The organism is Leptolyngbya sp. GGD (genome assembly GCF_026735145.1).
In the GTDB taxonomy this organism is placed as follows: Bacteria; Cyanobacteriota; Cyanobacteriia; order Leptolyngbyales; family Leptolyngbyaceae; genus Leptolyngbya; species Leptolyngbya boryana.
Map to the genome: position 1 here is coordinate 57672 of NZ_JAPQKE010000001.1, position 56265 is coordinate 113936.

Sequence of the window (56265 nt, forward strand, 5' to 3'; positions counted from 1 at the left end):
CTACTGAATGAAAGCGCCCATTCTCTAATTTGGAGGAGCGGATGAAATTTATTTGCCTTGGCTATATGGAAGAACGCAAGTGGGACGAGATGCCAGAGCGCGATCGTACTACTCTGATGGAAAAATGTTTTGCCTACGATGACGAATTGCGTCAGGGTGGACACTTCATGGGTGGAGAAGCCCTACAAAGTGTTCGCAATGCGGCAACCCTGCAATACCACAATGGTCAGGTTGCTGTTACCGATGGACCCTACGCAGAAACCAAAGAACAACTCGGCGGATTTTTGGTGCTGGAAGCCAGAGATCTGAACCACGCGATCCAGTTGATGTCAAAGCATCCGGGTGCCCGTTTTGGTTCCTTTGAGCTTCGCCCAGTGGATGAAAATCAATGCGTCAGTGACAAAGTTTGAGTTCGCTACTTGACTCATTAACTACGGAGAAAACCAATGCAAGCAACATTACAAAAGCAACACCAATGGTTAGACAAACTGATTGGGGAATGGAATTATGAATCGGAATGCCAAATGGAACCCGATCAACCACCCTCAAAATTTAAGGGAACTGAAATTGTAAAATCGCTAGGTGGACTCTGGATTATCGCTGAAGGTCAAGGCGAAACGCCAAATGGAGAAATGGGAACAACAATCGTAACCCTAGGGTATGACCCGCAAAACGATCGCTACATCGGAACCTTTGTTTGTTCGATGATGTCCCATCTTTGGCTTTACAACGGTTCCCTGAACGAAACCGAAACCGTGCTCACACTAGATACCGAAGGACCCATTTGCACTGAAACCGCGTTAGCAAAATACCAAGATATTATTACGTTTGTTAGCAACGACCACCGGATTTTGACCTCCCAAATTTTAGGAGAAGACGGCAACTGGCATCAGTTTATGACGGGTCACTACTGGCGCAAATCCTAGTTCAACGATCAGGTTCAAACCCATGAAATACATGTTGTTGATTTACAGTGACGAAACTGCATGGAGCGAGAGTGAACGGGAGCACTGCTATGCTGAGTCGATTCAACTGACGCAAGAACTCCAAGCAAAGGGACAATATTTGGGTGCGTCACCGTTGCACCCTGTTTCAACCGCAACAAGCGTTCGGGTTCGGGACGGCAAACGGATGATCACCGATGGTCCATTTGCTGAAACTCGCGAACAACTCGGCGGTTACTTCCTGATCGATGCAAAGGATCTCGATGAAGCGATCGCGATCGCTGGACGCATCCCTGGTGCCCGTGTCGGCACCGTCGAAATCCGCCCTGTGCTGGAGCTATCAGCCTTGCTGTCAGATTAGTCTTGCGATTTTAGCTCATTCAGAGAAACACCATGCCAACCATTCAGACAATAACTCCCTGCTTGTGGTTCGACAATCAAGCAGAAGAAGCTGCTCAGTTTTATACAGCGATTTTTAGCAATTCCAAAATCGTCACCATTACTCACTATGGAGAAGCTGGGCAGGAGATCCACAAAAAACCAGCCGGAACAGTCATGACTGTAGCCTTTGAGCTAGATGGGCAACCATTTACGGCGCTCAACGGGGGACCAACCTTCAAATTCAACGAAGCCATTTCCTTCCAAATCCATTGCGAGACCCAGGAAGAAGTGGACTACTACTGGCAGAAGCTATCTGCGGGTGGCGATGAAACAGCACAGCAATGTGGCTGGCTCAAGGATCGATACGGCGTTTCATGGCAAGTTGTTCCGCGTATTTTGGTTGAAATGCTCAATGATGCCTATACAGAAAAATCCCAAAGAGTCATGACAGCAATGCTGCAAATGAAGAAGATCGAAATTGATGAACTGAAACGCATCTCTGTTGAATAACAGTGAATATCTCTACACAATCTCACTCAACAACAATCAAACATCAAACATCAACAACGGGAGATTCAACAATGAAGGTTATGGTGATAGTAAAAGCGACTCAAGACTCGGAAGCTGGTGTGATGCCCAGTGAACAACTGCTAACCGAAATGGGAAAGTATAACGAAGAATTGGTCAAGGCTGGCATTATGCTAGCAGGCGAGGGACTGCATCCTAGCTCGAAAGGGGCACGGGTTCAATTTTCTGGAACGAATCGAACGGTTATTGATGGTCCTTTTACGGAAACCAAAGAACTGATTGCTGGGTATTGGCTGTGGCAAGTGCAATCGATCGAAGAAGCGATCGATTGGGTGAAGCGTTGCCCCAACCCCATGCCGGGAGACTCCGAGATTGAGATTCGTCCAGTGTTCGAGGCAGATGACTTTGGTGAAGCATTGACACCTGAACTCAGAGAACAGGAAGAACGCATTCGCGAAAAGACTGAGAAGCTAACGCAAAGATAGGGAACAAAAGTTCGCCTTGTGTAATCCCCATCCAACCTACCTGTCACAGCTTATGGACTACTAGCATTAAGTCCATAAGCTGTGACGCTGGTTAACTGACAAAACTGGAGGCGAGGAGCAAAATCCCGTCATCTAGGGATTACCACACCACTTCAATTACTGTTATGGAAAATGCTCCTCGCCTTTATTGTCAGTCAATCAGCTTCGCCATCTCAAAGTTTGCTCTTTGACAGGATTAATGAAGGCTCGATTTTCAGATTGCGATCGCGCAAATTCTGCTTTCAATTGGTAGTACCATCTCGCCTGAGTATCTGCATCTTTAATCAACATCAAGCCTGGATTGTGCCGTAATCCAATCTTCTGTTTTACTACCATGTCTCGATCTTGATTCAAGAATGTTCGAGTGAGCGGAAGTAAAAAGGGCTTCAACAGATTGAACCAAGGGATTGTTGAATAAAAGAGCGTAGTAACTTCTGTCTCGGTATCATTCAGCGGAGTCATCGTCGTTAGATTGCAGACTCGATGTCGCTTTGTAATCACTTGCTCAAATCGTACTCCTGGGAGTTGGAATGAGATTTCGACTTCTGGATCACCGCCTACTAGATCGTAAAGAAAGGTCGATCGCTCTAATTTATGCCGCCGCATCGTAAATCCGAGCGGAGACGGATCAAACGTTTTTACTTCTTCTGCCAGGGTCGGATCAGCCCGCCACCACCACGCTCGATGCACAAAAGGCACATGCGCTGGATCCATTAACCCGACTACCGCATGATCTAAGTACGTTGGAAAGTTCATCACAACAGCGGCTTGATACGTCGTGTCAAAGCCAGGAACTTGAGGCGGCTCATCTTGGGGAGACTGCTCTCCGATGTAAATCCAAATATTGCCTTGTGCTTCTCGAATTGGATACGATCGCACTCGAAATTTAGAAAAATCTAGCGCTTGATCCTCAGTCAACGCTGGAATCGCAGTACATTGTCCGGCTGCGTCAAACTTCCAGCCGTGGTAAGCACATTCCACCTCAGTACCGTCAAATCGCCCGCAACTCAGCGGAACTGCTCGATGCGGACAGATATCTCTCAGAGCGAAGACTTTTCCCGCCTGGGTTCTGCCTAGTAAAATCGGTTCATTGAGCAGGGTTTTCGCGATCGTTTGTCCCGGCTTCAAACTTCCACCCGGCAGCGCATAGTACCAAAGGTCGCGCAAAAACAAAGGCTTGTCCATCATTTTGCTGCCCGTACTAATAGCCAACTCACTGCCCCCAGTCCCAACACAGTCGGCAACCAAGCTGCCAAGATCGGCGTGAAAATCTCCAACCGCCCAAACGCATCACAAACAAACGACAGCAGGTAGTAAGTAAAAATGATCAAAATACTAATCGCAAAACTTGCACCTCTGCCGCCTCGTCGGGGTTTCGTGCCCAACGTCGAACCTGCTAATCCAAAAACCAAGCACACAAATGGAAAGGCAATTTTCTGCTGAATTCTCATTCTCAATTGATTGGCGCGCTTCTCATCGCCACTTTGGTTGACCAACTGGAGATAATCCTGAACTTCGGCAATATTCATCTCTGCCGAATCAGTTTTGTGAGTCGCCAAATCCAGCGGGGTTCGGGGCAATTGAATCTGCTGCCGCTCGAATTTGAGAATATTGCGGTAAGACGCATTCGGATCAACTAGGTAAATTGTGCCACTGAAAAAGTCCCAGGTTTGATCCTCATAGTTCCAGCGAGCAGAATCTGCACTAATGATCTGATTCACCCCGTTTTGAGAGAAATCCAGCACCGTTAAGCCCTTCATTTGCTGCCCGTCGAATCGTTGAGCATAAAAAATCCGATCGAGCATTTGTACACTCTTTCCATCGGGCTGCTTCTCATCGCGATACTGCTGAAAGACAATATTCTTCTCATCAAACTTCGGCTTATCTTGCTTTAATGCTTGTGATAACGTTTGAGTCGCTTGATATTTTGCTGCCGGAACAATTGCTTCATTAAAGCCAAAAGTCATCACAGAAACGAGAAAGCTCAACACGATCGCAGGTGCAACCAGTCGATAGATGCTAATCCCGACACTTCGCAGCGCAATCAACTCACTGTCAGTCGAAAGCCGACTATAGACCATTAACGTCGAAAGCAAGGTTGCCATTGGAAAAGAAAGGCTAGCAAACTCTGGCAGTCGCAAGAGAAAAACGCGAGTTGCGATCGACAACGGCAAGCCCATTTCTGTCATCTGGCGAATCAGATCAAACACCGCTCCTACCGACACCAGAATCGATGTAAACGCTGCCACGCCAAAGATAAATGGACCCGTCAATTGTCCAGCAATATAGCGATCGAGAACCGAAATCGGCGCGCGGGTAGGAGCTAAAGACATAATCTAGGGTTGAAAATTGTCACCGAGATAATACTGGCGGACTAAGGGATTGTTGTAAAGTTCCTCAGCACTGCCCGAGGCAAGAATCTGACCATCTCGCATGATGTAAGCGCGATCGATAATGGCTAACGTCTCGCGCACATTATGATCGGTGATCAGAATCCCCATATGGCGATCGCGCAATTGCGCCACGATCGTTTGGATTTCAGCAACGGCGATCGGGTCAACGCCTGCAAACGGTTCGTCTAATAATAAAAATTTGGGTCCGTCTACCCCTGTTGCCAAAGCCCGCGCGAGTTCTGTCCGACGACGTTCTCCACCCGACACTTGAATTCCGAGCGAAGAGGCAACTTTTTCTAATCGAAATTCTTTCAGCAAACTGTTTAAGCGATCGTTCCACTGCCAGCGCGGAACCTTGGTTTGCTCCAGCACGAGTAGAATATTTTCTCGTACGGTTAAATAGCGAAAAATGCTCGCTTCTTGAGCAAGATAGCCAACTCCGAGATGAGCGCGTTTGTCGATCGAGAGATCCGTCACTTCTTTATCATTCAACCAAACCTTACCGCTGTCTGGCTTTTCTAGCCCAGTTGCAATATAAAACGTCGTCGTCTTTCCGGCTCCGTTGGGACCAAGCAGCCCGACAATCTCACCCTGACCCACAGACAAACTGACGCGATTCACCACTGGGCGATCGCCAAACGATTTGTGAATATTTTCTAGAACGATTCTCAAAACCCGCTCCTAAAACCTGAAAAAGAGGGGACGTAACTCGTTAACGACTCGACCGAAACTGAGATTGTGGGCTAAAAGGAGCAGGAGCCGCAGGTGCAGGCGAAGCAGGAGCCGCAGGTGCTTCAATCAAATAGACCGCTTCTACTTGTTTATTCGGTTGAGGGAGTGCCACAAACCGCCCTTCATCGACTAAATACGTAATCGTTTCTCCCCGCAAACTATTGCCCTGTTGCAAGACGTAGACATCCCCTTGCAGAACAATCCGGCGTTCGTTGCTGTAATAAATAGCTTGAGCAGAAGTGGCTTGAATCTGACGAGCAGGATAGTTAATCTGGACGTTACCTTTTGCAACGACAACCCCTGTTTTCGCGTTTGCCTCAGTACTATTGGCGCGCAAGGTAAGCGGAGTCGAGCCTGCGGGTGCTTGAGCGATAGAAACACGTCCATTCGCAAGCACAGCAGCGGCGATGATCGGCAGAACTAGGAGAGAACGAACGGAGAAGCGAGACATGAGTGGAGACTGGGGATGAGGGTGAACAGGACGAATCGAATATATCACTATCAGAAAGTTAAGCGTATGCGATCAATGAATTCTTTGACATCGGGCGATCGTGCGAATAAAGTTCAAGACGAGCGATCACGAAGACAAGTTTCTATATACATGACTCTTCAACGATTTGCTGTGATTTTCTGGATGATTGGTGGACGGAGAAAAATTTTATCGACAGATTCAAGTGGTGGATCGTCAGTCAAAACGATTTGATCAACGCGATCTTGTCCTGCGGCTTGAATTTCACTGAGTAAGGCTGATACATCTTCTACGAGTTGCTCAACCTCAATCCCACCATATTCAGGTTGATAGTCGCTTAATCGATTTAATCCCTCCCCTATCAGAATGACGGCTCCGCGCCAGTTGTAATTGCCTAAATGGTAGAGTCCCACCGCAATCTGTAAAATGCCCTGATAGAATTTTTTATCGACGACAGGAGCTTCGATCCAAATCGCTTCTAAGGTGTCATGGCAGGCGTAGAATTCGCCCTGATTAAATTGCTCGATTCCCTGCCAAAATTCTTCTGGGATGTCTGTGTCCATGCTGTGATTTTATCGCTAAACACTATCTTGCAACTGCGCCTGCAGCGATCGCTCTTGTTCCACCCGAATTCCCAAGTTCGCTGTCGTCTGTCCCTGTCCCCACAAGACCCAGCGACTTCCACTCGGAAGTGTATTCAAACTGCTCGAATTCTGCGTCAGCCAAACGATGGTTCCTTCAGGCAACCGATCTGATGTCACCTCTTGATGCGGCTGAACCTCTGCTAAGGTTTCCAAAACCAGTTGCCGTCCCCGGATTGCCCCAGATTCTGCTGTCCACACTCGAATGCTCAAGGTCTGTCGCTCTCCGTAAAAATACAGCGATGCCGCAGTCGTGACTGCCTGCTCAAATGCTTCACGATCCCAAGTTGCCGCACTATCTAAGGCAATCACAATCTCTTGCCCACTGGTTAAAATCTCTAACTCTCGCACGCGCAACTCGCCATACCGAGCACTACTGCGCCAATGAATCATCCGCATCGGATCGCCCCAACGATAGGGACGCAGCGATCGAGTGATGCCCTGCGTCGAATTCTGCGCCCGCTGCGACTGCATTTGCAAGCTCATCTCTTGCCCAATCTGATCAATCAACGGGCAGCGGCTCAACGGCAAAACCTGTGGGTAAATCACCGCGATCGCATCGGCTCGAAACGTCTTGCGATACCAAAACAAACCCAAAGGAGCTGCCGTTCGCAGTTGCACTTCATACCAGCGGTAAATTCCCCGCTGCTCGGCTCGATGCTGGTAAACCCAGTAATAAGGAGTGGCTGGATGAATCAATTCCACAACCTTTTCAACAGGCTTGCCGAAGACAGACGGAATGAAATCGGTCGCTTGAATCAAAGTTTTTCTTTGTCGAGTCGGATTTTGAATAAACAACTCGATCGTTAAATTCTCACCGACACTCACGGGCTGAATTGGACGGCGGGTGATCGATAATCGGGACAGCGTTCGTCGGGAGAGAATAGCCGCGATCGCCAACAGCGCCAACACAACGCCGCTCATGACATATAGCCAACCGGACATCGAATTCGTCGCCGCGAGAAAGAAGAAAATGCCCATCCCCGCCAACAACCCACCGCTATAAGCCGGATTGATCCAATGAGATTCGAGCCAGTCTGTAAGGCGAGAAATACGCATGAGAGTTCTGTAAAGGCTTTGCAAAGGGACGTGATTTCAGAATGCACCAGACCGTGAACCGAGAGAACCTTTTCGATGAAGAGTTTCCCGGAATTTTTCGCTCAGCTGATCACAGCCTCAGTGCTTTATCCGTACAAAAACTTTCTGCAAACTTTTTCTCTCCGTATTTCTACGATGCCATGACATCAGGTACAGTCTGGGGAATCAGAGTATTTCTCTAGCCGCCCCCTCGTCAACTTGCCCATTCCCCTCGATCCCGGCGAAATACGGAAGCCTGAGTATATGACACAAGTAAATCCTTTTGACGAGTCGGTTAAATCTAGCTCGCGTTCTCGATCGCTGACTGAACCTGTTGCGGTTCCTCCTCCTTCCATTCCTCTCGGAGCCAAACGCAATCCAGTTCCCGCTACGCCGCGATCGATGCCACCGAGTTCAGTGCCGACGATTCGACAACTCGTTCAAGATGCGTATGCGAAACAGGCATCTGATATTCACCTGCGCGTGGGTGAACCCGTTCGCTATCGGATTCGAGGGCAAATGATCCGGCAAAATCAAGCCGCAGTCACCCCCGAAATGTTCGATCGCTTTTTAGCCGAGATGCTCACTCCCGAACAGTGCGAACGGTTTCGGCAAGAGAAAGAACTTGATACCGCCATCTTCTATCCTGGTTTCGTCCGCTGCCGGGTGAACTGCTTTGAGAGTTTGACGGGCGGCGCGATCGTACTTCGTCTGATTAGTCTAGAGGTTCCCACGATCGATCGACTGGGCTTACCTTCAGTGCTCAAACATCTAGTCAGCTATCAGCAAGGCTTGATTCTCCTCACAGGACCCACTGGCTCCGGAAAATCGACCTCGATCGCGGCAATGATTCGCCACTTGAACGAGACCGATCAGCGCCATATTGTCACGATCGAAGATCCGATTGAGTATGTTCACACCTCGCAGAATTGCCTGATTAGCCAACGAGAGGTCGGACTGCATACGCATGAGTTTGAACACGCACTCAGAGCGGTTTTGCGCGAAGATCCAGACGTAATTTTGATCGGGGAAATGCGCGATCGCGTCACGGTCGATACAGCCTTAAAAGCGGCTCAAACTGGGCATTTAGTCCTTGGAACCCTACACACAAAAAGCGCGATCGCAACTGTGAATCGTCTGCTGAATATCTATACGCCGGATGAGCAGGACGCGATGAGAGTTCAGATTTTAGAATCTCTGATTTCGGTTGTGGCTCAGCAATTGTTACCGACGACAGACGGACATCGAACTGCGGTGCATGAAATCTTGCTCAATACACCTGCAATGCAAGATTACCTGCTCAAAGGCAATGATATCGAAGCATTCCAATTGATGGAGACTGGCACCAATGAAGGAATGCAAGTGATGAACCAAGCGTTGTGTGAGTTGATCTTACTCGGCAAAATTACGCCTGAAGATGCCGTGAAAGCGTCTCCAGATTTGGGAGATCTCCGCCGTCGCGTCCGTAATGAAGGCTACGATCCAGGACGGTCTTCAAATCGGGAATTTGATCCGTCTGCGCGAGATTATCATCCGGCTTAAATCCGATTTTGAAAATTGTTGAGTCTTTGCGATCGTATTTCGTGTGAAATAGCATCGTTGACGATCGCAAAATTTATGTCTTTTGACCAACCCGCTCAATTTCTCCAAATCGATCACTTCCTCGCCGATGAGGATCGTCTGAATCTGTTGAAATACGTGCTCGATCGCGAAGCTGATTTTGTCCCAACCAGCACTGCAACTGGCGACCTCGACTATCGCAAATCCTGGATTCTCTATCACTTTGAAGCGTATGAAAACTGGATGATTCAGAAAATCACACCGCTCCTGCCGCGTCTGTTCCATGCCTGGAATATCGAACCCTTTGCCATCTCACAAATTGAGATTCAACTCACCGCTCACAACGACGGTCACTATTACAAAATCCATAACGATAACGGTAGCCCAGATGCAGCAACTCGAACCATGTCGTATGTCTATTATTTCAACCGAGAACCGACAAACTTCTCAGGCGGAGCATTACGGCTTTACGACATGCGAATCGAAAATGGACACTACGTTCAAGCAGAGACTTACCGAGACATCCAGCCCGTGAATAATCGGATTGTGTTCTTTCCTAGCCATTGCCTACATGAAGTCTTACCGATTTCTTGTCGATCGCGCAATTTTGCCGACAGCCGTTTTACACTAAATGGCTGGGTTCGTCGCGAAGCGACCGAGTATGTCTAAAATTAACAAATGTTGCTAATGCTAGGAAATTTGTATGACTCCTCACGTTGAAATCTACACCTGGAGTGCCTGTCCCTTCTGTATTCGGGCAAAAGCGTTACTCGATCGCAAAGGTGTGCAGTACACCGAATATTGTCTCGATGGCGACGAACCCGGACGGGCAAAAATGGCAGAACGCTCAAACGGTCGCCGCTCTGTCCCACAGATTTTTATCAACGATCAGCACATCGGAGGGTGTGACGACATTCACGCCTTGGATCGATCCGGCAAACTCGATCCGCTGCTTGCTGCCTAGATCAATGTCTCGATCAATTTGGGAGTTGGTGACTCCAATTCCCACTCTACCCACTTTTCTCTAACGGACTGAGCTGCTGTGAAAATTGCATTTATCATCGATCCGATCGATCGCCTCGACCCGACTCACGACACCAGCGTGGCATTTATGGAAGCTGCCCAGCAACTTGGGCACGAAGTCTGGATCACACAGGCGAATCGGCTCAGTGTCGTTCAAGGCAAAGCGCATGCGACTTTAGAGCGAGTCACACTTGTCCCAGTCACCCTCGGCGAAAATCGGTGGATTGCAGTTGACCAGTGGTTTCAAACTGAAGCACCTGTGTTTCTTCCTCTCGAAACCATGGATGCAGTCTTCATGCGCACTGATCCTCCGGTCAATACAGCGTATCTCTACGCAACGTATATTCTCGACTACGTTGATCCTGCCAAAACGAAAGTGATCAACTCACCCTCAGGCATCCGGGCTGCGAATGAAAAAATGTATGCGCTGCAATTCACTGAGGCGATTCCTGAAACGATCGTCACGCAAGAAAAGCGCGTCATCCTGCAATTTTTAGAACAGCAAGGAACCGCCGTTTTAAAACCGTTAGGCGGAAAAGCGGGCGAAGGAATTTTGTTCTTGCAAGCGGGCGATCGCAATCTCAACTCGATGATTGAAATCAGCACTCAGCAAGGCACATTACCGATCATGGTGCAAACCTATCTGCCCGAAGCCAAAGACGGCGACAAGCGGATTATTCTGCTCAATGGCGAACCGATCGGAGCCGTCAATCGCATCCCGACGGGCAACGAATTTCGAGGCAATATGGCAGTTGGGGGCAGAAGTGCCCAAACTGATATTACCGATCGCGAAAAAGGCATCTGCAAAATGCTGGCTCCCACACTGCAAAGAGATGGGCTTTTCTTTGTCGGCATTGATGTGATTGGGGGCTACTTGACCGAAGTGAATGTCACCAGCCCAACCGGAATCCGCGAAGTCGATCGACTCAATCACACCCAGTTAGCGGTACAAGTGATCGAGTCCATTCAGAACGTCGGGTCGAAATGATAAAATTCTTCCAGCAATTTCTACTGGCGATTCATTAAAGAAGGTAGCCAGCCACAAGCCCCCTTGTACTGACTACCCGCTCGCAAGGGCGACTTACCCGACCCTTGCTCGACTAAGCTAACTTAACGCTGAGGTCGGCTAGGCAAAGGCAGAATAAAGAAATTGCAGATAAATGATGAAGTTCTCAGCGCTCGTACGTACCGTCAGGCTAGTTTGTGAACTGCAATGATCAAAGAATTTGCGCCGTGGCAAGAAATTTGGAACAGAGTCAAGACAACGCTGCGCCAAACTGCCAGAGTCTGGATTCCAGCTTCTGCAATCGCAGGCAGTGTGATTGGGCTGCGAACCACTGGAATCATACAGCCTTGGGAATTAAGCTATGTTGATAGTTTCTTTCAGGCACGTCCGGCAGAGCCAGTCGACGATCGCATCGTGATTGTCGGTATTCGAGAAGCAGAATTACAACAGCATGGATGGCCGCTCAACGATCGCACCTTAGCCGCATTACTCACCCAAGTTGAGCGTGCCAAGCCGCGCGCGATCGGGCTGGATATTTACCGCGATCACGCCGTCAGAGAAGGCAATGCTGAACTCGAAAGAGCCTTTCAAACCATGCCGAATCTGATCGGCATTCAGAAAATGCCCGATCCTGAAAGTCCGGGTGTTGCAGCTTCTCCAACGCTCAAGAAGCTGGGACAAGTTGGATTTAACAATGTGATCTTCGATCCTGATCGCAAGATTCGACGGGCAGTCCTATATTGGTTTGAAAATCGTCAGAAATTTCGGAGTTTCTCGATGATGTTAGCGCTGCGCTATCTCGAAAACCAAGGCATTCGCGAAGAGGGAGCGCCTCATGATGCCAAAATTCTAAAGCTTGGAAAAGCGATATTTCCCCGATTTCAACAGAATGATGGGGTTTATGTGAATGCAGATGATGGGGGATATCAGATCATCGCCAATTTTCGAGGTGGGGCAGGACATTTCCGAACGGTGATGATGCAAGATGTCTTGGATGGAAAAGTGCCAGCCGAGCAGTTGCGCGATCGCATTGTTTTGATTGGCTCGCTCGCACCGAGCTTAAAAGATTTTTCAGCCACACCCTTTAGTGGAGGTTTCACTCGTACGCCTATCGAAGTGGCAGGGGTGGAAATTCAGGCAAATTTTATTAGCGAAATTTTGAACGTGGCACTCGGGCAGCGCAGGCTTTTGAAAAGTTGGAGTGAGCCTGTCGAATACATCTGGATTTGGACATGGGCGCTAATTGGCACTAGTGTTTGTTGGCGACTGCGTTCTCCTCAGCGCAGTTTTCTGGCAGTCGTTTTGCTAGGTGGGGGACTTACCGGAATTTGCTACGGATTATTTCTGGCAGGGTGGATTGTGCCCTTTGTGCCCGCAGCGATTACTTTAGTCACTTCAGCCACGGTTGTGATTGCTGCGATCGCGCATTCCCAAGAAGAGTTAAAGCGATCGAAAGAGTTTCTTTCGCGTGTGATTAATTCCATTCCTGATCCGGTATTTGTCAAAGATGCTGAGCATCGGTGGGTAGTTCTGAATGAAGCGTATTCTAAATTACTTGGAAAACCGCTCGAAGAATTAATCGAGAAATCGGATTACGAAATTTTTCCAGAACATGAAGCAGATGTGTTTCACCAGCAGGATGAATTAGTGTTCAGATACAAGAATGAATTAGAACACGAAGAAGAATTTACAAGCACGAATGGTGTGACTTACCACATTGCAACAAAGCGATCTCTACACAAAGATGCGGCTGGAAATCTATTTTTAGTCGGTGTCATTCGCGACATCACACAACGGAAAACGATTGAAGAAGAATTGAGACGAACAACCGAAGAGTTATATCAGTCAAATGTGGAACTACGCTTATCGCAAGACAGATTGAACTATATTGCCAATCATGATGCGTTAACTGGATTACCGAATCGGATCTTGTTGTACGAACGGATCAAACAAGCGATCGAGATGACGAAGGCAAGTAATCAAATTACCGCTTTACTGTTTCTCGATTTAGACGGATTTAAACAGATTAATGACACATTAGGACATGCAATTGGTGATTTGCTGTTACAGGCAGTTGCCAGACGGCTCAGCGGTTGTTTAAGAACGAGTGATACAGTCGCGCGTTTAGGCGGGGATGAATTTGTTGTGCTGCTACCCGCAATTCCAGACATTCTGACCGTGACGCAGATCGCTAGAAAGATTTTAAGCCGTTTATCACAAGCATTTGCCATTTCGGGACAGACCTTATTGGTGACGACGAGCATCGGGATTGCGATCTTTCCAGAACATGCAGATGATTTGGAACTACTTATCGAGAAGGCAGATGAAGCCATGTATCACGCTAAACGATCGGGTAAAAATCAATTTTCGATCGCCGATCGTATTCCCGTCGAAAACCATGACTAATTGGCAAAATCCGTCGATAGAGAGTGTTTGCCATCTCTGAAAACGCTCACACTGGGAGGCGCACTCCTCAGAAACCTAAAAGATGCAGTTTCCAGAGACGTTTCGCGCGCTCGAATCCCGAAACTACCGCCTGTTTTTCATAGGGCAAGGGCTTTCTTTGATTGGAACTTGGATGAGCCAAACTGCCTTAATTTGGCTGGTTTATCATTTAACGAATTCTGCATTACTTCTGGGAGTGGTCGGCTTCGCGCAGCAATTTCCGAATTTCCTCTTGAGTCCGTTTGCAGGCGTTTTAGTTGATCGTTGGAACCGTCAACATACTTTGATTGCGACTCAGGCTCTGTCCATGCTGCAATCTTTGCTGTTAGCTGTTTTAGCGTTTAGCAACGCGATCGATCTCTGGTATATCATTGCGCTCAGTGTGTTTCAAGGCTGCGTCAATGCGGTCGATATTCCTGCGCGCCAGTCGTTTGTCGTGCATTTAGTTGATCGACCAGAAAATTTAGGAAATGCGATCGCGCTCAATTCTTCGATTTTTCGTGGAGCACGATTGATGGGTTCTGCGAGCGCAGGATTATTAATCGCAGCAGTGGGCATTCCCGCCTGTTTTGCGATTGATACGGTTAGCTATGCCGCTGTGATTGCAGGGCTGTTTGCCATGCGGTTGCGAAAGCGCGAGATGCCAATCCCTTCACAAGATGAAACCGTGCCTCGGCCTATACAATCAACCTCATCCCTATCAACCTCATCCCTAATCATTGGAGGATTGCGTGTCTATTACTGCTAGCGATCGAGATCAGGTTTCATTGAAAACGTGGATCGGGGTGTTTGGCACGGTCTTGGGTGCATTTATGGCAGTGTTGGATATTCAAATTACGAATTCCTCGTTAAGAGATATCCAAGCCGCTCTCGGAGCGACTCTAGAAGAAGGATCTTGGATTTCGACGTCTTACTTAGTTGCGGAAATTGTGGTGATTCCGCTGACAGGTTGGCTGTCGCAGATCTTCTCAGTTCGTCGCTATCTCCTCGTCAATGCTTCTCTGTTCATTCTCTTCTCGATCCTGTGTGCATTTGCTTGGAATTTACCCTCGATGATTGTGTTTCGAGCACTTCAGGGGTTCACGGGTGGTGTGCTGATTCCAATGGCATTTACCGTGCTGCTGACGACTTTACCACCGTCGAAACAACCGACTGGGATGGCATTGTTTGGTATTACAGCAACCTTTGCACCATCGATCGGGCCAACCTTCGGAGGTTGGTTAACTGAAAACTTTAGCTGGCACTATGTTTTTTATATCAATCTGATTCCAGGCGTGTTATTGCTCACAGCCGTTTGGTATGCGATCGATTCCCGCCCGATGCAGCTCGATCGCTTAAGGGATGGCGATTGGGGTGGCGTGATTGCGATGGCGATCGGGCTTGGATCTTTTCAAGTCGTGCTTGAAGAAGGCAGTCGAAAAGATTGGTTTAGCTCTGATTTGATCGTTCGATTAGCCGTGATTGCTGTAATCTTCTTGAGTATTTTCTTCTGGATTGAACTGACTCGGAGGCAACCTTTTATCGATCTCAGATTGATCAAAGAACGCAATTTTGGACTAGCCAGTGTCATTAACGTTGCACTTGGGTTAGGACTGTACGGCTCAGTTTATATTTTGCCGCTTTACTTAGGACAGATTCAGGGATACAACGCGCTACAAATCGGTGAAGTGCTGATGTGGGTTGGATTTCCTCAATTACTGGTGATTCCGTTTGTTCCCCGGTTGATGAAAATCGTGGATGTGCGGCTCTTGATTGGAGTTGGGGTGAGTCTGTTTGCTGTCAGTTGTTTTATGAATTCGACTTTTACGAATTTGACCGGGATGGATCAATTGCGAACTGCTTTACTGGTTCGGGCGGCAGGGCAGCCTTTGATTATGGTTCCACTTTCGACGGTCGCGACAGCGGGCTTAGCGCCTAATCAAGCGGGATCAGCGTCTGGATTGTTTAATATGATGCGAAATTTGGGTGGGTCGATTGGTATTGCCGCGATCGCGACGCTCCTCACTCAGCGCCAGCAATTCCACTCGAATCGGTTAGGAGAAAATATTTCTAATTTCAATCCTGCCACTCAAGAGCGCTTGAATCAGCTGACACAATATTTTGTCAGTCGAGGTTCGGATTTAGCCTCCGCTCAAAATCAGGCATTAGCCGCGATCGATAACGTTGTGCGCCGTGAAGCTTATATTCAAGCGTTCAATGATTGCTTTTACTTCATCGGATTCGCATTGCTCGTCAGCGGTATTGCAGTGCTATTTTTCAAGAAGGTTAAAGCCTCAGGCGTGAGTGCTGGACATTAGCAGAGTCAAGCTTGTTCGTGCATTGAGCAACCGGAGCGTCATAAAACGCTGGTTTCTGATGTTGCAACGGAAACATCTTTTCTGTTCTTTAACCAATAGGTCATCATTTCTCCGCGCCCTTTTACCTCAATCACTCCTCGTGGCTCAAAATGATGTGTCGCTACTAGCCGCAGATAAGTTGCTTCTGTGACTTGAATCCCACCTGCAACTCCGTGAGACTCCATACGACTTGCAATATTCACGGTATCGCCCCACAGGTCATAAATAAATTTCCGCAACCCAATCACGCCCGCAACGACTGCACCCGTATTCATTCCAATCCGAATGCTAAAGGCTTCGCCCGTCTCTAAATTGAATTGATTAATCGCCTTTTGCATGTCAATTGCCATGTCCGCGACTGCGATCGCATGATCGTCACTCGGATGTGGTAATCCGCCCACGACCATATACGCATCACCGATCGTTTTAATTTTCTCTAATCCATGCTGTTCTGCTAAGCGATCGAAGCGCGAAAAAATTTGATTCAATAACCCCACCAACTCCTGGGGCGAGGTTCGAGCCGACAAACTGGTAAAGCCAACAATATCCGCAAATAGAACTGTTACATCTCCAAAGCCATCGGCAATATGCGGCTGAATCTCATCGGGCGTTTCTTTGAGCCGTTGCGCGATCGGGCTTGGCAAAATATTCAACAGGAGACGTTCGGACTGGGCTTGTTCTGCTGCCAGCTGTTGAGCAGTCTCTTGCGTCATCGACAGGGAAGCTTCCAGATCATTGAGTGCCTTCTGCAACTGATCAACCGCAGGACGAAACACCAAAATTCCTTCTAATAGCAAGATCAGCATCAGCAATCCGAACAGACTCAGTTCTACCGCTCGGAGTTGTGCAATTCCTTCTTGTGCCTGCTGGTTGTAAGACAACAGCAACTGATTAATCCGCTCAGAAAATTCTTTCCCACTTTCTCGAATTTCCTTCAGATAGTATAAAGTTTGAGCAGGTCGCTTCCGACCCGATTCCAGTTGCATCAACGCTTCAACTGCTTGCCGAATCCGACGATGCGAGGGGACAAGGGCATCCGCTTGATTGCGAATCTCATTGCCAGACCTGCTAAAACTCATGGCTTCCCGAATTGCACTTTGAACTTTTTGATCGGCAACCTCCCACTCTTGGAGAATGTTTTCAATCTCTTGAATCTGTGTCGCATTACTTTGAGTCGAATCAATTTGTAGTGCCAAAGTCGCTTCTCGTAACTGCCAACTTAGCATTCTCTGTCGGCTTGCAATCTCGACGACTGTTGCATTTTGCTTTTGTTGAGACAGCATCGATTGGACGATCGCTTGACCTAAAAGCGCTAGGAATGCCACTGTACCGAGAGAAACGATATAAAGTAAAGTCAAGCGATGGGTCGAAGATCGGGGAGTTGACATGTTCAACACTTAGGAACGCAGCTAAACGCTATATTTCCCGATTGTGAAAGAGAAGTGACGATTAAACTGTCAGGATGAATGGTGTGATCGAGGAGTAAACGTGATGTTGAGTTGGGATCAAAGTTCGAGTATTGCTCTGATGCAGCGAGAGCGAGCTTGGGTTGAGATTGACCTCGCGGCACTGTCCCATAATGTGCAGCAGATTCTCAGCCTGATGTCTCCCCAGACTGAATTAATGGCAGTGGTCAAAGCAGATGCGTATGGTCATGGATCTGTGACTGTGGCGCAGACCGTTCTACAAGCAGGGGCAAGCTGGCTTGGTGTAGCGACGATCCCAGAAGGCATTGAATTGCGAGAAGCGGGGATTGAAGCGCCGATCTTGGTTTTAGGCGCGACTCATACCGCTGATCAAATTCGAGCGATCGAGCATTGGCGGCTGCAACCCACGCTCTGCACTCCCAAACAGGCTTTGGTCTACTCAGAATCGGTTCGAGGCAGCGTTCTGCCCGTTCATATCAAACTTGATACAGGCATGTCTCGATTGGGGACATCGTGGGAGCAGGCGGTTGAGTTTGTGCAGTTGGTAAAGGGTTTGCCGAATTTGTCGATCGATAGCATTTATTCCCACTTGGCAACGGCTGAAGATCTCGATCCCACGATCCGAAAACAACAGCAAAAACGTTATGAAGCAGCGATTCGAGCCTGTGGATATGACGTAGCGGGCAAGCATCCCCGCTTTCATTTGGCCAATTCAGCCGGAACGATGGTTGATCCGAGTTTGCACTATGACATGGTACGGACGGGGCTGATTTTATATGGATTGTATCCAGCAGAGCATTTGCGATCGGGTTCGCACTTACCGCCAGCGTCGCGGTTAGATCTCCGCCCCGTGATGCAAGTCAAAGCGCGAGTGACCCAGGTTAAAAGGATTCAGCCGGGGACTGGGGTAAGTTATGGGCATCGATTTGTTGCCGATCGAGACACGACGATCGCGGTGGTTGGGATTGGCTATGCCGACGGAGTGCCGCGTAATCTCTCGAACAAGATGAAGGTTTTAGTCCGAGGACAACAGGCAGCGCAAATTGGCTCGATCACGATGGATCAATTAATGCTGGATGTGAGTCATATTCCAGCGTTGCAAGAAGGAGAAGTGGTGACGCTACTCGGACAAGATGGTAACGAAAAAATCTTGGCAGATGATTGGGCAAATTTGTTAGGAACAATTTCCTGGGAGATTCTGTGTGGATTTAAGCATCGCTTGCCACGAGTTTCGGTAGGTCAGCCCTATGTGGCGAAACGAGCAGTCTTTGATCCAATCAAGAGAACTTTAGGTTAGTGCAAAATCTGTTTCGGCTCCGCTCAACGATCGAATTTTTTCGATCATTCACAAATCCTGCCTAGTGCGCAGGTTGGGCGGAGTCGAAACCCAAATTTCACAAATTCATCAAGGTTGCTTCTACAGCAAGTTAAATCGATGCAGTTGAGACTCAATCGCTTTTGGCAATAATTTCCGCAATTGGGTCTTATCTTTAAACGTCAATCGATTCTGACTCGGCAAATCAAATGGAAAATATCCCGGCATGTCCGATCGCTCCATTTGCACCAGCAGGACTTGCTCGTTGCGTTTACTGCTCAGGGCATACCCCGTCTCGATACAAACTTTTGGACTGGGAATGAGTAGCGGAGGCGTATCGGAAATTTCAGCGATCGAAGTCGCATCGCCAATAAATAATAAAGACTGCCGAATCGATCGCATCAGAGAACTATTGAGCCGAATTGCGCCTTCGCTCAGTCGATGGGATTCGCGTAGCGTTAGAGGTAAGCGCGATCGACGATTCAAACTCTCTACGACAGAAATCAGTTCTTCGCGGATCAGATCGCTTGATTCATCAAACTCATTTTGATAAGAAAAGAAGATTTCAGGCTCCAAATTCGCCATGACTTCTTGTTTTGAGAAATAGATTTCGTGGCTCGACAGATCAATATTAGAAATTGCGTAACCACCGCTTCCTTCGATATAGAATTCAACAATTTCACCGAGGAGATAGCGTTGGAACCACGATGATTTTTTCACCTCATCGCTATCTTCTAAAAAATCAGCCCGCAAGCCCGACTTCAGCAAACTATTCTTGCTCAACCTCAAATCGTGGGGACGTTTTTCTAGTTCCCGAATGGGTTCATACTGTTCCAAATACCAGGCTTTGAGAGCAATAATCGCCATGCTGAAATCTGCCTTCTCTTTAAAATTACAACAACACCCAAGTCTTACTCTCTGAGTGACTTCCTCACATTAATCCATTCTAGATAGAGTTGAACAAATTGGATACTTAATTTTAAGCGCCGACTTGTTAAAGACTCTCAGCTATGCCAGAAGAGGAAATATCAAATTTCGGTCTTGGGTGTTGTTGGACGAGACAGATATAAAGTGAAACAGCAGTTGTACCTCTCTTTATTTAACTAGATTTGGCTGTTTGATCTGCCAGGGAAGTTATTCACTAACCTCAATTTCAAAGATACCACTTTGTCCCCAAAGATCTAGGGCATGAAACCAAAGTTTAGAGTCTTAGAAGCACCCAATTCAATCTATATTTCTACTTGTAAATGACTAAATTTAGAAATATAAATTGCAGCGTGTAAAGCCCTGAAATTAATTGCAATAAAAAAGCGGCTCCGGGAGAAGCCGCTGTACAAGACAAGAATTGGAAGCTTTAACAATATTGGTTGATATCTTCGCCGCATTCATCAGCGAGATAGCACAATGCGCGGAACCGTAATCCAACGACTTCTTCGTATAACGGATTCAGTTTGCACAGAGGCGGAATGTGAAAGAGAGTCTTGCCAAAGAGCGAAACCGTTCGCTCGAATGGACACTGGGCTGGAATCGATTTTGCGATGAAGTGAGCAAATTCTGGATTTGTAACTTGGAGGTTGTCTAACTTGCGGCGCAGGGGGGCAAGGAGATCAAAGGACTTACGACTTGGTTGAGAGTAAGGTGTAGAGGCGGTTAGGGGGTGATAAACCCATCCTGAAACTGCGATAGTGTTGTGACTGTGACGATCGCGCTCTGGCGCGGAGCCACCAGGTTTCCGAAAGCTCATGCTGAAACGTTCCTTGGACTGGTGAGAGATGTGTAGAGGTAAAGGATTCCGTCCGTGAAGTGACGACTATAGGAAATGAAGCCATTCCGGGCGAAGCTTACAATTCAGAATCCGGTTGACAGACCAGTTTCTATAGTTATGTATCAAAATAGCTTCACTGATTGTAACAATTTTTACGAGATTACTACTTTCTTTGCAAATTTCCTGCAATTCGGTAGAACTTTGTTGCCACGTTTTTATGAAGTAAATTTGACACTTTTTATTCTAGTCTTTCTTTCTAAAGATAGAAGGTCATTCTCGCCACATTTACAGGATTTATATTTAATTTCTGAATGGAATTGATGCGTTTCACGAATCGCTAAAATTCACTATTCAAAAGTTAAAAATTACAGGCAGAATTCTGTAACAGAGATAACGGAATAATTTAATGTCTCGAAGCTTAATCTGCTGTCTCTCCCCTCTTTACCTGATAGTTCTTTGTACACTCCGCCCATACTGAGTCTGTCCTGCGATGCAAAAGACGATCGCTCAATTGAGAGGAAACTCAGATGCCTAGAACGCCTAGCGAATTTTCCGTGCATATTATGATGGAGGGAGGACACCGGGAAGAGGTGCGTTTCCCAACGATTCAAGAGTTTCAGAAGTGGTACAGCGGCGAACTGATGCCGAAAGCTGCCTCTGAGGATTTTATTAGCGTTCCGATTAAAAATATCCAAGGCGAATACATGGTCGTTCGTCCGGCACGCGTTATTAGCTTGAGAGTTGAGCCGCTGTTTGCAGGCAGTGTGGATCGCTATTAACTTGCTGCTGTGGAACTTGTAGGGGTAATCTATTGTCGGTTTTGATTACCCCATGTTCAGTTTTCCCCATGAAACGATCGCTGATTCTTGCAAGTCTACTTTTTCTCGGTGTGCCTGCGATCCCCTTACTTGCACAGCCCAAACCTACGACCCAACCTGCTGCCAAACCCGCTCAAGTTCCGCTTAAACCAATCGCACCCTCTACCGTTGCGGTAGATGATCAGATTTTGCGCGATCGCCGCTCTGTGCTCGGCGCAATTGATCAGAGTTTGAGATATCTTCAGACCTCGAAAGCGATTCAGGCGTATCAGAACTATCCGGTTAAAGAAATTACGCGCGATCGTGTGATCCGAAGTCTGAGACGATTTCGCCAATTACTCCTGACTGCAAAATCTGAGGCGGCACTTTCAGCGGCGATCGCAAAAGAATTCACGCTTTATCAATCGACTGGGAAAGACAATCAGGGCACGGTTGCGTTTACGGGGTATTTCGAGCCTGTTCACACGGCAAGTCGAAAAAGAACAGCGGAATATCGATATCCGCTTTATGCGCTACCTGCGGGATTTTCGCAGTGGAAAAAGCCGCATCCGACTCGTTTGGAATTAGAAGGCGCGGATGGATTACAAGGCAAGCAGGGGAAATTACGGGGTGCAGAATTGGTGTGGATGCGCGATCGCTTGGAGGCATTCCTGATTCAAGTGCAAGGATCGGCGCGATTGAATCTCACGGATGGAACGACGATGACGATCGGCGTTGCAGCAATTACTGATCAGCCTTACAGCGGAATCGGGCGGGAACTGATTAAAGATAACAAGCTGAAATTAGAGGATTTGAATCTGCCGAATGTTCTGAAATATTTTCAAGAAAATCCGAAAGATTTAGATATCTATCTGCCTCGAAATCGACGGTTTGTATTTTTCAGAAATACGTTTGGTGCGCCTGCGTTAGGGAGTTTGGGCGTTCCGTTGACGGGCGATCGCTCGATTGCCACAGATAAGTCTTTGATGCCACCAGGAGCGCTGGCGTTGATTCAGACGCAATTACCGATCGCGAATTCACAGAAGCAGCTTGAACAGCGATCGGTGAGTCGGTTTGTGTTAGATCAAGATACCGGAGGCGCAATTATTGGAGCAGGTCGAGTTGATATCTTTACAGGAACAGGTGTACAAGCTGGCAATGAAGCTGGCTTGATTAATGCCACTGGGCAACTCTATTACTTGCTCCTAAAGTAGGACGAAAATGCTTAGCGAATAGAATTTGTCAGGCATCACTCAAAAGCTGTTGATTCTGAATTCCAATAAAAAACTCCACTGATTTCTATCAGTGGAGGCAGTTGCAACTTCAAAAACGCAGCTTTACAGTTTGCCGTAACCGCGCCAAACACCGACTAAAACGCCTTGAACTTCAACTTCCGAAGCTGGAACTTCAGTAATCGGATAAAGTTCACGATTGGGATTACCAGGCTTCAGAATGACTTTGCTGCCTTTGCGCTCAAAATATTTCAAAGTGGCTTTACCCTGGTGATGAGCCGCAACGATCGTGTCATTTTTAATCGTTCTTGCATCATTCACAGGCTGCAAAATCACAATATCGCCATCATCGATCAGCGCATCGATCATGCTATGACCACGCACTTTTAAGGCAAAATGGCTTGGTTTTAGCAGCAAGTTCGATAAGTCGAGATATTCAACTTCCACATCGGGAAAAGTTTCTACCAGACTCGTTGCTGCGATCGCGCCACGGATCGGAATTCCTTGCGGATGTGAATTGAGAATCCGAATCGTGCGGGCTTGTCCTTCCGTCCAGCCGATGTAACCCTTGTTCCGAAGGTGCTCCAGTCGGCTCTGGACAGGAGCCGGAGACTTCAAATTCATTGCGGTCATCATCTGCCGAATTGACGGAGCATGTTGGTGGTCACGGATATAGTCAACCAGCCAATCGTAAAGTTGTTGTTGGGCTTCGGTAAGGGGTTCCATAAACTTCCTAGGTGGACATACAAACAATTAAGGGATTTTAGAACACTTGTATCACGAATTTGAGCGTTCGTCTAGTAAATTTGTTTATCATTCTTAGAACGTTTGTATCTTAACGAGTCAAAAAATACGCAAGTGAGTTGTTCTCCTGTTTTTTCAGGTTTCCAGCGGGTTCTGAGACGAATGATTACCATGCGGTTTCGCGATCTGGTTAAGATGATGTAGTTATCAAAAGAGGCGGTAATGAATCGCCTCTTTTTTCAGCGACTCCGATTTTTCTGACGGAGTAAGGAGAGAACTTTGATCACTGGCAATTTAAAAACCACCAAATCAGATGAGATTTTTTCTGCCGCTCAAAAGCTGATGCCCGGTGGCGTTAGCTCTCCGGTACGAGCATTCAAATCGGTAGGTGGTCAACCGATCGTCTTCGATCGCGTCAAAGGTGCTTATGCTTGGGATGTCGATGGCAATCAATACATCGATTACGTTGGCACATGGGGGCCGGCAATCTGCGGTCATGCTCATCCTGAAGTCATTCGTGCGATTCAAGAGGCTGCCGAAAAAGGAACAAGTTTCGGTGCGCCTTCCGCTCTCGAGAACGTGCTGGCAGAAATGGTCATCGATGCGGTTCCCAGCATTGAAATGGTGCGCTTCGTGAATTCTGGTACAGAAGCTTGTATGTCCGTATTGCGCCTAATGCGGGCATTCACCGGACGCGAGAAAATCATCAAGTTTGAAGGTTGCTATCACGGACATGCGGACATGTTCTTGGTGAAAGCAGGTTCTGGTGTGGCAACGTTGGGATTGCCCGATTCTCCAGGTGTGCCCAAATCAACCGCAGCGAGTACCCTCACTGCGCCTTACAACGATTTGGAAGCGGTGAAGAAGTTATTTGAAGAAAATCCAGGTGAAGTTGCTGGTGTGATGCTAGAACCGATCGTTGGAAATTCTGGCTTCATTGTGCCTGAGCCTGGTTTTCTAGCAGGTCTGCGCGAGTTGACTCGCGAATATGGCGCGCTGTTGGTCTTCGACGAAGTGATGACGGGCTTCCGGATTGCTTACGGTGGAGTACAGGAGAAATTTGGCATTACTCCTGATTTGACGACCTTGGGTAAAGTCATCGGTGGTGGCTTGCCGGTCGGCGCTTACGGCGGTCGTCGGGACATTATGGAGATGGTTGCTCCTGCAGGCCCGATGTATCAAGCTGGAACGCTTTCAGGAAATCCTCTGGCGATGACGGCGGGTATTAAGACCTTGGAATTGCTACGGCAGCCGGGAACTTATGAAACGCTCGATCGCATTACGTCTCGTCTGATCGCCGGATTGCTGAATGCGGCGAAAGAAACAGGTCATGCAGCATGTGGTGGTTCGATCAGTGGAATGTTTGGATTCTTCTTTACCGAAGGGCCTGTCCATAACTACGAGGATGCGAAAAAATCGGATCTCAGCAAATTCAGCAAGTTCCATCGCGGCATGTTAGAGCAAGGTGTCTATCTGGCTCCGTCGCAGTTTGAGGCTGGATTTACCTCTCTAGCTCATACCGATGAGGATATCGATCAAACGATCGCAGCTGCGAAATCGGTGATGTCAAACCTTTAATCGAGATATTTCATCACGATCGCTCGATCCTACAGAAAATGAATCGTGAAAAAACCGCAGAAATACTTTCTGCGGTTTTTTCAATTAGCAGGTACAGCCTTGATGACCGCAATCGCCATGTCCGTCTGGATGTCCTTCTGCACAAGCCTCGCTGCAATAGAAATGGTCATTTTTCTTGACTGCATTCTCGATCGACACGATGCACAGGCAAGCTTCACACGCACATTTCATCTGAGTTACGGTTGCCATGGTTGATTCTCCAATCTTTTCCTTATTAACCTAACATATGAACAGTTATTCAGATATTAAGAAAAATAGAAGGAGCATCGATTCGAGTAACATTCCCGATTCATGCTCCAACCCAAGAAACTTTAGACGATGAACTTACCGATAGTTGGTAAACTGCAATGCCACCGGAAAATCTTCTTGTTTCATCCGCTGCATCACGGCTTGCAAATCATCCTTTGATTTTGCAGTCACTCGAACGGCATCGCCTTGAATTGAGCCTTGAACTTTCTTGTATTCATCGCGAATAATCTTAGTGATCTGCTTGGCGATATCTTGGCTGATGCCTTTTTTCAACTTAATTTCTTGTCGAACGCGACTTCCGCTCGCGGATTCAACCTTGCCATAATCGAAAATCTTCAAGGACAGATTCCGTTTTGCAGCTCGCTGTTGCATCAGCGTATGCACTGCATCTAGGGTAAATTCGCTATCGGTGTTAATTACGATCGCGTCAGCATTCAACTCGATCTCCGTTTTCGTGTCTTTGAGATCGTAGCGGCTGAGAACATCGCGCTTCGTTGTGTCGATCGCATTGACGAGTTCCTGACGATCGAAGTCGCTCACAATATCAAACGAAAAAGTAGAAGCCATAAAACAAAAAAGTCTTTTAGAGCGTGCTGATCAAGCTTAGTCCGATTAACGTAAAGCTGCAAACTGAGCCAATTCCGAACATCAACGATCGCAAAATGGAGAGATTCAGAATGTAAAAAACGGGATACAGAAATCGTGCCACGATCCAAGCGATCGCTGCCCATCCTGCCCATGCGGAAGTTTGATGAGTTACATACGCCATCAATGCTGCCGCAGCAAAAATCGGAAAGGCTTCGAGCGCATTCTGATGTGCCCAAGTTGCTCGCTTTCCATAGTCCGGCAGTTGATCAAAGGTGGCGCGAGGGGCTGCCATCATTTCTTTGTTCGTGAGATACCCAATCTGAGCGCGGGCGTACGCAACAACTAAAAACGGCACATAAATCCACACGACTGCGACCGCGATCGCAATCAGCAGCAAGCTCGGGACGGACAATCCAAACAACATAAAAATTTAGTCGAAATAGAACAATGTCACAACTTTGCGCTGATCTTCAGCATCGCGGCAGGTTTGTAGCAGCGTGTGACTATCATGGAACGCAAACGAAATGAGCTGTTGACAGCGAGAAATGATTTCCTGGTTACAGAGCGCACTCGCTTCGCCAAGAGAAAGGCTATTATTCTCTGGACACTCGACTAAATGCATGACGGTTTCAAGCTGCTCACGAGACTCACGGGGTTGTCGATCGAGTCCTTGCGGCAAAATCACCGTTAACATCGACGGATCAGCCCGTAATGCTCCTCGAATTGCAGCAAAATTTGTCCCGGTCGAACCCGACGTAATAATCCGGTTCCCTTCTAAAACCAACGCATACGTCATCAGTTCAATCAGAGTTTGGTGCGTAATCGGCACGTGGCGTGAACCGAGAATCGCAATCCGTTTCGACCCTGTTTGCTGAATCGTGGCGAGTTCTTGTAGAAAATCATCTACTTTAGGTAGATCGTCGATCGATTGACTCAAAGGATGTACATCTAATTGACAACGCCGTTCATTGTATCAGACACCCTTGCCTTCCGCTTGATTTGCGAATAGTTTGAGAACTTCATCACACCATTCGATATAGTCTGTTTCATAGCGAATGCCGCGCCGCAACACAAGGTAACGGTATTTTTGGGCAATTGGCAGATGATCGGAATCTGGATAAAATTTGCGCTCGATTTGGTGATACGTCGCGAGTCGCTGCTGATGCAGTTCTCGATGTCGCTGGAATTCTTCGATTAGTTTGGCAACGGAAGCGGACTGTTCGATCGCATGAGCAACGGGGATCAATTGCGCTGCCCAAAGTTTCACGAGCAAGTCTTCTTTGATCGGCATGACTTCACAAGGTTGGAGCAGCCATTCGATTAAGAATGTTTCGCCCGCTTTGGTGATGTGATAGAGCTTTTTGTCGGGTCGTCCTGCTTGCGCGATCGTGCTGACTTCAACCAATGCCTGCTCTTCGAGCTTGCTGAGTTCGCGATAAATTTGCTGGTGCGTTGCCTTCCAGAAAAAATTCACCGACTGATCAAAATCTTTTGCCAGATCGTAGCCGCTGTAAGGGCTGTCGATTAAAAGAGCCAAAATTGCGTGACTCAATGCCATAAATTTGAACCTCAAACCATTTGAATCTTCAATGCAATTTTTTGCATACAAAACTGTTGACATATTCAATTAGTTGCATATATTCTAGCAAGTGTTATGCAACTAAGTGCATAGTAATTAGGAGTTAAAACTATGCAGCAGATTCAACCACGATCGATTGGAATTGCGGTTATTTTGACAGCGTTTGGGGCGATCGCGCTCTATCAATTTCGTCCGAAAACGGTGGCAGTTGCGATTTCTGATGCTCCTGCCATTCAAGCGATAACGGCATTGGGGAGATTAGAACCGAAAGGAGAAGTGATCCAACTGGCAGCCAATCCGCCTGGAAGTCGAATTGCTGAATTGCGGGTGAAATTGGGAGATCGAGTCCGCAAAGGTCAAATCATTGCCGTGTTGGATACGCACGATCGCGCTTTAGCAGCTTTAACTCAAGCCCAGAAGCGAGTCGGAATTGCTCAAGCAAAATTGGCGCAGGTCGAGGCAGGAGCGAAGCGAGGCGAGATTTCAGCGCAGCAGGCAACGATTGCTCGAACTGAAGTGCAATTGCGTGAGGATGTGGCAGCGAAAGATGCGGCGATCGCGAAATTAGAAGCAGAAGTAAAAAATGCCGAATTGGAATTTCAGCGATACGAATTCTTAGAAAAACAGGGTGCGATTTCCACTTCTCTCAAAGATGGGAAGCGATTAACCTTAGATGTTTCGCGTCAGCAATTAGCAGAAGCAAAAGCCAATCGAAGACAGGCAGCCGAAACGATTGCGAAACAAGTCAAAGAAGCCGAAGCCACGTTAGATCGGATTGCTGAGGTGCGTCCGGTGGATATCGAGGCAGCACAGGCAGAGGTGCAAAGTGCGATCGCTGCGGTTCAACAGGCTCAAGCAGAGTTGGATTTAACGGTCGTTAGCGCGCCGAGAGATGGACAGATTCTCAAAGTTCATACCTGGGAAGGTGAGCTGATCGATAGCAAAAATGGAATTGTCTCAATCGGGCAAACGGATGTGATGTATGCCGTTGCAGAAGTGTATGAGACGGATTTGCCAAAGATTCGAGTCGGGCAGGCAGCAACGATGACGAGCGTATCGGGTGGAAAACTCGCACGATCGCTCAAAGGCAAAGTAGACGAAATTGGCTTAGAAGTTGCCAAGAAAGATGTTTTGAACACCGATCCAGCGGCATCGATCGATGCGCGAGTGGTTGAAGTCAAAGTTCGACTCGATCCAGAGGACAGTCAGAGCGTTGCAGGCTTAACGAATATGAAACTGCAAATCGCGATCGGCCTTCAATAATTACTGATCTTCACTAATTTTAGGAGTAAAACAATGCCCTTAATTTCTGTCACGCGCTTACGAGTGCGCTCTGTTCGATTTCTTCCAGCATTTCTCTGGTATTCCTTCAAAAGCAACCAACAAGCAAAACAAGCTCAAGGCAACTTGGCTTCAACCATTCGAGCAGCGGGCAAAAATGTGTTTTGGACAAAGACGGTTTGGGAAGATGAAGCATCGATGCGATCGTTTATGAGATCGGGTTCTCATCGAGAAGTCATGCCAAAACTGCAAAATTGGTGTGATGAAGCTTCGGTCGTTCATTGGCAATCAGAAAGGGCAACCTCAACAACTTGGGAAGAGGCTGAAACGGCAATGTTTACGAGCGGTCGATTTAGCTCATTGACGCATCCCTCGATCGCGCACCAAAACCATCGATTTAATTGAGGCTTTTATGCTGAAACGCAGAATTCCGTTAGCTTGGAAGCAACTGACCAAAGAACGGGGACGAATGATTGTTGCGATCGCGGGAATTGCTTTTGCCGATGTCTTGATGTTCTTGCAAATGGGATTTCGCAGTGCGTTATTTGAAGGAGCCGTTCAGCTTCATCAGGTTTTGGATGGCGAGATTTTTCTAGTCAGCGATCGCTATAAAGCCGTAATTTCTCTCGATCGATTTACAGAACGGCGATTGTATCAAGCATTAGGCTATTCAGGAGTTGAATCAGTCACGCCCGTTTATCTCAGCCCAGTTCAGTGGAAGAATCCAGAAAATCGGCAGATTTGGAATCTTTATGCAATTGGCATTAATCCAGATGATCAAACAATTCTGTTACCAGAAGTGAAATCAAATACTGAATTGCTAAAACGCCCTGATACTGTACTGTTTGATGCAGGAGCGCGGCAAGAATTTGGGAGGATTCCGCAATTATTTCAAGCTTCGGGAAATGTGACGACTGAAGTTGAGCATCGACGAGTGGATGTCGTTGGATTGTTTAAGCTCGGAACTTCGTTTGGAATTAACGGGCACATGATTACGAGCGATTTGAACTTTTTGCGGATGTTTCGAGAGCGGCGGCAGAAAGGCTTGATTGATGTGGGAGTTGTGAAACTGAGATCGGATGCGAATTTGGATCAAGTGCTGCAAAATCTGCGATCTGGCTTGCCAAATGATGTCCGAATCATGTCAAAAGCGGAATTTATGGAGCAAGAAAAGAGTTTTTGGAACACGAGCACACCCGTTGGTTATGTGTTTGATTTGGGCGCAGTGATTGGCTTTATTGTGGGTGCAGTTGTGGTTTATCAGATTCTCTACAGTGACGTATCTGATCACTTACCGGAATATGCAACGTTGAAAGCAATTGGATTTCGAGATACTTATTTGCTTTCAGTTGTCTTCCAAGAAGCACTGATTCTGGCATTTATTGGATTTCTGCCTGGGTTTGCGATTTCTCTAGGCTTCTATCAGGTCACAAGACAAGCAACACTTTTACCCATGGTGATGACCATAGGACGAGCAACATTTGTGTTAATGCTAACTGCAATGATGTGTACAATCTCAGCCGCAATTTCGGTCAGAAAACTGCAATCGGCTGACCCCGCAGATATTTTCTAATCATGAACACCGCAATTTCCATTCAGAACCTCGATCATTACTACGGTCAAGGTCAACTCAAAAAACAAGTTCTGTCTGGCATCAATCTCAACATTCAAAGCGGCGAAATTGTAATCATGACAGGGCCTTCCGGCTCAGGTAAAACAACGCTTTTGAGCTTAATCGGATGTCTACGATCGACGCAATCCGGCACGCTCAATGTTCTCGGACAAAACCTCTCAAATGCCAGCAAACTTCAGCTTGTTCAAGCAAGACAGCAGTTAGGCTACATCTTTCAAGCACACAACCTTCTCGAATGTCTCACTGTACGAGAGAACGTCATGATGCCGCTAGAATTAAGCGAAACCCCTTATAAAACTGCTTCGACAATGGCAGAAGAAATTCTCACTGCGGTCGGATTAGAACATCGGATGGATTACTATCCCGCAGACTTATCGGGTGGACAAAAACAAAGAGTCGCGATCGCTCGTGCGCTCGTGAGTCATCCAAAAATTGTTCTTGCCGATGAGCCAACTGCTGCACTCGATAAAAAATCCGGTCGAGATGTCGTTGAACTGATGCAACAACTTGCTCAAGAACAAGGCTGCACGATTTTACTCGTCACTCACGACAATCGGATTTTAGATATCGCCGATCGAATTATCGAACTCGAAGACGGCAAGCTACTTCACTAAGAAAAATACTTCGCTAAGAAAAAACATGGTCACTACTGTAAGAACACAACCTTGGACGAAATCTGTCCTCCATACTGCCAAAGGTTTCCCAGCCACAGATCTGTCAATTTTATCTGGCAAAATTCCCGAAGGCTTGAGAGGCTCACTGTATCGTAACGGGCCTGGTCGCCTAGAACGCGGAAATACACGAGTTGGACATTGGTTTGATGGCGATGGTGCAATTTTAGCCGTACATTTCAAAGAGGCGGGCGCAACGGGCGTTTATCGCTATGTGGAAACGCCAGAATTTCTAGATGAAGAACGGGCTGGACGATTGATGTACAGCGGTTATGGCATGTTGCCACCCGGAGGATTGATCAATCGCTTTACGAAAGGCTTGAAAAATGCGGCAAATACCTCAGTATTGGCATTGAGCGATCGCTTACTCGCTCTCTGGGAAGGCGCACATCCGTACACGCTCAATCTAGAAACCTTAGAGACTGGAGAACCTGACCCTTTAGGAGGCTTACCCGAGTCAATTCCTTTTTCTGCTCATCCAAAACGTGACCCCAAAACCGGAGATATCTACAATTTCGGTGTGACCGTTGGGAAAGACCCGGTTCTGAATTTGTATTGTGTCGATGCAAATGGCAAACTCAAGCAGCGAAATAGCTACACCCTAGACGGCTTTCCGCTCATTCACGATTTTGTGATGGCAGGTCAGTATTTACTCTTTTTTGTTTCGCCTGTACGGTTGAATCCGTTTTTGCTGTTAGCAAGAATTAAGAGTTTTAGCGAGTCGTTCGACTGGAAGCCAGAACTCGGAACTCAAGTGTTGGTCTTCGATCGAGAAACGCTACAACTGGTGAGCAAAGGCGAAACTGATCCTTGGTATCAATGGCATTTTGGCAATGCTTGTGTGGATGAGGATGGCAATGCGATCGTCGATATTATCCGCCTTCCCGACTTCAACACCAATGAATACCTCAGACAGGTTGCGACTGGCGAGACTCATACATTCGCAAAATCGACTCTGTGGCAAGTTCGAGTCAATCCGAAAACAGGGAAAGTATTCGAGCAGCAAGAATTCATCGATCGACACTTAGAATTTCCGGTGGTAAACCCAGTCGATGTGGGGCAAGACTGGCGCTATACCTATTTCGCAATGCATCGTAAGGGCAGTGATTCGACGAAAGATTTCTTTGGCGCGATCGGGAGATTCGATCAGAAAACTGAAACGTTGATCGAAGCTGACTGTGGTGAACATCGCTATCCAATGGAACCGATTTACGCACCTGATGCGATCGATGCTGATCAAGGTTGGATTATCACCGTTGTTTACGATGCGCGTACAGATAGTAGTGAAGTTTGGGTGTTCGATAGTGAGCATTTAGATGATCAGCCCGTATGTCGATTAGCATTGCCGGAAGTCATCCCTCTCGGATTTCATGGGACATGGAAACCTGCTCAATAAAAAACGCTACGGAGGTGAGAACTTCCGTAGCGCCCTATATTCATCAAAATTATTTCAACTTCTGCTTCACAAACGCTAAAAGCTGACCCATTTGCTTCTTCATTCCATCAATTTCAGCCTGCATCTTCACGATCTTCTGATTCAGTGCTGCAATTTCAGCCGCGTCTGCGCCACTTGTGGTCTCAGCAACCGGAGCAACTGGAGCAACTGGAGCCGGACGACGCTTCGCTTTTGCCATTGCCGTTTTAATGGCATCAATTAGACCCTTCTGGTCAAATGGCTTCTGCACAAACTCAAAATACTCAAACGGCTCTTGCAGCTTTTCCTCAACCTCTTCCTTACGTCCCGACATCAGTACTAAAGGAATTGTTTGTAGTTCAGGCTGGCTCTGAATTTGCTGGTACACTTCCCAACCGCTCATTCGCGGCAGCAGGAAATCTAACATAATCAGAGTTGGACGCTCCTGACGAATCAGGGTAATCCCTTGCACTCCGTCTTTTGCTTCCAAAACCTCAAAATTGCCTTTCGGCAACATGTCACGCACCATGTTCCGAATCACGGCGCTATCATCGATAACAATAACTTTGTGACTAGCCACAACTGAACTCCTCTACGGGTGATCTGGGAAACAACATCGGTCAGGATGGTCGGGAAAACGATGCGACCCGTGAATACTGCACCCCTGACCGAGAAACTCAGCAGTAGAAATGATAGCCGCGATCGTGCTAAATGATACTGACTTTTCGTGAAGGAACACTACAGCGTCGAGCCGATGAGTTTCTCACTTTATAATTGACATAGGCAACAAAACTTTATCTTCTAAGCTGTTGGCTTTTGCCAAGTTTTTATTCATCTGACCCCTAGCATTCCCCCGTTTATGTCTTCCCAAACGAATCCTTCGACAATTTCTGAACGTCGTGCCTTGGTTGCTGCGATGCCAGACTGGTTACGCCGCTCGATCGGGAATGCCAGTGATATCTCAACGGTGCAGCAGATTATCAAACAGCGCCAAATTCACACGATTTGTGAGGAAGGACGCTGTCCAAATCGGGGAGAATGCTATGCCCAGAAGACAGCAACTTTTCTGTTAATGGGGCCAACTTGTACGCGATCGTGTGCGTTCTGTCAGGTGGATAAAGGGCACGCGCCCATGCCGCTGGATGCCGAAGAGCCTCAGAAAGTGGCGGAATCGGTTCAGTTACTCGGCTTGAGATACGTCGTGCTAACTTCGGTGGCACGAGATGACATCCCGGATCAAGGAGCAGGTTGGTTTGCAGCAACGATGCAGCAAATTCGCAAATTGAATCCGGAGACTCAGATTGAAGTGCTGACCCCTGATTTTTGGGGCGGAAAACAAGAAGGGTTTTCCGCAGAAGAATTGCAGCGGCAGCGAATTGAGACGATCGTGAAAGCGCAACCCGCTTGCTATAACCACAATATTGAAACCGTCAAGCGGTTACAGGCTCCCGTGCGCCGAGGTGCGAAATACGATCGCACGCTTCGAGTTTTAGAAATCGTCAAAGAACTCGATTCGACGATTCCCACCAAATCAGGCTTGATGTTAGGACATGGTGAAACTGAAGAAGAAGTGATTGAGACACTTCAGGATTTGAGAGCCGTCCAGTGCGATCGCGTAACGATCGGTCAATATATGCGTCCTTCTTTAGACCATTTGCCCGTTCAGAAATATTGGCATCCGGATGAGTTCGAGCGTTTGGGCAAGATTGCCAAAGACATGGGATTTTCTCATGTGCGATCGGCTCCCCTCGTCCGCAGTTCGTATCATGCAGGCGAAGAGGAATGATTCGGGTCTTTGTGTACGGCACGCTCAAACCGGGTGAAAGTCAGTATGTGCTCTGTGCTGATCGCGTTATTTCCAGCCGAAGCGCGATCGCTCACGCCTCTCTCTATCATTTACAGCTAGGTTATCCGGCAATTGTTCCTGGAAATGGAAGGACTTACGGTTATCTGTTAACTTTCCAGAATGCTGAGATATTAGAAATCCTAGATGACTACGAACAACATGATTCAACCGAGATCGAGCCGTTTGGATCAGGGAACGATTATCAGCGCCAGGAAATTGAAGTCTTTGATCTCAATCAAATCTCACTAGGAAAAGCTTGGGCGTATGTGATGACGCAAGAGCAAGTCGATCGCTTAAAGGGCGTTCTGACTCCCAGCGGAATTTGGCAGAAAAATCGCCCGCAGTGAAATAACCACGGGCGATTGAAATCTTCAGCAAACCTGAGATTAGTTGCGTTGACGTGAAGGCGGTTGAGAATTTGCCATCTTAATTGACACAACTGGGCGATCGAGCGCCACCATCATGTCAGAGTCAGAGGGCTGCTGCTGAGCTTCAAGAGTCGGTTGAGTTTTGGGTTGAACTTGTGCCATTTGGGGCTGACGAACACTAAAGAGCGTCACGGCACCCATAAAGGCAGCAGCAATCGCAGCCCCTCCCCAGACCAAGCGGAGTTTTGGACGGCGATCGACTTTTGCCATGACTTGTTCAACTGTTTGCTCAACAGATTGAACGGGAGCGGGGGCAGGAATCGAGCGAAATGCCTGACGAAGTTTGAGCAAGCGAGCGTGAAGCTGTTGGATCGAAGCATCGGTTGCTAACCATTCTTCGACCTGTTTGCGCTCACTGGCTGTCACTTCTCCGTCGAGATAGGCACTGAGTAACTCGAAGCGATCGCGGGCTTGTGCGTTTAACTGTGAATTGAGCGGAGATTGCATATCGTTATTCAGCGAATCAAAATTGGAGTTCATCGAGAGTCACTTCACTTATGAATGCCCAGAGATCAAACGATTTTCAGTGTACTTAACCACTCCTCGTAATCACTCACTCCTCAGAATATTAAAGCTCTTGCGGAGATACATCTGAGAGCATATTAACAAAGCCAATCTGAAGTCTTAGCAATATCACGGAGAATTTAAAATTATTGTCCATCAAGGTACTGTTGAAGTTGCGATTGGAGGCGATGGCGCGCTCTCGCAATCCGCGATTTCACAGTTCCGAGTGACACTCCAGTGAGTTCAGCAATTTCTTCATATGCCATGCCCTCAATCTCACGTAACACAATCGTGGTACGGAAGACTTCGGGGAGGTCAGCGATCGCTTCGTTGAGCTGATCGTAGAATTCCCGAGTGGTGAGATCTTCATCAGGTCCGGGTGTTGCTGCGGCGATTTCCCAATCTACCTCTCCATCATCCACGGATAAAGGTGCATCCAAAGACAGGGGTGCGGTATTGCGTTTGCGTTTGCGAAGCTCGTCGTAAAACAAATTGGTCGCAATCCGACTCAACCAACCTCGGAACTTGACAGGTTCATTCAGTCGGGTGATGTTGCGATAGACCCGAATCCAGACTTCTTGAGCCAGATCGGCACGATCTTGCCAATCCGGCGCTAAATGATAGAGAACTTTATCGACATGAGACTGATACCGCCGCATGAGTTCCGCAAACACGGCTTTCTCCGGGCGATGTCCGGTCTGACATTGCAACACTAAATCGTAATTGGAGAGTTTTTCTGCTTGCACTGGACTCTGATGAACCTTTGGCTCGATCGATGACCAGGATACAGGAAGGGACTGACTCATGGGCGGATGACGGTATTTTCTACGTTCCACCTTTGATGACCCCAACGGGTTTGAGAAAGTTCCTCACAGTTGCCTAGTTTTTGATCGAGTGATCCTATCCAGGATAGATCGGAGATGTTCTCGTTGGAGAACTCTAGCAACAGAAATACGCTTTAGGGTAGAGTTTCGAGCTGTAAACGAGCGATGTGGTCGGCGATCGCTTCAGTTTGGGTAGTATTTCGGACGCGAATTGGACTAGACCAATCATATAGACAGAGAATTGCGCTTGTGATGGCGATCGCTAGAAATAGCTTTTCTTTCATGACTCACTCCTCACTCCTCACTCAGACCGAAACGAACAGGTTGCCAGCATTGTAAATTTGGGATCACCCTTTGGATCAAGATTTACTCAATCTTTTATCTAACCTAGGTAAGATTGCGGCAGATTCGCCAATTTTCCGGGTTAGGTCAAAGGATTCCCGTATGAATTACGTTACGATCGCGACAATGGTATCCGTGTAAAAGAAAAATCTGCTTGCGTCTTAAGATTCACAATCGGGCAGATGAGTTCCGGGCAGAATGAAAAAAGTAGCAGTTTGAGAAGGAAATGGCGGCAAAGATTCAGGAGTCTCCTCTTTCTAAAGCGTTCATGATGATCTGCGTTGTCCCAGGAATCGCGATCGCGCTTTTCCAGGTGCGTCGGTTGCCTGCGTTGCCAAAATTTGACCTGCCGAATTTTCAGGCGATGGTTGCTCCCAAAGCTTCTCCTGCTCCGTCGCCTGTGATTGAGACAAACTTAGTGGTCGATTTAAGCGATCGCAAGGTGCGACTGTTTGAGAAAAAGAAATTAAAGGCAACTTATCCGATCGCAATTGGGCAAGAAGGATGGGAAACGCCCATTGGATCGTTTAAAGTGTCTCAAATGGTTGAGAATCCAACTTGGCAACATCCGATTACGGGTGAGCATATCCCGGCAGGTGACCAGGACAATCCCTTGGGCAAACGGTGGATTGGCTTTACTTCGCAGGGAAAACTTTTGATTGGATTTCATGGAACAAAGGATTACTCGTTGCTAGGGCAAGCCGTTTCTCATGGATGTTTGAGAATGAGAAATGCGGATGTAGTGGCGCTGTATCAAGCGGTGAAAGTGGGTACGCCTGTTGAGGTGAAGAAATAATTCCACCTATCAATTTCGGGTTGATTTGTTGATCGCGTGCTCCCGCACAGGGTTTAAAACCCCGTGCTAACTGTGCGAAGTCCACTGAAGGGACTGCATCGCTGTATTCTGGTAGTCCCTTTAGGGACTTCGCACGGTTAGACCGCGATTTTCAATCACGGGCGGGAAAGTGCAATCAACGATCAACCGAAAATTTGGAGGTGGAAATCCTTTAAATTGGCTAGTTGCTGATCGCATTCATTCCCCCACTCCCCACTCCCTACTCCAAATTGATTGTGGTGAACGACGTAAAATAAGCAAAACGATGCATTTCGATACGTTTCGTGGATTGAGCGAAGTCGCAGCCCGCCCCCAACCTGATCATGAACATTGAGGAACTCGAAGGCAGCATTGAATCGATCGTATTTACCTCGGCTGAAACTGGATTTACGGTGGCTCGGTTGCAGACGGTTGCCGAGGTTGTAACGATCGTGGGCAATTTTGCCAGCCTCAATTTAGGACAGTCTTTAATTCTCAGTGGAACTTGGCGCACTCATTCTCGGTACGGGTTGCAATTTCAGGTTGAAAATTATCGCGAAGCACTGCCGAATACGATCGCGAGTCTCGAAGCTTATTTAAGTAGTGGTGCAATTCGGGGCATCGGCTCAGCGATGGCGAAAAGAATTGTCGATCGCTTTGGGTTAGAAACTCTGACCATTCTTGAGACTGATATCGATCGACTAATTGAAGTCAAAGGCATCGCTCAATCGAAAATAGCGATGATTCAGTCTTCTTGGCTGGAACAGAAACAGACTCATAGCATCATGATGTTTCTACAGACTTACGGCATTGGTCGAAGTCAAGCGGTGAAAGTTTTTAAGCGCTATGGAGAAGACGCGATCGCGATTGTTTCCCAAAATCCTTACCAGCTTGCGGCGGATATTCGAGGCATTGGATTTCACTCAGCCGATGGCATTGCCACGCAACTCGGAATAAAACCGGATTCTGAAGCGCGTTATCGCAGTGCAATTTTGCATTGTTTACGAGAAGCTGGACGAGATGGACATTGTTTTTTGCCGCAATCTACTCTGGTAGAGCGAACCGCTCGATTGCTGGCTCGTCCAGATTATGCAGCGCAAACTGAACAAATCGAGGATCAAATTGTCTATCTGGTTGCGACTCAAGAACTGGTTGTCGAAGAAAGTCGTCGGTATCCGGGACGGTTGGGGTACTACTTGCCTGCGTTTTATTACGCGGAAATGTCGATCGCGACTCGGCTGAAATTATTGCTTCTTGAGCCATTAGAAATTGATCATCATTTTGTCGAAACTTGGATGCAGGAGTACTGCGAATCCTCGGATTTGCTGCTTTCTCAAGAACAAAGGCAAGCCGTGATTTTAGCCGCAACGCAGCGAGTGGTAATTTTGACGGGCGGGCCAGGGGTTGGAAAATCGCATACAACTCACGCGATCGTTGAACTGTGGGAAGTAATGGGCAAACAAGTTGCTTTAGCTTCTCCCACTGGGCGAGCCGCGCGCAGACTTTCGGAATTAACGCAAAGAGACGCGTCTACTCTGCATCGGCTCTTGGAATATGACCGCAGTAGTGGCTACTTTCAGCGCGATCACACTCGACCGCTCAAAGCAGACTGCATTGTTGTGGATGAGTTTTCCATGACCGATGTGTTTCTTGCGAACGCATTGATCAAAGCGGTTTCGCTTCAATCTCAACTCTTGATCGTTGGCGATGTTGATCAGTTGCCGAGTGTTGGAGCGGGTGCAGTGTTGCGAGATTTAATTGAGTCTGAACAAGTGCCTGTAATCCGGTTAACTCAAGTTTGGCGGCAAGCTCAAAGCTCGGCGATTATCTGTCATGCTCACGCGCTGAATCGAGGTGAAGTGCCAGAGATTGAGCGCTTTTCGACGACTCCTCGATCGGATTGCTTATGGATGCCCTCACATTCTCCTCAACATGGCATTCAATGTATTCAGCAATTGATTACTGAGACGATTCCTCGGCTTGGATTTAACGCATTTAATGATGTGCAGATTCTTTGTCCGATGATCAAAGGAGACATTGGCACGAAAGCGATTAATGCCGTTGTACAAGCGTTGCTCAATCCACCGCAGGCTGATGGCTTCGAGGTTCAGGCTGAGGAGCGCAAATTTAGAATCGGCGATCGCGTGATTCAGTTGGAAAATGATTACGATCGCGAAGTCATGAACGGCGAATTAGGCATTATTGAAACCTACGATGCTCGGAGACAAATTTTAGGCGTTCAGTTCGAGGAACATTGGGTCGAATATCAGCGCACAGAATGGGATCAGATGACTCTGGCGTACAGCATTACCGGACATAAGGCGCAAGGGTCTGAATTTCCAGTCACGATCGTGCCTTTATTTATGCAAAACACTGTAATGCTCAGCCGCCCTTGGCTTTACACAACGCTGACCCGTGCGAAGCAGTTAGCGATCTTAGTCGGACAACCGCAAGCTTTACGTCAGGCAATTTCCCAGTGTCGAGACAAGCGCCGATATACCTTGCTCAGCCAGCGGTTACAAGAAGAGCAAATTGTCCCCTCTTTCTCATCTAATCCTCAAAATTCTCATCAAAATTCTCATAATTGACCGAGTTCGGTTATCACACCTGACGGGTAGATTGCCTTTTCTGAATAATCTCTGTTACATTAGTTTACATAAAGAAACAGAACTTCACAGGAGGTTGCGATGGTAATCTTGATTAGCCTATTTGTTGTCGGTTGGGTCGCAGTTGCTCTATTGGGTTCGATGACTTATTTCTTGGGTGAGCAATCGAAGCCGATTCATGAGCGCAACTGGCGATCGGTTTCTTTTGAAAAGCTGGCACGCTCTTTGACTGGAAATGAAATCGATTACTCTACACGTGTTCCCGCTTTTGTCGTAGCTGATGCCTACGCCAGTGCAAGGTTGCCCGAAGCATAGTGAATAGTTTGGTTGATGAAGACGAGGGTTTAGTTGCGAAACTAGACCCTCGTTTTTTAGTGAATTGATTTGGCGAACCCAGAAAGCTTTTGCAAGTCTTGTAGCTAGGTTGACTTTAGGCAATTTATTCGGTGAAAGGACTGCCTCTGATGATGGGTCGCGTTTCAGAATCAACTATCATCTAGAATTAGTCCAATCCAGATCCGACAAAGAACCTGCTATGACCGAGACACCTCAAGACCTCCCAAATGCTGACGAACTCCTGCTCTCACTCCGCCGCAAACAGGGATCTTGGGTCGAGTGGGGACATACTTGTCAAACCTTGCAGAAAGCAGGATATACGCCACAAGCGATCTTTGAAGCCTCTGGATTCGAGCCAATTCAGCAAAACCAGATCATTGTTGCTGCACAAGTCTATGACACCATGCTGAAAGTCGGAGTTTCGGATGCGGTCAAAAACCATTTTGGACAAAGAGCTAGCGATATTCTGTACGAATTGCGAGTTCTCAAGCAGGAAGAACGTGCCGCTGCCGCTGAATTAGTCTTTGCAAAGAACTTAGACACGGACGAAGTGCACGAAGTTGTACGATCGCTCAAAGAATTTTCTCGTCTTAGCAAAATTCCAGAAAACTTTACGGCTCATCCAGGTGACATTGTTGCGTTCTACGCCTGGAAGACTGCGAAAGAAAAATCCGATTTCCAAGAGCGATCGCGCTACATTGCCAGAGGTCTAAAATTCGCGCACACCGAAACAGCTCGAAAAACGATCGAAGCACTCTTAACCGATTTCACTGTTACCCCCAAGCGTCCTGCCCCTCGCCTTCCGCTCTATCGCGTTGACAGTGATGAGCAACTGCCGCGCATTTTACCCGTTGCAGGCAAACTGCCGCTCAAAGTTGCTGATCTTCATGCTGTCCCGATGTTAGAAGAAACGGGAATCTTTGCGATCGTGCAATTTTCCGGCATCGGCGCAGTGATGACGGTTCCGGGTTGGCAAGTGATCCGCAGTGCAGAAGATCCAGTCGCGATTTTAGGACAAAGCGATCGCTTACCTGTTCCATTAGAAGGTGATGCGGAAGAAGTGATCATTGTCATTGATCGAGCGCAACGAGACTGGGACGCAGACAGTTACTTTGCGATCGCTGAAGGAGAACAATTAGAACTGCAATGGTTTGAAGAAGAACCGACGATCAACTTATTAGGGCGAGTCATTCTCGTCATGCGCCCCAAGAAAGTCCTAGACGAAGCTTATACAACCGAGCTTTGGCAGTTAGATGAGTAGAACTGCCTTTTGCAGGTTTGAACCGTGAAAAAAAATCCCCTTACCTTGTTCGATCGGGGAAGGGGGAAATGCACTAAACTCTACCTTCTCAAAACTTCTACTCAGCGCACTTTTGCATGAAATCAATGACCTCGTGCATAAATCCGGGTTTAGTAACCATTAAAACGGTCGAACCCGGCTCCAAAATCGTGCTGCCATTCGGAATCGCCAGATCCATATGTGCATGAGGCTGATAGCCAATGATCAATGATCCCTTTGGAAATCGAGAATCTTGTGCAACTTCAGCCACACTGCGTCCGACTACATTACAATTCGCAGGAATTGCCAGCTTAAAGACTTCAATCTGACCTTGCTCGAAGTGCATCATCGATTCTACTTCGGGGTATTCGATGACATTCACCATCGTCGAAACCGCAAGCTCGATCGCATTAACCACATGCGTTGCTCCGGCAAGGCGATAAGGCTCAGCAAAATCCTTGTGCCGCATTCTCACCAAAATATTTGGCACACCATAATGCTTTGCCAAAGTCGCCATTGCCAGATTTAAAGCATCACTTCTCAGAACTGCTGCAATCGCATCTGCCTTGCGAATGCCTGCTTCGAGCAAAACTTCTGTGCTCACCGCACTGCCTTCAAAAGCAATCACTCCCAACTGCTCACGAGCATATCGACAAGCCGCAGGATTCACATCAATCACTGCAACCGTGTGCCCTAGATCGATCAGACGTTGAGCCAAACTCACTCCAATCAGACCCGCGCCCCCGATTAACACATACATAGACTTCTCTCCTGCAAGCTCCGCTTATAGCTTAGAGCAAGATGAAAGAATTGGCAGCTAATCGAGCTTCAACGAATTGACAGGAACTTCGTCCCAAGAATTGACTTCTCGCATCCGAGCAATCCAACCGTCTGCTTTTTGATCTGCGGTGAGGTTCTCTTCAAAGGATTGATGGCATTCATTTGCTTGCGTTTCATCGCAGCAGGCAATGCAGGCATACATCAGTCCAGATGGATCAACTTGTTCATTTACCCAAATTGTCATGGTCGTATCCTCTAGAATCCTACAGAAAATTTTGACATATTTATTTCGGTTAGAAAGCTGACATTTGTAACAAAGCCTCGCCTGTAACGCGACAAATTCGCCAGTCTGGAAGCACTGTTGCACCCATCCGTTCATAGAACCCGATCGCACTCTCATTCCAGTCTAAAACGCTCCATTCTAAGCGCCCACAGTCTTGCTCTAAGGCAATTTGAGCCAATTGAGTCAGGAGTGCTTTTCCAATCCCTTGACCCCGATATTCTGGTAAAACAAACAGGTCTTCCAGATAGATTCCTGGCTTTGTAAGGAAAGTGGAATAGTTATAAAAATATAATGCAAACCCGATCGCTTGTTCATGGACGGTTGCCACGATCGCTTCAACTACAGGCTTTTCGCCGAAGAGATGTGTGTGAAGCTGCTCGATCGAGCCTGTAACCTGATGCGAGAGTTTTTCGTACTCTGCTAATGCCTGAATCAGCGAGAAAATTGCTGGAACATCAGCCGGGAGTGCAGCACGAATTTGAAACATAAGTACAGCCAGGGTGAGAAACAACAGCACTCACCCTACCGCATCTTTAGGTCAGATGTTGCTGAACAGTCGCAACTAAGCGCTCTGTCCAATGTTCTACCAGATCAGAACTTTCCGCCTCAACCATGACTCGGATTACTGGCTCTGTTCCGGATGCACGAACTAAGATGCGTCCACGATCGCCCATTGCCGCTTCAGCTTCAGAAATTGCGTCTTGAACGGCTGCGTTGTGATGCCAGTTCAAGCGCTGAGTCCGATCTTCGACCCGCACATTGCGAAGCAGTTGAGGATAGGTCTTGAAACTGCGATCGACTAATTCTGCCAAGTTTCCACCCGATTGCTGAATCAAGCTTGCTAAGTGCAACGCCGTTAACAATCCGTCTCCACTGACGCTGTGTTGTGGACACAAAATATGTCCAGACTGTTCACCGCCCAAAGCAGCCCCATGCTTGATCATGTCGGCATGAACATACTGATCGCCAACCGAAGCTCGGATTAACTGACCGCCTAATTTTTCCCAAGCCCGCTCAAAGCCAAGATTCGACATCACCGTTGCAACGATTGTTGCACCTGGAAGCTGCCCTGCTGATAACAGGTGCTTGCCCCAAAGGTAGAGAATGTAGTCTCCATCGACTGTCCGACCTTGGCTATCGACCGCTAAGACGCGATCTGCATCGCCATCAAACGCAAATCCAACATCGGCTCCCTGCTCTTTCACCGCAGCTTTCAGCAAATTCAAATGCGTCGAACCACAATTGACATTAATGCGATCGCCATCGGGCTGACCATGCAACACAGTCACATCTGCACCCAAAGACCGGAAAACATCTGCAGCAGAGCGCGTTGCAGCACCCCATGCCAAATCTAAAACGACTTTCAATCCAGCAAAGGGTTCAGCCGATTCAGCCATCAACGGTTGCTGAATTGCTTGAATATATTGCTCAATCAATTCCGAGCGATGGAAATGCTGTCCCCATTGCGAGGAAATGGACGCAATTTTTCTTTCTCCTCGCAGACAAGCTTCAATTTGCTTTTGAAGTTCTGACGCGAGTTTCGAGCCATCTGAATTAAAAAACTTGATGCCATTATCTTCAGGCGGGTTGTGACTGGCAGAAATCATCACGCCGCCGATCGCCTCACTGTAGTGCGTTAAATGCGCTACTACTGGAGTCGGACACAATCCTAAATCCCACACTTCTAAGCCTGCTGCGGTCAATCCTGCAGAAAGTGCCATTGCCAGCATATTGCTTGAATTGCGCGAATCTTGACCAATGACGATCGGGGCGCGATTTCCGGAGCCTAAAACCTGTCCAGCCCAATATCCGATCTGCATCGCCAAGGGAGCCGTCAGCAAGTCTCCAGCCTTCCCTCGAATCCCATCCGTTCCAAACAAAGCAGACTCTGGCAAAGGTAACGCTTCCCAGTGTTGGGAACGGGAAGAAAAGCGGCTGAGCGATTCAGCCTTTGATGGCAATGACACCATAGATAACTCACATCCTCACACAAAATAACTGTGGTTAAACCGTTGCACCCTTGCAGTCTATCTCACACTAAGGTGTATCTCTAGGTATTTAGACTACACCCCAGCCGCATCTAACAGCCGTTGGAACTCCAGCCAACTCAATCCCTGCTCGACAAATCGTGGATGATTGGGATTATAAGGACTCTCCAAGCGATCGACAGATTGCACGATCGCATCATCCGGCAGCACAGGCATATCCGGATCGAATGAGGTTGGATTCATCAGCGAACTGGAGAATCCCTTAAAAATCGCAATTTGATCAGGCTGTCCTTCTGCCTCGATCGACACCAATAAGACTTCATTGGGGCACTTAATGGTGTACTGCTCTAAACGCTGTCCAATTGAATGACTCATGGGAAAACTGATGAATAGATAAACACAAGGACTAATTTTCCATCGCAGAGCGTTTCCGCTTCCCGAGACGGAAAAAGACGAAGTAGCCTAAATAGAGAACGTAGATGACCAGTCCGACAATGCCAAAAAATCCCAGAACAAAGGGTCTGACTCCAGAGTGAAGATATTCTCTGAACAAGAACGGTGGATCTAGCCAAACTCGGCAAGCTGCATCTCCTAAAATCTGCTGACTCGCCAAGGTTGCACAGCGTAAGACTGGGATTTGTCCAATCACCCCGATCGCACAATAGACTGAAACTGCCCAGCGCCAAGACACCAGCGCCAATTTCAGCGAACTCGGCGGCGAATCGCGAATTTCTTCATTCAAATCTGCCCAATACCAAAGCCCGATCGGAATCAGAATTCTCGCAAGCCAACCAGAGAAAAACCCGATCGGCAATACACCAATCAGTAAATAGAGGGTAATCGCCAACAAGCTAGAAACGCGCCAATAAATCAAGAGCAATCTTTGCAGGGCTTCAACCTGTTGTACGGTCGCCCAAATCAGGAGAGCGAGTGGCAAGATGACAGTGAACAAGACTGCCAAACGGTAATCTGTCCAAACGATTGAAGATAACCAGGCGGGAACGTCTTGCATAACTCAAAAATATAAACGGGTAGCTCAGCCTAACCAGTATATAAAGGAAACCTAGAATTTCAGCGTTTTTGGCTGTACCTTGCAACAGTTTGCGCTAAAGCATTGAGATCAATCGGCTTTGAGACGTAATCAACAGCTCCGGCTTCGAGACATTTTTCACGATCGCCTTTCATTGCCATTGCGGTTTGGACGATCACCGGAATGGAGCGATAGCGTTTTCTCGATCGTAACTGCTGCGTCAGCGTTAAACCATTCACTTCAGGTAGATGAATGTCCATCAAAATCACGGCAGGAATCGATTGCTTGAGAGATTGCCACATTTCTTTACTATCTTTTGACCAGGTGACTTCATAGCCGAGTTTGCAGAGATAAGTGATGATCAAGCGGGCGTTGTGGGCGTTGTCTTCGACGAGGAGGATGTGGTTGGAGCGGGTGGGGTTAAGGGGAGTGGGGGAGTGGGGGAGTGGGGGAGTGGGGAGATGGGGAGTGGGGGAGAGGCAGAGTTGGTTGGGGGGGGAGGTGGGATCGGTATTGATGGGCATGGTGAGTGGGAGCGCGATCGTGAAGCGAGAACCAACACCGAGTTCTGAGTCGAGGCGTACCCATCCACCGTGTAGTTCGGCAAGTTTTTGGGTGAGTGTTAGACCTAAACCTGTGCCTTCACCGGGGGTCGCGTTTTTCAGTTGGGTGTAGGGGCGAAAGAGGAGTTGCTGTTGTTCGGGCGAGATGCCTGTGCCTGTATCCCAGACGATGAAGTGCATGAAATCATCGATCGCTTTAACTTCTAAGCCGACCGACCCACGCTCGGTAAATTTCAGGGCATTGGAGAGCAAGTTGAATAGCATTTGCTTCAGCCGGAGTGGATCGGCTGCAATGGTCGTGATTTCGGGTGCGACGACGAGTTTGAGGGGTAGCCCTTTATCGTTTGCTTTTTCCTGGACGAGTTTGAGTGCAAGTTTGCAGACTTCGATGACATCGATCGTTTCTTGCTGGAGAGTAAGCTGATTGGCTTCGATTTTGGACAGATCGAGAATGTCATTAATCAGAGCGAGAAGATGCTGACCACTGCTGAGAATGATTTTTAGGTATTCTTGGTGGCGTAAGTTCGAGGGATTGTAGCCTTGCTCTCTGAGCAGGTGAGTGAAACCGAGAATTGAACTGAGCGGAGTACGGATCTCGTGGCTGGTGTTGGCGAGAAATTCGCTTTTGAGTTTGCTAATTTGGCTGAGTTCTTGGTTTTGTGCTTTCAGGGCTTGGCATTGCTCGATTAATGCTTCGGTCTTTTTGCCGTGGCGAATCACTTGCACCGTTTGGGAAATCGCGCGACTGACGCATTGATCGCGCAGTTGAATCAATATCGGATCGATCGCTGTTGAAGAAATCGGAGAAGAAACGGTTACGAGCCAGCCGTAAGTCGTTTTGCGATCGCACAATTCCCAAGCGTTTTGCCATTCTAATTGCCGGAGGTTCTGTAGAGCAGCGAGTTCAAAGGTGCGACCGAGTTCGAGTTCGATCGCATGACGGGCGATGCAAATCGAAGGGCTAAGTTGCACCATTGATCCGGCTAAATGCTGAATCTCAAATTGGTCAGCTTGATCAGCTTGGTCAGCTTCCATCGGCAGGGCAATTGCTACGATTTCACCCGATAAGGCGTGACCGAGTTCGTCCGCGAGCATTTGCCAGAGTTTCGCTTCCGTCGGCTCCGAATTTAAACTGTCTTGGAGACGAGCATTTAAATGATTTAAGAAGCGCTCAATCCAAAGTTCGGCTGCAAGTTGATTGGTCGCGCAGGAATCAGATTGCGTGAAAACTTGGCGCAGTGAGGCGCTGATCGCATTGCCTCGAATCGTTTGATGTAGATGCAGTTGCGTAGTCATGCCGCAGTCTCAATCATTGAACGGGTGAAGGTCTGAAACGGCAATCTGATAACTCTGGGGGTGAGATGAGATTGTGAATTAGGTTCACCAACTATCGTACCGAGATCTACGGATGACTTAGAACGGGCAGGGTGGGCACTTAACTAAAGCCTTAAGATTGGGTACGGAAGTATGAAGCTTAGAATTCCCGCCGTGAAAAAATTAGCGACGCGATCGTCAGAACAAACGCAATATAAAGAAATGCATAGAGTGCGTTGCCTAATAAAATCTGTGGCGCCGGAATCAGGTTATAGACCGCTTGATTCTTCAAATCCAACCGTGTCAGGTCAGGCAAGACTAAGTACAGTCCTTGAGTAACGGTTTCGATCACAGGATTTTTAGTCAGTTTGCCAAACTTCACAATGTCTGGGCTGAGTTGTCCCATCAGGTATATCCCGAAGCTCAACATCATCGCCAGCAGTGAACTTGTAAAAACACCGAAGAGAATGGCGATCGCACTAATCAACGACAATTGCAGCAGCAGAAACCCCGATGAGATCAGCAAATTGGGCAGAGAAAACGGAATTTTTTCCACCAATAAAATGCCGACTGCAATCAGACTCATAGCGGCAATCAAAACAGCCAAGACTGCAGACAGTCCCAAATGTTTACCAATGATGAACTCGGCGCGGCTCACAGGTTTCGCAATCAGCACGAAGACGGTGCGTTTCTCAATTTCTTTATTCACTAAGCCTGTGCCGATGAAAATTGCCACGATCAGTCCAATCACTGGCATCGTGGCAAGGGCGAGATCGAGCAGAATTTTTTTCTCAGTCGTAGCCGCGATTTCGGGCAGGAGATAATTGGCGAGGATGAGTGCGCCTGCATAAAACATGACGAGATAAAGAATGCGATCGCGCATCACTTCTCGAAACACATTCGATGCGATCGCACCAATCCGATTGAAGGTGCTACCAATCGTCAAGACTGCCTCACTCATTGCTTTCTCCTTGCTCCATGGGAAAATCAGATTCCTCATTTTGCCCGAAGAATCACAGTTTGGCTTGTTCGATTTGTTTCGGTTGGGTGATGGCTCCACACTGAACCGTCCCAACCAGTTTTGGCGTCGTCGGAGCGGTTGCAGGCGGAGAAGCATTATCGAAATTGAACTGGGTCGCGGGTCCTTGTCTTCGAGCTTGGGCAATGCGGCAGATTCGGCTCAACTCATATCCGCCGCGACGAGAGGTCGGTCCTGTCCAAGTCGCTCTGAGTTGCAAATCATACGCATCTGAAATCACATTAGCATTGAGATTCCATAACTCTGCTTCGGCGACTTTGGGCAGTTGCGATTTGACCTGCTGCTGCAATTCTGGAACTTGTCGATCGAGTTGTTCTAGCCAGCGTTCTACTTCTGACCAAGGTTTTCCTTCAAGGTCGGAACGAACTCTTTGAGCGGCAAGGTTCAAGATATCTGCACCTCTCGATAACGCTGCCGCCTTGTCAAATTCCTGGGGTCGCCAGACAAAAGCGCTCCGGCTGAGGTTATCGGCTCGGAGTGAAGGATATTGCGTCATCCAAGTATTGATTTGGAAGTAAAACTGAAACCAACAGCTGAGGACTAAATTCGAGAGCATCAGCAGAATGATGTCTTGGCGGTGTCCTTTGTTGGGATTCGTGTAGATGGGGCTTTTGGTTTTGGGATCGGATTTGACAAATTTTGGGGCTGCCCAAACAATCGACGAAATCGGAGGCCAACTGATGAATGCGGCTTGAGTCGGAATCGTTCTGCCTTCGATCGTGCCGAAAAACCAAATACAAATCAGCGCGCCGACAATCCAAGGTCCGAGAAATAAGTTAAAAAACGTGAGTTTCTTTTTGACATTCGGTTCGTAGACAAACCACCAAACGCCTAAAACCAGGAACAGCCAGCCAAAGGATGAAATGATCCGTTGGGCAATTTGTGGCGCTGGGGACGTGGTGAGCGCAGCCACGACTGCGCTAAAGATACTCAAAAATATTAGCGTTTGCCAGGATGCCCACTGAGGGGGCTGCAAGAGTTTACGAATTTCTTTAACAATATCGGTGATGAATGCCATACGTGGATGCGATTAAAAATTACTAGGCGGTTCAGAAAATGTCCGAATCGCGATGATCAAGGTGATGGCGCTAAAACTGGCGGCATTTGCCCAAAGCACCGCTAGGGCACGATTTGGGATTTCTGAGAATGCCTGACGCTGAGCTTTTCTGCCTTGAAATTTGGTACGATCGCGGACTTCGATTTCGACTGGCTTTTTATTTTCCAAGATTAAGTCGAGCCAATCGAGGCTTTGGAGTTTTACAACAAATGTGCCTAAAAAGGTCAAGAACGCTAAGCCAATCAGCACAGGCGGAGTGCTGGTCAGATCAAAGAAAATATAGTTAATTAATTGCTGTCGCCAAGTGGGAGGAAGCCAAGGCTCAATGACGAAAAACAAAAACCAGCCCGCGACTGTCGAAAGCAAGTTTGCAGTTGCGGCATACTGAATGCTGGACTTTTTCCCAATTCCAAGATATTTCTGCAGCACGAGGGCTTCGACTGCGATCGCTAAGACGATAAAGAGCAGTTGATATAAGATCGCGCGCAGGGGCAACACATCCCACATAATCTGTTTTGCACAAATTTACAAGAAGATTGTAAGTGCAGTTGTTTGGGTTTGCATTAAAAAAATCAGGAAAATTAGGGGGTTCGCCACTATTTTGCGTTATTTCTGCGGGTTGAGCGATCGCATAGTCTGAGTAAAAATTTCGGCACAAGTTATATGTCTCAAGTCAAAATCGGCATTCTCGGCGGCAGTGGTCTTTACAAAATGGAGGCACTCAAAGATATCGAAGAAATCCAGATCGAAACGCCATTCGGCTCTCCGTCGGATGCGCTCATTGTGGGAACTTTAGAAGGAACCCGCGTGGCTTTTCTAGCGCGGCATGGACGTAATCATCATTTATTGCCATCTGAATTACCGTTTCGCGCCAATATTTATGCGATGAAGAGTCTGGGCGTTGAGTATCTGATTTCAGCTTCAGCGGTTGGGTCGTTGCAAGCAGAAATGAAGCCGTTGGATATGGTCATTCCGGATCAGTTTATCGATCGTACCTTTGGGCGAATGGGGACATTCTTTGGAGATGGCATTGTCGCTCACGTTGCTTTTGGCGATCCAGTCTGTCTTCAGTTGGCAAAAGTGTTAGGCGATGCAGTTGAGAGTTTGCAGCTTGAAGGCGTAACGCTGCATCGAGGGGGAACTTATGTGTGCATGGAAGGACCAGCCTTTTCAACAAAAGCAGAATCGAATTTACATCGGAGTTGGGGTGCTTCGGTGATTGGCATGACGAATTTACCCGAAGCAAAATTAGCACGCGAAGCGGAGATTGCTTATGCGACGCTGGCTTTAGTCACCGATTACGATTGTTGGCATCCCGATCATGATAGTGTCACCGTCGAAATGGTGATTGGAAATTTGCAACGCAATGCAGTGAATGCTCAAAAAGTGATTTTAGAAACGGTGCGGCGATTGAGCAAAAATCCGCCTGTGTCTGACGCACATTCGGCATTGAAGTATGCAATTTTAACGCCAAAAGATCAGGTTTCAGCAGAGGCGAAAACACGCTTGGAATTCCTGTTACAGAAGTACTTTACTGAGGAATAGACGGCTCAGGATCGGTTGCAGGAACGGGTTGCAGATAGTAGAGCCGAGCTGCTGCTGCTAAGCCAATAAAGCCCCAAAGCACTAATCCGAATGGAGCAAGCATGACGGTATTCAAGCTAATTTGCGAAACGGTCGCGAGTACGATCGCTCGGCAAGCTCCCACAAACGGATCGATCGCGGCTTCCCGTCCTTGCATCATGCTAAAAATCAGTAATACTAATCCAGCAACATAAGGAATCGTGCCAAACCAACCGAGATTCAAAAGCAAGGTGAGAATTCCACTGTCATTCCCCCCAATATTTGCGTCTCGAATCACATAGCCAATACCGCGCCCTTCTACTTCAACCAGCGCATCATTGAGCAAATTCGTATAGCCAATACTACGATCGACAAAGCTGCCGTCTTGCTGTCCTTGAAACAAGGTTTGTACCCGTGAACTGATCACAGTGGAAAAGGGTTCGATCGCCGTTAAGGGCAGAATGACCAGCGACATCACCATTAAGGTGACGATCAATCGCATCTGCAATCGCGGTTTCAAGGATGGAATAAACACAACTAAGCCGATAAACCAACTTAACCAAGCTGTTCTTGCCAAGGTTAAAAGTAAGGTCAGATAGCCTACAGCGGATGCCGCAATTTTGAGCGGATTTTTGATTGCAAACAGTAACAGCACGCAGGCAACGAGTATACAGGCAAAGGGTTGGGGCGAATGCATTGTGCTCCAAACTCGAATGCGTAACGGATCGGGAGTTCCAAACGAGTAGATCTTCATGATTGCAATCAGATTTTGCAGCCAAAACTGATCCCACAGAGGCGCAAACAAAAACTGAATAATTCCATAGCTCCCCATCACGATCGTTCCCCAGAGAAAGGTACGCTCAGTCACTCGCTTGAGTTCTGGAAATTGTCGCCACTTTGAAAAGAGGTGGTATCCAAAAACAATTGGGGTGAGCCAATTTAACAGCGCGATAATCACCGTTTGCGGTTGAAAACTGAGCAAGCCGATAAACGCTCCGTACAGAACTGCGATCGCTGAAAGTACAAACGGTAAACCATTCCCACGAATTGCTTTTGGCAATTGAGTGAGCAAGGTCAAACTCGCGAGAAATGACACGAGAAAGGGTGCCAGTAACACTGGATTGGGGTCAAGCCAGCCCGCTTGCCAATCGATCATCCGCCGCACCAAGGGTGTGAGGAACCACAACCACCAGGTAAACCCAACATAAAAGAGCGGGTATCGAAAGAACAGTAATGCTCCGACAACTAAGCTGCCAGTAGGAAAAATAAAACGAAGGACTGAACCAACATTGGCAGCGAGACATAGTACAGTCAAGGCAACAAGGGCACCAATCATCAGCCAAGGCTCTGAGACTTGCGGAGTTTTAGGTTGGGGTTGAGCGGTGTACATTAGCTAAGCCCTCATGCGTTGCGCCATTTCATAGAAGTTTAGATTATCCTGAGCAATGTTTTGCCAACTGTATCGCTGTGCCGATCGATAAGCGTTGTGTCGTAAGCAATCGAGGAAAGCCCGATCGAGAATCAAGGTTTCAATCGCTTGCTCAAAGGCTTCACGATCGCGACAGGGTACAATCATTCCGGTTTCTCTATCGCGCACGATTTCTAATGGACCTGGAGCCGTGGTTGTGACGGGTGCGAGTCCACATGCCATCGCTTCGACGAGCGCAACGCCAAAGCCTTCGGAAATCGTTGGGAGAACTTTAATGTGATGTCCTTTGAGCAGTTCTGGCAGTTTGTGATTTTCGTAGTAGGGAATGACCGTGACGCGATCGCGCACCTTTGGATCAAAGTCGGCATAAACTTGATCGGCTGAGCATTCTGTTCCAAATAAGCTAACTTCTATTTTGGGATAGCGCTTGAGAATTGCATTCAGTGCAGGGGTTCCGTATTGAATGCCTTTCCGCACGATGTAGCTACTGACTTGGGCAATTCGGATCGGTTCATGCTCGGCTGGAGTCGGTTCAAACGGTAGATTGAGCATCGTTTCGGGAATGCCATTGGCGACGATATGCGCTCGATCGGGATGAACGCCTAACTGTTCGACGACGAAATCGCGATCGCGTTGATTGAGCAATAAAACGAGGTCAGACTGTCGCATGGAAGTTGCGACTTCCCAAAGGCGAATACTGCCTCGATATAAAGGATATTTCCACTCAAGTTTGAGATGTCCTCGCTGCGATTCTTCGAGATATTCTAAGTGTTCTATGTGTTCTAACCCGTGGCAGCGTGCCACTAAAAGGGGGCGCTGTTTTTGCAGTTTTTGTAAGCCGAGTCCCCAGATCCAAGCATCTGCTGTGGACGCATCAATCACATCGATCGCAGCATGGCGATGAGAGTGGAGAATTTTTGCAGCAGTGAATTCTGGAAATAAAATAAATCGCGCTAAAGGTGGTAATTTTTTGGGTAAATCGTCGAGCGAGTAAAACTCGACTTCATGCCCTAATTTTTCATATTCTCGCCCCAATCGCCAAGTAACTCCTGGGCCTCCCGCGTTTGGATCAGCGGGATAGTGAAATGTGAATAATGTTCTCATGGGTTTGTTAGATCAGCTTGTTAGATCAAATAGGTTTTTTTCGATACCTTTCACCATGTTTTCATGCGTAAAATACTGTGAGATATGTTGCCGACATCTACTTCCTAAAGACGGATCTTCGGTTCGCCAATCTAAAATGCGATCGAGCTTTTCTGCTAAATCTTGCTCGTTCCCTGGCTCAAATAATAAGTCTGCAAATTCATGAGTGAGAATTTCTGGATTTCCGCCAATTCGACTGGCAACTTTTGGAACGCCACAGGCTAAGGATTCAAACAATCCTAAGCTACAGGGTTCGTTCCAAATGCTCGGTAAAACATTCACATCGCTGGCTTGATAAAGCGATACAGGATCGGTGAGATGTCCCAGGAATTTCACGCGATCGCGGATTCCGAATGTTTCGGCTAACTCGATCAGGGATCTGAGGTAATTCATCCCTTCATCCTCACACTCGTGCCCTTTGGAAAAACTGTAGTGGGTTACAGGTTTTCCTGCAATCAATGTCTGAATTCTTTTTCCTTTCTTGATTAAAGCTGCTGTTGCTTTGATCAGAGTTTCTAGCCCTTTTTCACGGTCAATTCTACCGATATAAGAGATGATTTTAGTGTTGTCGGTGATACCTAGTTTTTGTTGGATAGAAATATAATTTTCAGCAGGTTGAAATCGATTCAGATCGACACCATTGTAGACCACATGAATTAGATCGCTTTTGATGCCAAACTTGACCCAATCTTGCTTGGTTTGTTCTGAAACTGCAATAAAACGATCGACGCCTCGCAATCCAAATTTTCGCTGATGATTGAGATTAAGCGGCGGTAGTTGTAAATAGCACACATAAGGAATGTGCCGAAAAGAAGAAAGAGCATAAGCAAATAACGAAAAATGATAGTCATTGCAAAAAATCAATGAATTTTTAGCCTTCGGAATTTGCCAAAGTTGGATCAGGCTAGGAAGAAATTTCAGAATACTCTTCAAGCTTCGCCAATCGAAACCATAAGCAGAGATGGGAATGGTGCGATCGCAAAATGAAGCATACTGCGGAAGTAGATCACCCGGTTTGAGATACAGCAAAGTAATCCGATGCCCGCGTTGGAATAGCCCTCGACAGATTTCGAGTAGATTTAATTCCTGCCCGCCGCGTTGAGTCGTTGTGTGATTTTCAAGAACAATCAAATGCATCCGTTTTGCAACCTAATGATGTTTTCTCTCCACTCCCTACGCCTTTTCACTCGATCGCATTTCATGCTGAATTTGGTGATAGTGCCAAAGCCGCCCTTGTCGCTCTAGCAACTCTTGATATCGACCTTGCTCGACTAACCGCCCCTGCTCCATCACCACTACTTGATCCGCGCGCATAATCGTCGATAACCGATGCGCGATCGTAATTACGGTTCTGCCTTTCGACAATTGCTCTAGAGACTGTTGAATCAATTGCTCTGATTCAGAATCTAATGCACTGGTTGCTTCATCTAAGATCAAAATTTCTGGATCACGGAGCAATGCCCGCGCGATCGCTAATCTTTGCCGCTGTCCTCCAGATAATCGCACGCCGCGATCGCCCAAAATCGTCTCAAACTTCTCCGGCATTTCTAAGATAAATGCCAGTGCATTCGCCTGCACCGCAGCCTGCCAAATCTGTTCGTCAGTCATGTTGGTTAACCCATAAGCAATGTTCTCCCGAACGGTCGTATTGAAAATAAAGGTATCTTGACTGACGATCGCAATCTTCTGCCGCAACGATTTCACAGTAAACGATCGCGCATCTTTGCCATCAAACAAGACATAGCCAGCACTCGGATCGTAAAACCTGGGAATCAAATCGACGAGCGTTGTTTTTCCGGCTCCCGATCCACCTACGATCGCCGTCACTTTTCCCTTCGGAATCGAGAGGGAGACATCTCGAAGGACGATATGATTTGCGTCATATCCGAAATCAACCGTGAAGAACTCGATCGACTGATGCAACCCTGTAAAAATGCGATCGCCCTCTTGCAAATACGGTTTATCTTCTCGCGCTAACAGTTCCCGCACATTCCGAATCGCGCCCGTCGCTGACAATAGTTGCACTCGGCTCGTATTCATCTCATATATGGCTGGAACGAGCCGAAACAAGATAAACAAAAAAGTCAGTAAAGAGGCAGTTTGTAAACTCCCCTGCTTCACAAAAATCGTGATTGCTAAAACAATCATGCTGATCAAAACGGTCGTTGCTAATCCTTCAGCGAGGGGACGCACAATCGCAAATTGGCGAATCGCTTTCATGCCCGCTTTGACAATGTTGGAGCTAGCTTTATAGAAGCGATCGCGCTCATACTCTTGGGTCGCGAACGCTTGTACGGTGCGAATACCTGTGATAAATTCCAGTGCCGTTGCAGTAAATTGGGCATTCGCGCGCGAAACATCAACACTACTGTTGCGGACACGCTCATTCACATTCGACAGACAGATGGCAACGAGTGTGAATAAAACGAGTGATGTCAGCGTCAACTGCCATGAGATCGTAAAAAGCAACACAGCGTAGACGGTTAAAGTTAATCCTTTTGTGATAATAAAAGCGATGAGCGTAAATGCAAAATTGAGTCTGCCAATCTCATTCGTTAATGTATTGACCAAATCACCAGACGAAACACGATTGAAATAGCTCAGACTCAACGACTGCAGCTGCTCGAAAATTTGCGTGCGTAAGCGATCGACTAAAGTTTGCTGCGTTAGCTCTGTGTAAATCTGAGTCAGATAATTAAATCCAG

61 protein-coding genes (1 of these 61 cut by a window edge) are annotated in these 56265 nt (G+C 47.4%); 28 read left to right on the forward strand and 33 right to left on the reverse strand.

Annotated features, from left to right (window positions below; genetic code table 11):
• Nucleotides 1-41: 41 nt before the first annotated feature.
• From OU814_RS00265 to OU814_RS00285, 5 genes are all read left to right on the forward strand, one after another.
• The gene (locus OU814_RS00265) at nt 42-410 is read left to right on the forward strand and encodes a YciI family protein (RefSeq protein ID WP_268179590.1); all 369 of its coding nucleotides are present in this window, start codon (nt 42-44) and stop codon (nt 408-410) included.
• 36 nt (nt 411-446) lie between these two features.
• On the forward strand, nt 447-926 hold the full coding sequence (locus OU814_RS00270) for a DUF1579 domain-containing protein (RefSeq protein WP_268179592.1): 480 nt from the start codon (nt 447-449) through the stop codon (nt 924-926).
• Between the two features lie 22 nt (nt 927-948).
• Nucleotides 949-1305, forward strand: a complete 357-nt coding sequence (locus OU814_RS00275; protein ID WP_268179594.1) for a YciI family protein — start codon at nt 949-951, stop codon at nt 1303-1305.
• 32 nt (nt 1306-1337) lie between these two features.
• Complete coding sequence (locus OU814_RS00280) at nt 1338-1835, forward strand: VOC family protein (protein ID WP_268179596.1); 498 nt, start codon at nt 1338-1340, stop codon at nt 1833-1835.
• 80 nt (nt 1836-1915) lie between these two features.
• Complete coding sequence (locus tag OU814_RS00285; RefSeq protein WP_268179598.1) at nt 1916-2338, forward strand: YciI family protein; 423 nt, start codon at nt 1916-1918, stop codon at nt 2336-2338.
• A gap of 198 nt (nt 2339-2536) precedes the next feature.
• Here OU814_RS00285 and OU814_RS00290 read toward each other — a convergent pair whose 3' ends face one another.
• The 6 genes from OU814_RS00290 to OU814_RS00315 all read right to left on the reverse strand — a co-directional run bounded on the left by OU814_RS00290 (nt 2537) and on the right by OU814_RS00315 (nt 7671).
• On the reverse strand, nt 2537-3565 hold the full coding sequence (locus tag OU814_RS00290; protein ID WP_268179600.1) for an aromatic ring-hydroxylating oxygenase subunit alpha: 1029 nt from the start codon (nt 3563-3565) through the stop codon (nt 2537-2539).
• Nucleotides 3562-4710, reverse strand: coding sequence for an LptF/LptG family permease (locus OU814_RS00295; RefSeq protein ID WP_017291113.1), 1149 nt, complete (start codon nt 4708-4710; stop codon nt 3562-3564). Before OU814_RS00295 ends, OU814_RS00290 begins: the two co-directional genes overlap by 4 nt.
• Before the next feature lie 3 nt (nt 4711-4713).
• Nucleotides 4714-5442 carry an LPS export ABC transporter ATP-binding protein gene (gene lptB / locus OU814_RS00300; protein WP_017291112.1) on the reverse strand — a complete coding sequence of 243 codons (729 nt, stop codon included), beginning with the start codon at nt 5440-5442 and terminating at the stop codon, nt 4714-4716.
• A gap of 40 nt (nt 5443-5482) precedes the next feature.
• Nucleotides 5483-5953 carry an LptA/OstA family protein gene (locus OU814_RS00305; RefSeq protein ID WP_017291111.1) on the reverse strand — a complete coding sequence of 157 codons (471 nt, stop codon included), beginning with the start codon at nt 5951-5953 and terminating at the stop codon, nt 5483-5485.
• Nucleotides 5954-6111: 158 nt separating this feature from the next.
• Entirely contained in the window at nt 6112-6534 is a 423-nt protein-coding gene (locus tag OU814_RS00310; RefSeq protein WP_017291110.1) for a DUF309 domain-containing protein, read from the reverse strand.
• A gap of 15 nt (nt 6535-6549) precedes the next feature.
• Nucleotides 6550-7671: a DUF58 domain-containing protein gene (locus OU814_RS00315; protein WP_268179604.1), complete on the reverse strand. Its 1122-nt coding sequence runs from the start codon at nt 7669-7671 to the stop codon at nt 6550-6552.
• A gap of 282 nt (nt 7672-7953) precedes the next feature.
• Here OU814_RS00315 and OU814_RS00320 point away from each other — a divergent pair, with 282 nt between their 5' ends.
• The 7 genes from OU814_RS00320 (at nt 7954) to OU814_RS00350 (ending at nt 16020) form a co-directional block, all read left to right on the forward strand.
• Nucleotides 7954-9231: a type IV pilus twitching motility protein PilT gene (locus OU814_RS00320; RefSeq protein ID WP_017291108.1), complete on the forward strand. Its 1278-nt coding sequence runs from the start codon at nt 7954-7956 to the stop codon at nt 9229-9231.
• 75 nt (nt 9232-9306) lie between these two features.
• The gene (locus OU814_RS00325; protein WP_190649684.1) at nt 9307-9918 is read left to right on the forward strand and encodes a 2OG-Fe(II) oxygenase; all 612 of its coding nucleotides are present in this window, start codon (nt 9307-9309) and stop codon (nt 9916-9918) included.
• Between the two features lie 34 nt (nt 9919-9952).
• Nucleotides 9953-10213 (forward strand): glutaredoxin 3, encoded by a 261-nt coding sequence (gene grxC, locus OU814_RS00330; RefSeq protein WP_268179608.1) that lies wholly within the window; start codon nt 9953-9955, stop codon nt 10211-10213.
• A 78-nt stretch (nt 10214-10291) separates the two neighbouring features.
• A complete protein-coding gene (gshB, locus tag OU814_RS00335; protein ID WP_268179610.1) occupies nt 10292-11260 on the forward strand; it encodes a glutathione synthase in 969 nt (322 codons plus the stop codon).
• 225 nt (nt 11261-11485) lie between these two features.
• A complete protein-coding gene (locus tag OU814_RS00340) occupies nt 11486-13684 on the forward strand; it encodes a CHASE2 domain-containing protein (protein WP_268179612.1) in 2199 nt (732 codons plus the stop codon).
• A gap of 82 nt (nt 13685-13766) precedes the next feature.
• Entirely contained in the window at nt 13767-14471 is a 705-nt protein-coding gene (locus OU814_RS00345; protein WP_268179614.1) for an MFS transporter, read from the forward strand.
• Nucleotides 14455-16020: an MDR family MFS transporter gene (locus tag OU814_RS00350; protein WP_268179616.1), complete on the forward strand. Its 1566-nt coding sequence runs from the start codon at nt 14455-14457 to the stop codon at nt 16018-16020. The genes OU814_RS00345 and OU814_RS00350 overlap by 17 nt, the downstream gene beginning before the upstream one ends.
• A 38-nt stretch (nt 16021-16058) precedes the next feature.
• On the opposite strand, the gene OU814_RS00355 is transcribed toward OU814_RS00350, so the two are convergent.
• Nucleotides 16059-17447, reverse strand: a complete 1389-nt coding sequence (locus OU814_RS00355; RefSeq protein WP_268179618.1) for an adenylate/guanylate cyclase domain-containing protein — start codon at nt 17445-17447, stop codon at nt 16059-16061.
• A gap of 103 nt (nt 17448-17550) precedes the next feature.
• On the opposite strand from OU814_RS00355, the gene alr reads away from it, so the two are divergent.
• Complete coding sequence (alr, locus tag OU814_RS00360; protein ID WP_268179620.1) at nt 17551-18783, forward strand: alanine racemase; 1233 nt, start codon at nt 17551-17553, stop codon at nt 18781-18783.
• 120 nt (nt 18784-18903) lie between these two features.
• On the opposite strand, the gene OU814_RS00365 is transcribed toward alr, so the two are convergent.
• Nucleotides 18904-19668, reverse strand: a complete 765-nt coding sequence (locus tag OU814_RS00365; RefSeq protein ID WP_268179622.1) for a hypothetical protein — start codon at nt 19666-19668, stop codon at nt 18904-18906.
• 487 nt (nt 19669-20155) lie between these two features.
• Nucleotides 20156-20545 (reverse strand): Mo-dependent nitrogenase C-terminal domain-containing protein, encoded by a 390-nt coding sequence (locus tag OU814_RS00370; RefSeq protein WP_268179624.1) that lies wholly within the window; start codon nt 20543-20545, stop codon nt 20156-20158.
• A 548-nt stretch (nt 20546-21093) separates the two neighbouring features.
• On the opposite strand from OU814_RS00370, the gene OU814_RS00375 reads away from it, so the two are divergent.
• Nucleotides 21094-21345, forward strand: a complete 252-nt coding sequence (locus tag OU814_RS00375) for a hypothetical protein (RefSeq protein WP_026149006.1) — start codon at nt 21094-21096, stop codon at nt 21343-21345.
• Between the two features lie 68 nt (nt 21346-21413).
• Nucleotides 21414-22577, forward strand: coding sequence for a murein transglycosylase A (gene mltA / locus OU814_RS00380; RefSeq protein WP_268179628.1), 1164 nt, complete (start codon nt 21414-21416; stop codon nt 22575-22577).
• 123 nt (nt 22578-22700) lie between these two features.
• Here mltA and lexA read toward each other — a convergent pair whose 3' ends face one another.
• Complete coding sequence (lexA, locus tag OU814_RS00385) at nt 22701-23321, reverse strand: transcriptional repressor LexA (RefSeq protein ID WP_017291096.1); 621 nt, start codon at nt 23319-23321, stop codon at nt 22701-22703.
• Between the two features lie 297 nt (nt 23322-23618).
• Between lexA and hemL the strand changes: the two genes are divergently transcribed.
• Nucleotides 23619-24917 carry a glutamate-1-semialdehyde 2,1-aminomutase gene (gene hemL, locus OU814_RS00390; RefSeq protein ID WP_190649661.1) on the forward strand — a complete coding sequence of 433 codons (1299 nt, stop codon included), beginning with the start codon at nt 23619-23621 and terminating at the stop codon, nt 24915-24917.
• Between the two features lie 84 nt (nt 24918-25001).
• Here the strand turns inward: hemL and OU814_RS00395 are convergent, their stop codons facing one another.
• The 5 genes from OU814_RS00395 to OU814_RS00415 all read right to left on the reverse strand — a co-directional run bounded on the left by OU814_RS00395 (nt 25002) and on the right by OU814_RS00415 (nt 27372).
• Nucleotides 25002-25166: a metallothionein gene (locus OU814_RS00395; RefSeq protein WP_190649660.1), complete on the reverse strand. Its 165-nt coding sequence runs from the start codon at nt 25164-25166 to the stop codon at nt 25002-25004.
• Between the two features lie 135 nt (nt 25167-25301).
• Complete coding sequence (locus OU814_RS00400) at nt 25302-25793, reverse strand: YajQ family cyclic di-GMP-binding protein (protein ID WP_017291093.1); 492 nt, start codon at nt 25791-25793, stop codon at nt 25302-25304.
• A 16-nt stretch (nt 25794-25809) separates the two neighbouring features.
• The gene (locus tag OU814_RS00405; protein WP_268179633.1) at nt 25810-26238 is read right to left on the reverse strand and encodes an MAPEG family protein; all 429 of its coding nucleotides are present in this window, start codon (nt 26236-26238) and stop codon (nt 25810-25812) included.
• 6 nt (nt 26239-26244) lie between these two features.
• A complete protein-coding gene (locus OU814_RS00410) occupies nt 26245-26751 on the reverse strand; it encodes a hypothetical protein (RefSeq protein WP_017291091.1) in 507 nt (168 codons plus the stop codon).
• Between the two features lie 36 nt (nt 26752-26787).
• Complete coding sequence (locus tag OU814_RS00415) at nt 26788-27372, reverse strand: PadR family transcriptional regulator (RefSeq protein WP_017291090.1); 585 nt, start codon at nt 27370-27372, stop codon at nt 26788-26790.
• Nucleotides 27373-27504: 132 nt separating this feature from the next.
• On the opposite strand from OU814_RS00415, the gene OU814_RS00420 reads away from it, so the two are divergent.
• The 5 genes from OU814_RS00420 to OU814_RS00440 are packed head-to-tail and all read left to right on the forward strand — an operon-like array spanning nt 27505 to nt 32374.
• On the forward strand, nt 27505-28656 hold the full coding sequence (locus tag OU814_RS00420) for an ABC exporter membrane fusion protein (RefSeq protein ID WP_268179635.1): 1152 nt from the start codon (nt 27505-27507) through the stop codon (nt 28654-28656).
• Between the two features lie 33 nt (nt 28657-28689).
• Entirely contained in the window at nt 28690-29079 is a 390-nt protein-coding gene (locus OU814_RS00425) for a DUF3291 domain-containing protein (RefSeq protein WP_017291088.1), read from the forward strand.
• A gap of 7 nt (nt 29080-29086) precedes the next feature.
• The gene (devC, locus tag OU814_RS00430; protein ID WP_268179638.1) at nt 29087-30247 is read left to right on the forward strand and encodes an ABC transporter permease DevC; all 1161 of its coding nucleotides are present in this window, start codon (nt 29087-29089) and stop codon (nt 30245-30247) included.
• A gap of 2 nt (nt 30248-30249) precedes the next feature.
• A complete protein-coding gene (locus tag OU814_RS00435; RefSeq protein ID WP_268179640.1) occupies nt 30250-30921 on the forward strand; it encodes a DevA family ABC transporter ATP-binding protein in 672 nt (223 codons plus the stop codon).
• A gap of 25 nt (nt 30922-30946) precedes the next feature.
• Nucleotides 30947-32374, forward strand: coding sequence for a carotenoid oxygenase family protein (locus OU814_RS00440; RefSeq protein WP_268179642.1), 1428 nt, complete (start codon nt 30947-30949; stop codon nt 32372-32374).
• 49 nt (nt 32375-32423) lie between these two features.
• Here OU814_RS00440 and OU814_RS00445 read toward each other — a convergent pair whose 3' ends face one another.
• Nucleotides 32424-32972, reverse strand: a complete 549-nt coding sequence (locus OU814_RS00445; protein WP_017291084.1) for a response regulator — start codon at nt 32970-32972, stop codon at nt 32424-32426.
• 279 nt (nt 32973-33251) lie between these two features.
• Between OU814_RS00445 and lipA the strand changes: the two genes are divergently transcribed.
• Together lipA and OU814_RS00455 are read left to right on the forward strand one after the other, a co-directional pair.
• The gene (gene lipA / locus OU814_RS00450; protein WP_268179644.1) at nt 33252-34178 is read left to right on the forward strand and encodes a lipoyl synthase; all 927 of its coding nucleotides are present in this window, start codon (nt 33252-33254) and stop codon (nt 34176-34178) included.
• Nucleotides 34175-34585, forward strand: coding sequence for a gamma-glutamylcyclotransferase family protein (locus OU814_RS00455; RefSeq protein ID WP_199329379.1), 411 nt, complete (start codon nt 34175-34177; stop codon nt 34583-34585). Before lipA ends, OU814_RS00455 begins: the two co-directional genes overlap by 4 nt.
• 39 nt (nt 34586-34624) lie before the next feature.
• Here the strand turns inward: OU814_RS00455 and OU814_RS00460 are convergent, their stop codons facing one another.
• From OU814_RS00460 to OU814_RS00470, 3 genes are all read right to left on the reverse strand, one after another.
• Complete coding sequence (locus OU814_RS00460) at nt 34625-35146, reverse strand: anti-sigma factor family protein (RefSeq protein ID WP_017291081.1); 522 nt, start codon at nt 35144-35146, stop codon at nt 34625-34627.
• A 170-nt stretch (nt 35147-35316) separates the two neighbouring features.
• On the reverse strand, nt 35317-35976 hold the full coding sequence (locus tag OU814_RS00465) for a sigma-70 family RNA polymerase sigma factor (RefSeq protein ID WP_017291080.1): 660 nt from the start codon (nt 35974-35976) through the stop codon (nt 35317-35319).
• Nucleotides 35977-36128: 152 nt separating this feature from the next.
• Nucleotides 36129-36278 carry a hypothetical protein gene (locus OU814_RS00470; protein ID WP_190649644.1) on the reverse strand — a complete coding sequence of 50 codons (150 nt, stop codon included), beginning with the start codon at nt 36276-36278 and terminating at the stop codon, nt 36129-36131.
• Nucleotides 36279-36562: 284 nt separating this feature from the next.
• Between OU814_RS00470 and OU814_RS00475 the strand changes: the two genes are divergently transcribed.
• The 4 genes from OU814_RS00475 (at nt 36563) to OU814_RS00490 (ending at nt 41353) form a co-directional block, all read left to right on the forward strand.
• Complete coding sequence (locus tag OU814_RS00475) at nt 36563-37132, forward strand: L,D-transpeptidase (protein WP_268179648.1); 570 nt, start codon at nt 36563-36565, stop codon at nt 37130-37132.
• Nucleotides 37133-37494: 362 nt separating this feature from the next.
• Nucleotides 37495-39738, forward strand: a complete 2244-nt coding sequence (gene recD2, locus OU814_RS00480) for an SF1B family DNA helicase RecD2 (protein WP_268179650.1) — start codon at nt 37495-37497, stop codon at nt 39736-39738.
• A gap of 99 nt (nt 39739-39837) precedes the next feature.
• Complete coding sequence (locus tag OU814_RS00485) at nt 39838-40071, forward strand: photosystem II protein, Psb35-related (RefSeq protein ID WP_017291076.1); 234 nt, start codon at nt 39838-39840, stop codon at nt 40069-40071.
• 220 nt (nt 40072-40291) lie between these two features.
• Nucleotides 40292-41353: a RuBisCO accumulation factor 1 gene (locus OU814_RS00490; RefSeq protein WP_268179652.1), complete on the forward strand. Its 1062-nt coding sequence runs from the start codon at nt 40292-40294 to the stop codon at nt 41351-41353.
• Between the two features lie 97 nt (nt 41354-41450).
• On the opposite strand, the gene OU814_RS00495 is transcribed toward OU814_RS00490, so the two are convergent.
• The 10 genes from OU814_RS00495 to fraC all read right to left on the reverse strand — a co-directional run bounded on the left by OU814_RS00495 (nt 41451) and on the right by fraC (nt 49932).
• The gene (locus OU814_RS00495) at nt 41451-42131 is read right to left on the reverse strand and encodes a potassium channel family protein (RefSeq protein ID WP_017291074.1); all 681 of its coding nucleotides are present in this window, start codon (nt 42129-42131) and stop codon (nt 41451-41453) included.
• A gap of 57 nt (nt 42132-42188) precedes the next feature.
• A complete protein-coding gene (locus OU814_RS00500; RefSeq protein WP_268179655.1) occupies nt 42189-42395 on the reverse strand; it encodes a glycogen debranching protein in 207 nt (68 codons plus the stop codon).
• Between the two features lie 49 nt (nt 42396-42444).
• A complete protein-coding gene (locus tag OU814_RS00505) occupies nt 42445-42921 on the reverse strand; it encodes a GNAT family N-acetyltransferase (protein WP_268179658.1) in 477 nt (158 codons plus the stop codon).
• Nucleotides 42922-42967: 46 nt separating this feature from the next.
• Nucleotides 42968-44404: a phosphoglucosamine mutase gene (gene glmM, locus OU814_RS00510; protein WP_268179660.1), complete on the reverse strand. Its 1437-nt coding sequence runs from the start codon at nt 44402-44404 to the stop codon at nt 42968-42970.
• 93 nt (nt 44405-44497) lie between these two features.
• Entirely contained in the window at nt 44498-44797 is a 300-nt protein-coding gene (locus OU814_RS00515) for a DUF7734 family protein (protein WP_017291070.1), read from the reverse strand.
• Nucleotides 44798-44828: 31 nt separating this feature from the next.
• On the reverse strand, nt 44829-45434 hold the full coding sequence (locus OU814_RS00520; RefSeq protein WP_268179663.1) for a DUF3177 family protein: 606 nt from the start codon (nt 45432-45434) through the stop codon (nt 44829-44831).
• A 59-nt stretch (nt 45435-45493) separates the two neighbouring features.
• Nucleotides 45494-47311 (reverse strand): ATP-binding protein, encoded by a 1818-nt coding sequence (locus OU814_RS00525; RefSeq protein ID WP_017291068.1) that lies wholly within the window; start codon nt 47309-47311, stop codon nt 45494-45496.
• A gap of 178 nt (nt 47312-47489) precedes the next feature.
• Nucleotides 47490-48290, reverse strand: a complete 801-nt coding sequence (locus OU814_RS00530) for an ABC transporter permease (RefSeq protein ID WP_017291067.1) — start codon at nt 48288-48290, stop codon at nt 47490-47492.
• Nucleotides 48291-48342: 52 nt separating this feature from the next.
• Nucleotides 48343-49386, reverse strand: a complete 1044-nt coding sequence (locus OU814_RS00535) for a DUF5357 family protein (RefSeq protein ID WP_017291066.1) — start codon at nt 49384-49386, stop codon at nt 48343-48345.
• A 12-nt stretch (nt 49387-49398) separates the two neighbouring features.
• Nucleotides 49399-49932 carry a filament integrity protein FraC gene (fraC, locus tag OU814_RS00540; protein WP_268179667.1) on the reverse strand — a complete coding sequence of 178 codons (534 nt, stop codon included), beginning with the start codon at nt 49930-49932 and terminating at the stop codon, nt 49399-49401.
• A gap of 156 nt (nt 49933-50088) precedes the next feature.
• Between fraC and OU814_RS00545 the strand changes: the two genes are divergently transcribed.
• Nucleotides 50089-50970 carry an S-methyl-5'-thioadenosine phosphorylase gene (locus OU814_RS00545; protein ID WP_190649621.1) on the forward strand — a complete coding sequence of 294 codons (882 nt, stop codon included), beginning with the start codon at nt 50089-50091 and terminating at the stop codon, nt 50968-50970.
• On the opposite strand, the gene OU814_RS00550 is transcribed toward OU814_RS00545, so the two are convergent.
• The 4 genes in view from OU814_RS00550 to hepA are tightly spaced (at most 36 nt apart) and all read right to left on the reverse strand, a layout consistent with a single transcriptional unit that may run on beyond the window.
• Nucleotides 50957-52378, reverse strand: a complete 1422-nt coding sequence (locus OU814_RS00550; RefSeq protein WP_017291063.1) for a hypothetical protein — start codon at nt 52376-52378, stop codon at nt 50957-50959. The genes OU814_RS00545 and OU814_RS00550 overlap by 14 nt on opposite strands.
• A gap of 3 nt (nt 52379-52381) precedes the next feature.
• Nucleotides 52382-53521 carry a glycosyltransferase family 4 protein gene (locus OU814_RS00555; RefSeq protein ID WP_268179669.1) on the reverse strand — a complete coding sequence of 380 codons (1140 nt, stop codon included), beginning with the start codon at nt 53519-53521 and terminating at the stop codon, nt 52382-52384.
• Nucleotides 53522-53533: 12 nt separating this feature from the next.
• Nucleotides 53534-54697 (reverse strand): glycosyltransferase family 4 protein, encoded by a 1164-nt coding sequence (locus OU814_RS00560; protein WP_268179671.1) that lies wholly within the window; start codon nt 54695-54697, stop codon nt 53534-53536.
• A gap of 36 nt (nt 54698-54733) precedes the next feature.
• On the reverse strand, nt 54734-56265 hold the 3' portion of the coding sequence (gene hepA / locus OU814_RS00565; protein WP_268179673.1) for a heterocyst formation ABC transporter subunit HepA. 334 nt of this gene lie beyond the right edge of the window; the window shows 1532 of its 1866 coding nt (coding positions 335-1866); its start codon lies off the right edge, out of view — the gene reads right to left on this strand; the stop codon is at nt 54734-54736.

Excerpts from the sequence above, each read along its gene's own strand:
- OU814_RS00320 (WP_017291108.1), top strand. The coding sequence starts at position 7,954 with ATGACACAAGTAAATCCTTTTGACGAGTCGGTTAAATCTAGCTCGCGT.
- OU814_RS00520 (WP_268179663.1), bottom strand. The coding sequence starts at position 45,434 with ATGCAAGACGTTCCCGCCTGGTTATCTTCAATCGTTTGGACAGATTAC.
- fraC (WP_268179667.1), bottom strand. The coding sequence starts at position 49,932 with ATGTGGGATGTGTTGCCCCTGCGCGCGATCTTATATCAACTGCTCTTT.
- OU814_RS00500 (WP_268179655.1), bottom strand. The coding sequence starts at position 42,395 with ATGACAATTTGGGTAAATGAACAAGTTGATCCATCTGGACTGATGTAT.
- devC (WP_268179638.1), top strand. The coding sequence starts at position 29,087 with ATGCTGAAACGCAGAATTCCGTTAGCTTGGAAGCAACTGACCAAAGAA.
- lipA (WP_268179644.1), top strand. The coding sequence starts at position 33,252 with ATGTCTTCCCAAACGAATCCTTCGACAATTTCTGAACGTCGTGCCTTG.
- alr (WP_268179620.1), top strand. The coding sequence starts at position 17,551 with ATGTTGAGTTGGGATCAAAGTTCGAGTATTGCTCTGATGCAGCGAGAG.
- OU814_RS00340 (WP_268179612.1), top strand. The coding sequence starts at position 11,486 with ATGATCAAAGAATTTGCGCCGTGGCAAGAAATTTGGAACAGAGTCAAG.
- glmM (WP_268179660.1), bottom strand. The coding sequence starts at position 44,404 with ATGGTGTCATTGCCATCAAAGGCTGAATCGCTCAGCCGCTTTTCTTCC.
- OU814_RS00265 (WP_268179590.1), top strand. The coding sequence starts at position 42 with ATGAAATTTATTTGCCTTGGCTATATGGAAGAACGCAAGTGGGACGAG.
- OU814_RS00285 (WP_268179598.1), top strand. The coding sequence starts at position 1,916 with ATGGTGATAGTAAAAGCGACTCAAGACTCGGAAGCTGGTGTGATGCCC.
- OU814_RS00535 (WP_017291066.1), bottom strand. The coding sequence starts at position 49,386 with ATGGCATTCATCACCGATATTGTTAAAGAAATTCGTAAACTCTTGCAG.
- OU814_RS00325 (WP_190649684.1), top strand. The coding sequence starts at position 9,307 with ATGTCTTTTGACCAACCCGCTCAATTTCTCCAAATCGATCACTTCCTC.
- OU814_RS00550 (WP_017291063.1), bottom strand. The coding sequence starts at position 52,378 with ATGTACACCGCTCAACCCCAACCTAAAACTCCGCAAGTCTCAGAGCCT.
- OU814_RS00375 (WP_026149006.1), top strand. The coding sequence starts at position 21,094 with ATGCCTAGAACGCCTAGCGAATTTTCCGTGCATATTATGATGGAGGGA.
- OU814_RS00440 (WP_268179642.1), top strand. The coding sequence starts at position 30,947 with ATGGTCACTACTGTAAGAACACAACCTTGGACGAAATCTGTCCTCCAT.
- OU814_RS00435 (WP_268179640.1), top strand. The coding sequence starts at position 30,250 with ATGAACACCGCAATTTCCATTCAGAACCTCGATCATTACTACGGTCAA.
- OU814_RS00505 (WP_268179658.1), bottom strand. The coding sequence starts at position 42,921 with ATGTTTCAAATTCGTGCTGCACTCCCGGCTGATGTTCCAGCAATTTTC.
- OU814_RS00455 (WP_199329379.1), top strand. The coding sequence starts at position 34,175 with ATGATTCGGGTCTTTGTGTACGGCACGCTCAAACCGGGTGAAAGTCAG.
- OU814_RS00395 (WP_190649660.1), bottom strand. The coding sequence starts at position 25,166 with ATGGCAACCGTAACTCAGATGAAATGTGCGTGTGAAGCTTGCCTGTGC.
- OU814_RS00290 (WP_268179600.1), bottom strand. The coding sequence starts at position 3,565 with ATGATGGACAAGCCTTTGTTTTTGCGCGACCTTTGGTACTATGCGCTG.
- OU814_RS00415 (WP_017291090.1), bottom strand. The coding sequence starts at position 27,372 with ATGGCATTGAGTCACGCAATTTTGGCTCTTTTAATCGACAGCCCTTAC.
- OU814_RS00525 (WP_017291068.1), bottom strand. The coding sequence starts at position 47,311 with ATGACTACGCAACTGCATCTACATCAAACGATTCGAGGCAATGCGATC.
- OU814_RS00280 (WP_268179596.1), top strand. The coding sequence starts at position 1,338 with ATGCCAACCATTCAGACAATAACTCCCTGCTTGTGGTTCGACAATCAA.
- grxC (WP_268179608.1), top strand. The coding sequence starts at position 9,953 with ATGACTCCTCACGTTGAAATCTACACCTGGAGTGCCTGTCCCTTCTGT.
- OU814_RS00475 (WP_268179648.1), top strand. The coding sequence starts at position 36,563 with ATGGCGGCAAAGATTCAGGAGTCTCCTCTTTCTAAAGCGTTCATGATG.
- OU814_RS00355 (WP_268179618.1), bottom strand. The coding sequence starts at position 17,447 with ATGTCAACTCCCCGATCTTCGACCCATCGCTTGACTTTACTTTATATC.
- OU814_RS00560 (WP_268179671.1), bottom strand. The coding sequence starts at position 54,697 with ATGCATTTGATTGTTCTTGAAAATCACACAACGACTCAACGCGGCGGG.
- OU814_RS00555 (WP_268179669.1), bottom strand. The coding sequence starts at position 53,521 with ATGAGAACATTATTCACATTTCACTATCCCGCTGATCCAAACGCGGGA.
- OU814_RS00485 (WP_017291076.1), top strand. The coding sequence starts at position 39,838 with ATGGTAATCTTGATTAGCCTATTTGTTGTCGGTTGGGTCGCAGTTGCT.
- OU814_RS00370 (WP_268179624.1), bottom strand. The coding sequence starts at position 20,545 with ATGAGCTTTCGGAAACCTGGTGGCTCCGCGCCAGAGCGCGATCGTCAC.
- OU814_RS00315 (WP_268179604.1), bottom strand. The coding sequence starts at position 7,671 with ATGCGTATTTCTCGCCTTACAGACTGGCTCGAATCTCATTGGATCAAT.
- OU814_RS00515 (WP_017291070.1), bottom strand. The coding sequence starts at position 44,797 with ATGAGTCATTCAATTGGACAGCGTTTAGAGCAGTACACCATTAAGTGC.
- OU814_RS00420 (WP_268179635.1), top strand. The coding sequence starts at position 27,505 with ATGCAGCAGATTCAACCACGATCGATTGGAATTGCGGTTATTTTGACA.
- OU814_RS00310 (WP_017291110.1), bottom strand. The coding sequence starts at position 6,534 with ATGGACACAGACATCCCAGAAGAATTTTGGCAGGGAATCGAGCAATTT.
- OU814_RS00275 (WP_268179594.1), top strand. The coding sequence starts at position 949 with ATGAAATACATGTTGTTGATTTACAGTGACGAAACTGCATGGAGCGAG.
- OU814_RS00345 (WP_268179614.1), top strand. The coding sequence starts at position 13,767 with ATGCAGTTTCCAGAGACGTTTCGCGCGCTCGAATCCCGAAACTACCGC.
- OU814_RS00295 (WP_017291113.1), bottom strand. The coding sequence starts at position 4,710 with ATGTCTTTAGCTCCTACCCGCGCGCCGATTTCGGTTCTCGATCGCTAT.
- mltA (WP_268179628.1), top strand. The coding sequence starts at position 21,414 with ATGAAACGATCGCTGATTCTTGCAAGTCTACTTTTTCTCGGTGTGCCT.
- OU814_RS00365 (WP_268179622.1), bottom strand. The coding sequence starts at position 19,668 with ATGGCGATTATTGCTCTCAAAGCCTGGTATTTGGAACAGTATGAACCC.
- lexA (WP_017291096.1), bottom strand. The coding sequence starts at position 23,321 with ATGGAACCCCTTACCGAAGCCCAACAACAACTTTACGATTGGCTGGTT.
- OU814_RS00490 (WP_268179652.1), top strand. The coding sequence starts at position 40,292 with ATGACCGAGACACCTCAAGACCTCCCAAATGCTGACGAACTCCTGCTC.
- OU814_RS00305 (WP_017291111.1), bottom strand. The coding sequence starts at position 5,953 with ATGTCTCGCTTCTCCGTTCGTTCTCTCCTAGTTCTGCCGATCATCGCC.
- OU814_RS00495 (WP_017291074.1), bottom strand. The coding sequence starts at position 42,131 with ATGTATGTGTTAATCGGGGGCGCGGGTCTGATTGGAGTGAGTTTGGCT.
- OU814_RS00470 (WP_190649644.1), bottom strand. The coding sequence starts at position 36,278 with ATGAAAGAAAAGCTATTTCTAGCGATCGCCATCACAAGCGCAATTCTC.
- OU814_RS00465 (WP_017291080.1), bottom strand. The coding sequence starts at position 35,976 with ATGAGTCAGTCCCTTCCTGTATCCTGGTCATCGATCGAGCCAAAGGTT.
- OU814_RS00530 (WP_017291067.1), bottom strand. The coding sequence starts at position 48,290 with ATGAGTGAGGCAGTCTTGACGATTGGTAGCACCTTCAATCGGATTGGT.
- OU814_RS00425 (WP_017291088.1), top strand. The coding sequence starts at position 28,690 with ATGCCCTTAATTTCTGTCACGCGCTTACGAGTGCGCTCTGTTCGATTT.
- OU814_RS00460 (WP_017291081.1), bottom strand. The coding sequence starts at position 35,146 with ATGAACTCCAATTTTGATTCGCTGAATAACGATATGCAATCTCCGCTC.
- OU814_RS00270 (WP_268179592.1), top strand. The coding sequence starts at position 447 with ATGCAAGCAACATTACAAAAGCAACACCAATGGTTAGACAAACTGATT.
- OU814_RS00545 (WP_190649621.1), top strand. The coding sequence starts at position 50,089 with ATGTCTCAAGTCAAAATCGGCATTCTCGGCGGCAGTGGTCTTTACAAA.
- OU814_RS00400 (WP_017291093.1), bottom strand. The coding sequence starts at position 25,793 with ATGGCTTCTACTTTTTCGTTTGATATTGTGAGCGACTTCGATCGTCAG.
- recD2 (WP_268179650.1), top strand. The coding sequence starts at position 37,495 with ATGAACATTGAGGAACTCGAAGGCAGCATTGAATCGATCGTATTTACC.
- OU814_RS00405 (WP_268179633.1), bottom strand. The coding sequence starts at position 26,238 with ATGTTGTTTGGATTGTCCGTCCCGAGCTTGCTGCTGATTGCGATCGCG.